Annotated in this window: 70 protein-coding genes, 2 tRNA genes, 1 rRNA gene and 1 pseudogene (1 of these 74 running past the window's edge); 54 read left to right on the top strand and 20 right to left on the bottom strand. The window is 47.1% G+C overall.

What is annotated here, in order from left to right; genetic code table 11:
* The 3 genes from rrf to KNO66_RS13765 all read left to right on the top strand — a co-directional run.
* Window positions 1–87: ribosomal RNA gene (gene rrf / locus KNO66_RS13775) — 5S ribosomal RNA — on the top strand; the annotation flags it as partial.
* A 164-nt stretch (window positions 88–251) separates the two neighbouring features.
* Window positions 252–1190 (top strand): coiled-coil domain-containing protein, encoded by a 939-nt coding sequence (locus tag KNO66_RS13770; protein ID WP_214743008.1) that lies wholly within the window; start codon window positions 252–254, stop codon window positions 1188–1190.
* A gap of 163 nt (window positions 1191–1353) precedes the next feature.
* A complete protein-coding gene (locus KNO66_RS13765) occupies window positions 1354–1995 on the top strand; it encodes a uridine kinase family protein (RefSeq protein WP_214743007.1) in 642 nt (213 codons plus the stop codon).
* 505 nt (window positions 1996–2500) lie between these two features.
* Here the strand turns inward: KNO66_RS13765 and KNO66_RS13760 are convergent.
* Window positions 2501–3283 (bottom strand): sporulation protein, encoded by a 783-nt coding sequence (locus KNO66_RS13760; RefSeq protein WP_214743006.1) that lies wholly within the window; start codon window positions 3281–3283, stop codon window positions 2501–2503.
* A 139-nt stretch (window positions 3284–3422) separates the two neighbouring features.
* Between KNO66_RS13760 and KNO66_RS13755 the strand changes: the two genes are divergently transcribed.
* The 7 genes from KNO66_RS13755 to KNO66_RS13725 all read left to right on the top strand — a co-directional run bounded on the left by KNO66_RS13755 (window position 3423) and on the right by KNO66_RS13725 (window position 6860).
* Window positions 3423–3499 (top strand) — tRNA-Met (locus KNO66_RS13755).
* A gap of 25 nt (window positions 3500–3524) precedes the next feature.
* A tRNA-Met gene (locus KNO66_RS13750) sits at window positions 3525–3601 on the top strand.
* Between the two features lie 102 nt (window positions 3602–3703).
* Window positions 3704–4153 carry a tRNA (adenosine(37)-N6)-threonylcarbamoyltransferase complex ATPase subunit type 1 TsaE gene (tsaE, locus tag KNO66_RS13745; protein WP_015880566.1) on the top strand — a complete coding sequence of 150 codons (450 nt, stop codon included), beginning with the start codon at window positions 3704–3706 and terminating at the stop codon, window positions 4151–4153.
* A complete protein-coding gene (gene tsaB / locus KNO66_RS13740; protein WP_214743005.1) occupies window positions 4150–4806 on the top strand; it encodes a tRNA (adenosine(37)-N6)-threonylcarbamoyltransferase complex dimerization subunit type 1 TsaB in 657 nt (218 codons plus the stop codon). The genes tsaE and tsaB overlap by 4 nt, the downstream gene beginning before the upstream one ends.
* Window positions 4799–5260, top strand: a complete 462-nt coding sequence (gene rimI / locus KNO66_RS13735; RefSeq protein ID WP_214743004.1) for a ribosomal protein S18-alanine N-acetyltransferase — start codon at window positions 4799–4801, stop codon at window positions 5258–5260. The genes tsaB and rimI overlap by 8 nt, the downstream gene beginning before the upstream one ends.
* Window positions 5257–6279 carry a tRNA (adenosine(37)-N6)-threonylcarbamoyltransferase complex transferase subunit TsaD gene (gene tsaD / locus KNO66_RS13730; RefSeq protein WP_214743003.1) on the top strand — a complete coding sequence of 341 codons (1023 nt, stop codon included), beginning with the start codon at window positions 5257–5259 and terminating at the stop codon, window positions 6277–6279. Before rimI ends, tsaD begins: the two co-directional genes overlap by 4 nt.
* Before the next feature lie 14 nt (window positions 6280–6293).
* On the top strand, window positions 6294–6860 hold the full coding sequence (locus KNO66_RS13725) for a hypothetical protein (RefSeq protein WP_214743002.1): 567 nt from the start codon (window positions 6294–6296) through the stop codon (window positions 6858–6860).
* A 42-nt stretch (window positions 6861–6902) separates the two neighbouring features.
* Here KNO66_RS13725 and KNO66_RS13720 read toward each other — a convergent pair whose 3' ends face one another.
* Window positions 6903–7886 (bottom strand): zinc-binding dehydrogenase, encoded by a 984-nt coding sequence (locus KNO66_RS13720; RefSeq protein ID WP_214743001.1) that lies wholly within the window; start codon window positions 7884–7886, stop codon window positions 6903–6905.
* 113 nt (window positions 7887–7999) lie between these two features.
* Here KNO66_RS13720 and KNO66_RS13715 point away from each other — a divergent pair, with 113 nt between their 5' ends.
* A complete protein-coding gene (locus tag KNO66_RS13715) occupies window positions 8000–8863 on the top strand; it encodes a LysR family transcriptional regulator (RefSeq protein ID WP_214743000.1) in 864 nt (287 codons plus the stop codon).
* 32 nt (window positions 8864–8895) lie between these two features.
* Here KNO66_RS13715 and KNO66_RS13710 read toward each other — a convergent pair whose 3' ends face one another.
* The 4 genes from KNO66_RS13710 to KNO66_RS13695 all read right to left on the bottom strand — a co-directional run bounded on the left by KNO66_RS13710 (window position 8896) and on the right by KNO66_RS13695 (window position 12387).
* On the bottom strand, window positions 8896–9180 hold the full coding sequence (locus KNO66_RS13710) for a putative quinol monooxygenase (RefSeq protein WP_251127480.1): 285 nt from the start codon (window positions 9178–9180) through the stop codon (window positions 8896–8898).
* 84 nt (window positions 9181–9264) lie between these two features.
* Window positions 9265–9927 carry a type 1 glutamine amidotransferase domain-containing protein gene (locus tag KNO66_RS13705; RefSeq protein ID WP_214742999.1) on the bottom strand — a complete coding sequence of 221 codons (663 nt, stop codon included), beginning with the start codon at window positions 9925–9927 and terminating at the stop codon, window positions 9265–9267.
* Between the two features lie 154 nt (window positions 9928–10081).
* On the bottom strand, window positions 10082–10489 hold the full coding sequence (locus KNO66_RS13700; protein ID WP_214742998.1) for a hypothetical protein: 408 nt from the start codon (window positions 10487–10489) through the stop codon (window positions 10082–10084).
* A complete protein-coding gene (locus KNO66_RS13695) occupies window positions 10486–12387 on the bottom strand; it encodes an ABC-F family ATP-binding cassette domain-containing protein (protein ID WP_214742997.1) in 1902 nt (633 codons plus the stop codon). The genes KNO66_RS13700 and KNO66_RS13695 overlap by 4 nt, the downstream gene beginning before the upstream one ends.
* A 150-nt stretch (window positions 12388–12537) precedes the next feature.
* Between KNO66_RS13695 and KNO66_RS13690 the strand changes: the two genes are divergently transcribed.
* From KNO66_RS13690 to KNO66_RS13670, 5 genes are all read left to right on the top strand, one after another.
* A complete protein-coding gene (locus tag KNO66_RS13690) occupies window positions 12538–13194 on the top strand; it encodes a redox-sensing transcriptional repressor Rex (protein WP_015880579.1) in 657 nt (218 codons plus the stop codon).
* Window positions 13194–13412: a twin-arginine translocase TatA/TatE family subunit gene (locus KNO66_RS13685; RefSeq protein ID WP_285800763.1), complete on the top strand. Its 219-nt coding sequence runs from the start codon at window positions 13194–13196 to the stop codon at window positions 13410–13412. Before KNO66_RS13690 ends, KNO66_RS13685 begins: the two co-directional genes overlap by 1 nt.
* A 3-nt stretch (window positions 13413–13415) precedes the next feature.
* Entirely contained in the window at window positions 13416–14204 is a 789-nt protein-coding gene (tatC, locus tag KNO66_RS13680; protein ID WP_214742996.1) for a twin-arginine translocase subunit TatC, read from the top strand.
* Between the two features lie 224 nt (window positions 14205–14428).
* On the top strand, window positions 14429–14629 hold the full coding sequence (locus tag KNO66_RS13675; protein ID WP_214742995.1) for a hypothetical protein: 201 nt from the start codon (window positions 14429–14431) through the stop codon (window positions 14627–14629).
* A gap of 498 nt (window positions 14630–15127) precedes the next feature.
* Window positions 15128–16474 (top strand): FAD-dependent oxidoreductase, encoded by a 1347-nt coding sequence (locus KNO66_RS13670; protein ID WP_214742994.1) that lies wholly within the window; start codon window positions 15128–15130, stop codon window positions 16472–16474.
* 36 nt (window positions 16475–16510) lie between these two features.
* Here KNO66_RS13670 and KNO66_RS13665 read toward each other — a convergent pair whose 3' ends face one another.
* Window positions 16511–16693: a PspC domain-containing protein gene (locus KNO66_RS13665; protein WP_214742993.1), complete on the bottom strand. Its 183-nt coding sequence runs from the start codon at window positions 16691–16693 to the stop codon at window positions 16511–16513.
* Between the two features lie 160 nt (window positions 16694–16853).
* On the opposite strand from KNO66_RS13665, the gene KNO66_RS13660 reads away from it, so the two are divergent.
* On the top strand, window positions 16854–17327 hold the full coding sequence (locus KNO66_RS13660; protein ID WP_214742992.1) for a hypothetical protein: 474 nt from the start codon (window positions 16854–16856) through the stop codon (window positions 17325–17327).
* A gap of 3 nt (window positions 17328–17330) precedes the next feature.
* Complete coding sequence (locus tag KNO66_RS13655) at window positions 17331–17909, top strand: NADPH-dependent F420 reductase (RefSeq protein ID WP_214742991.1); 579 nt, start codon at window positions 17331–17333, stop codon at window positions 17907–17909.
* Between the two features lie 38 nt (window positions 17910–17947).
* Here the strand turns inward: KNO66_RS13655 and KNO66_RS13650 are convergent, their stop codons facing one another.
* A complete protein-coding gene (locus KNO66_RS13650) occupies window positions 17948–18283 on the bottom strand; it encodes a TM2 domain-containing protein (RefSeq protein WP_015880594.1) in 336 nt (111 codons plus the stop codon).
* Between the two features lie 104 nt (window positions 18284–18387).
* Here KNO66_RS13650 and KNO66_RS13645 point away from each other — a divergent pair, with 104 nt between their 5' ends.
* Window positions 18388–18546 (top strand): hypothetical protein, encoded by a 159-nt coding sequence (locus KNO66_RS13645; RefSeq protein ID WP_015880595.1) that lies wholly within the window; start codon window positions 18388–18390, stop codon window positions 18544–18546.
* Window positions 18543–18932, top strand: coding sequence for a hypothetical protein (locus tag KNO66_RS13640; protein ID WP_214742990.1), 390 nt, complete (start codon window positions 18543–18545; stop codon window positions 18930–18932). The genes KNO66_RS13645 and KNO66_RS13640 overlap by 4 nt, the downstream gene beginning before the upstream one ends.
* 36 nt (window positions 18933–18968) lie before the next feature.
* Here KNO66_RS13640 and KNO66_RS13635 read toward each other — a convergent pair whose 3' ends face one another.
* Complete coding sequence (locus KNO66_RS13635) at window positions 18969–20204, bottom strand: MDR family MFS transporter (RefSeq protein WP_214742989.1); 1236 nt, start codon at window positions 20202–20204, stop codon at window positions 18969–18971.
* A 102-nt stretch (window positions 20205–20306) separates the two neighbouring features.
* On the opposite strand from KNO66_RS13635, the gene KNO66_RS13630 reads away from it, so the two are divergent.
* Together KNO66_RS13630 and KNO66_RS13625 are read left to right on the top strand one after the other, a co-directional pair.
* Window positions 20307–21932, top strand: coding sequence for an ABC transporter substrate-binding protein (locus KNO66_RS13630; RefSeq protein WP_214742988.1), 1626 nt, complete (start codon window positions 20307–20309; stop codon window positions 21930–21932).
* An 11-nt stretch (window positions 21933–21943) separates the two neighbouring features.
* Window positions 21944–22345, top strand: a complete 402-nt coding sequence (locus tag KNO66_RS13625; protein WP_214742987.1) for a hypothetical protein — start codon at window positions 21944–21946, stop codon at window positions 22343–22345.
* Between the two features lie 14 nt (window positions 22346–22359).
* Here the strand turns inward: KNO66_RS13625 and KNO66_RS13620 are convergent, their stop codons facing one another.
* Window positions 22360–22569 (bottom strand): YdiK family protein, encoded by a 210-nt coding sequence (locus tag KNO66_RS13620; RefSeq protein ID WP_015880600.1) that lies wholly within the window; start codon window positions 22567–22569, stop codon window positions 22360–22362.
* A gap of 16 nt (window positions 22570–22585) precedes the next feature.
* Window positions 22586–23236 carry a CPBP family intramembrane glutamic endopeptidase gene (locus KNO66_RS13615; RefSeq protein ID WP_031424528.1) on the bottom strand — a complete coding sequence of 217 codons (651 nt, stop codon included), beginning with the start codon at window positions 23234–23236 and terminating at the stop codon, window positions 22586–22588.
* 258 nt (window positions 23237–23494) lie between these two features.
* Here KNO66_RS13615 and groES point away from each other — a divergent pair, with 258 nt between their 5' ends.
* A complete protein-coding gene (groES, locus tag KNO66_RS13610) occupies window positions 23495–23779 on the top strand; it encodes a co-chaperone GroES (RefSeq protein ID WP_015880602.1) in 285 nt (94 codons plus the stop codon).
* Between the two features lie 39 nt (window positions 23780–23818).
* Window positions 23819–25453, top strand: coding sequence for a chaperonin GroEL (gene groL / locus KNO66_RS13605; RefSeq protein WP_196431798.1), 1635 nt, complete (start codon window positions 23819–23821; stop codon window positions 25451–25453).
* 136 nt (window positions 25454–25589) lie between these two features.
* Here the strand turns inward: groL and KNO66_RS13600 are convergent, their stop codons facing one another.
* Window positions 25590–28709, bottom strand: coding sequence for a DEAD/DEAH box helicase (locus tag KNO66_RS13600; RefSeq protein ID WP_214742986.1), 3120 nt, complete (start codon window positions 28707–28709; stop codon window positions 25590–25592).
* Entirely contained in the window at window positions 28699–29502 is an 804-nt protein-coding gene (locus tag KNO66_RS13595; protein WP_251128160.1) for a Hachiman antiphage defense system protein HamA, read from the bottom strand. The genes KNO66_RS13600 and KNO66_RS13595 overlap by 11 nt, the downstream gene beginning before the upstream one ends.
* A gap of 429 nt (window positions 29503–29931) precedes the next feature.
* On the opposite strand from KNO66_RS13595, the gene KNO66_RS13590 reads away from it, so the two are divergent.
* Window positions 29932–30123 (top strand): hypothetical protein, encoded by a 192-nt coding sequence (locus KNO66_RS13590; RefSeq protein ID WP_214742984.1) that lies wholly within the window; start codon window positions 29932–29934, stop codon window positions 30121–30123.
* Between the two features lie 46 nt (window positions 30124–30169).
* Here KNO66_RS13590 and KNO66_RS13585 read toward each other — a convergent pair whose 3' ends face one another.
* Window positions 30170–30685: an ABC transporter permease gene (locus KNO66_RS13585; protein WP_251128159.1), complete on the bottom strand. Its 516-nt coding sequence runs from the start codon at window positions 30683–30685 to the stop codon at window positions 30170–30172.
* A 385-nt stretch (window positions 30686–31070) separates the two neighbouring features.
* Between KNO66_RS13585 and KNO66_RS13580 the strand changes: the two genes are divergently transcribed.
* The 6 genes from KNO66_RS13580 (at window position 31071) to KNO66_RS13555 (ending at window position 36939) form a co-directional block, all read left to right on the top strand.
* Window positions 31071–33176: a Piwi domain-containing protein gene (locus KNO66_RS13580; protein ID WP_214742983.1), complete on the top strand. Its 2106-nt coding sequence runs from the start codon at window positions 31071–31073 to the stop codon at window positions 33174–33176.
* Window positions 33177–33278: 102 nt separating this feature from the next.
* Window positions 33279–33701 (top strand): hypothetical protein, encoded by a 423-nt coding sequence (locus tag KNO66_RS13575; protein WP_214742982.1) that lies wholly within the window; start codon window positions 33279–33281, stop codon window positions 33699–33701.
* Window positions 33702–33827: 126 nt separating this feature from the next.
* Window positions 33828–34775, top strand: a complete 948-nt coding sequence (locus KNO66_RS13570) for a sugar-binding transcriptional regulator (RefSeq protein WP_214742981.1) — start codon at window positions 33828–33830, stop codon at window positions 34773–34775.
* Window positions 34776–34779: 4 nt separating this feature from the next.
* Window positions 34780–35469, top strand: coding sequence for a ribose 5-phosphate isomerase A (rpiA, locus tag KNO66_RS13565; RefSeq protein ID WP_214742980.1), 690 nt, complete (start codon window positions 34780–34782; stop codon window positions 35467–35469).
* Window positions 35466–36434 (top strand): Gfo/Idh/MocA family protein, encoded by a 969-nt coding sequence (locus KNO66_RS13560; RefSeq protein ID WP_214742979.1) that lies wholly within the window; start codon window positions 35466–35468, stop codon window positions 36432–36434. The genes rpiA and KNO66_RS13560 overlap by 4 nt, the downstream gene beginning before the upstream one ends.
* Window positions 36418–36939 (top strand): VOC family protein, encoded by a 522-nt coding sequence (locus KNO66_RS13555; RefSeq protein ID WP_214742978.1) that lies wholly within the window; start codon window positions 36418–36420, stop codon window positions 36937–36939. Before KNO66_RS13560 ends, KNO66_RS13555 begins: the two co-directional genes overlap by 17 nt.
* A 42-nt stretch (window positions 36940–36981) precedes the next feature.
* Here the strand turns inward: KNO66_RS13555 and KNO66_RS13550 are convergent, their stop codons facing one another.
* The 3 genes from KNO66_RS13550 to KNO66_RS13540 all read right to left on the bottom strand — a co-directional run bounded on the left by KNO66_RS13550 (window position 36982) and on the right by KNO66_RS13540 (window position 39645).
* On the bottom strand, window positions 36982–37689 hold the full coding sequence (locus KNO66_RS13550; protein WP_159563410.1) for an ABC transporter permease: 708 nt from the start codon (window positions 37687–37689) through the stop codon (window positions 36982–36984).
* Window positions 37686–38534 carry an ABC transporter ATP-binding protein gene (locus KNO66_RS13545; RefSeq protein WP_214742977.1) on the bottom strand — a complete coding sequence of 283 codons (849 nt, stop codon included), beginning with the start codon at window positions 38532–38534 and terminating at the stop codon, window positions 37686–37688. Before KNO66_RS13545 ends, KNO66_RS13550 begins: the two co-directional genes overlap by 4 nt.
* A gap of 130 nt (window positions 38535–38664) precedes the next feature.
* Entirely contained in the window at window positions 38665–39645 is a 981-nt protein-coding gene (locus KNO66_RS13540) for a LytTR family transcriptional regulator DNA-binding domain-containing protein (protein ID WP_214742976.1), read from the bottom strand.
* A 134-nt stretch (window positions 39646–39779) separates the two neighbouring features.
* On the opposite strand from KNO66_RS13540, the gene KNO66_RS13535 reads away from it, so the two are divergent.
* From KNO66_RS13535 to KNO66_RS13520, 4 genes are read left to right on the top strand one after another with little or no spacing between them, the layout of a single operon-like run.
* Window positions 39780–40157 (top strand): hypothetical protein, encoded by a 378-nt coding sequence (locus tag KNO66_RS13535; protein ID WP_214742975.1) that lies wholly within the window; start codon window positions 39780–39782, stop codon window positions 40155–40157.
* A 13-nt stretch (window positions 40158–40170) separates the two neighbouring features.
* The gene (locus tag KNO66_RS13530) at window positions 40171–40491 is read left to right on the top strand and encodes a nucleotide pyrophosphohydrolase (protein WP_214742974.1); all 321 of its coding nucleotides are present in this window, start codon (window positions 40171–40173) and stop codon (window positions 40489–40491) included.
* Window positions 40488–40685, top strand: a complete 198-nt coding sequence (locus KNO66_RS13525) for a hypothetical protein (RefSeq protein WP_214742973.1) — start codon at window positions 40488–40490, stop codon at window positions 40683–40685. The genes KNO66_RS13530 and KNO66_RS13525 overlap by 4 nt, the downstream gene beginning before the upstream one ends.
* Before the next feature lie 9 nt (window positions 40686–40694).
* Window positions 40695–41165, top strand: a complete 471-nt coding sequence (locus KNO66_RS13520) for a hypothetical protein (protein WP_214742972.1) — start codon at window positions 40695–40697, stop codon at window positions 41163–41165.
* 166 nt (window positions 41166–41331) lie between these two features.
* Here KNO66_RS13520 and KNO66_RS13515 read toward each other — a convergent pair whose 3' ends face one another.
* Window positions 41332–41913 (bottom strand): cysteine hydrolase family protein, encoded by a 582-nt coding sequence (locus KNO66_RS13515; RefSeq protein ID WP_214742971.1) that lies wholly within the window; start codon window positions 41911–41913, stop codon window positions 41332–41334.
* Window positions 41914–42057: 144 nt separating this feature from the next.
* Here KNO66_RS13515 and KNO66_RS13510 point away from each other — a divergent pair, with 144 nt between their 5' ends.
* Together KNO66_RS13510 and KNO66_RS13505 are read left to right on the top strand one after the other, a co-directional pair.
* On the top strand, window positions 42058–42480 hold the full coding sequence (locus tag KNO66_RS13510; protein ID WP_214742970.1) for an Lrp/AsnC family transcriptional regulator: 423 nt from the start codon (window positions 42058–42060) through the stop codon (window positions 42478–42480).
* A gap of 67 nt (window positions 42481–42547) precedes the next feature.
* Entirely contained in the window at window positions 42548–43201 is a 654-nt protein-coding gene (locus tag KNO66_RS13505) for a DUF3841 domain-containing protein (protein ID WP_214742969.1), read from the top strand.
* A 25-nt stretch (window positions 43202–43226) separates the two neighbouring features.
* On the opposite strand, the gene KNO66_RS13500 is transcribed toward KNO66_RS13505, so the two are convergent.
* Window positions 43227–43451 carry a hypothetical protein gene (locus tag KNO66_RS13500; protein WP_214742968.1) on the bottom strand — a complete coding sequence of 75 codons (225 nt, stop codon included), beginning with the start codon at window positions 43449–43451 and terminating at the stop codon, window positions 43227–43229.
* Window positions 43452–43578: 127 nt separating this feature from the next.
* Between KNO66_RS13500 and KNO66_RS13495 the strand changes: the two genes are divergently transcribed.
* Together KNO66_RS13495 and KNO66_RS13490 are read left to right on the top strand one after the other, a co-directional pair.
* Window positions 43579–44115 carry a DUF3841 domain-containing protein gene (locus KNO66_RS13495; protein ID WP_214742967.1) on the top strand — a complete coding sequence of 179 codons (537 nt, stop codon included), beginning with the start codon at window positions 43579–43581 and terminating at the stop codon, window positions 44113–44115.
* Window positions 44112–44855 (top strand): nucleotidyltransferase domain-containing protein, encoded by a 744-nt coding sequence (locus KNO66_RS13490; RefSeq protein WP_214742966.1) that lies wholly within the window; start codon window positions 44112–44114, stop codon window positions 44853–44855. Before KNO66_RS13495 ends, KNO66_RS13490 begins: the two co-directional genes overlap by 4 nt.
* Here KNO66_RS13490 and KNO66_RS13485 read toward each other — a convergent pair.
* On the bottom strand, window positions 44852–45136 hold the full coding sequence (locus KNO66_RS13485; protein ID WP_214742965.1) for a hypothetical protein: 285 nt from the start codon (window positions 45134–45136) through the stop codon (window positions 44852–44854). The genes KNO66_RS13490 and KNO66_RS13485 overlap by 4 nt on opposite strands.
* Window positions 45137–45215: 79 nt before the next feature.
* Here KNO66_RS13485 and KNO66_RS13480 point away from each other — a divergent pair.
* From KNO66_RS13480 to KNO66_RS13410, 15 genes and pseudogenes are all read left to right on the top strand, one after another.
* A pseudogene (locus KNO66_RS13480) lies at window positions 45216–46259 on the top strand (flavin monoamine oxidase family protein); the annotation flags it as partial.
* A 111-nt stretch (window positions 46260–46370) separates the two neighbouring features.
* The gene (locus KNO66_RS13475) at window positions 46371–47108 is read left to right on the top strand and encodes an IclR family transcriptional regulator (RefSeq protein WP_214742963.1); all 738 of its coding nucleotides are present in this window, start codon (window positions 46371–46373) and stop codon (window positions 47106–47108) included.
* Window positions 47109–47125: 17 nt separating this feature from the next.
* Window positions 47126–48301 carry an MFS transporter gene (locus tag KNO66_RS13470; RefSeq protein WP_214742962.1) on the top strand — a complete coding sequence of 392 codons (1176 nt, stop codon included), beginning with the start codon at window positions 47126–47128 and terminating at the stop codon, window positions 48299–48301.
* Window positions 48301–48762 carry a heme-binding protein gene (locus tag KNO66_RS13465; protein WP_214742961.1) on the top strand — a complete coding sequence of 154 codons (462 nt, stop codon included), beginning with the start codon at window positions 48301–48303 and terminating at the stop codon, window positions 48760–48762. Before KNO66_RS13470 ends, KNO66_RS13465 begins: the two co-directional genes overlap by 1 nt.
* 99 nt (window positions 48763–48861) lie before the next feature.
* Window positions 48862–49311, top strand: coding sequence for a hypothetical protein (locus tag KNO66_RS13460; RefSeq protein WP_214742960.1), 450 nt, complete (start codon window positions 48862–48864; stop codon window positions 49309–49311).
* Window positions 49312–49324: 13 nt separating this feature from the next.
* Window positions 49325–49783: a hypothetical protein gene (locus tag KNO66_RS13455; protein ID WP_214742959.1), complete on the top strand. Its 459-nt coding sequence runs from the start codon at window positions 49325–49327 to the stop codon at window positions 49781–49783.
* A 9-nt stretch (window positions 49784–49792) separates the two neighbouring features.
* Window positions 49793–50296, top strand: a complete 504-nt coding sequence (locus KNO66_RS13450) for a hypothetical protein (RefSeq protein WP_214742958.1) — start codon at window positions 49793–49795, stop codon at window positions 50294–50296.
* Window positions 50293–50778 (top strand): hypothetical protein, encoded by a 486-nt coding sequence (locus KNO66_RS13445; RefSeq protein ID WP_214742957.1) that lies wholly within the window; start codon window positions 50293–50295, stop codon window positions 50776–50778. Before KNO66_RS13450 ends, KNO66_RS13445 begins: the two co-directional genes overlap by 4 nt.
* Entirely contained in the window at window positions 50738–51235 is a 498-nt protein-coding gene (locus tag KNO66_RS13440; RefSeq protein ID WP_214742956.1) for a hypothetical protein, read from the top strand. The genes KNO66_RS13445 and KNO66_RS13440 overlap by 41 nt, the downstream gene beginning before the upstream one ends.
* 103 nt (window positions 51236–51338) lie before the next feature.
* A complete protein-coding gene (locus tag KNO66_RS13435) occupies window positions 51339–52277 on the top strand; it encodes a DMT family transporter (protein ID WP_251128157.1) in 939 nt (312 codons plus the stop codon).
* Between the two features lie 12 nt (window positions 52278–52289).
* Window positions 52290–52715 (top strand): DMT family transporter, encoded by a 426-nt coding sequence (locus tag KNO66_RS13430; protein WP_214742954.1) that lies wholly within the window; start codon window positions 52290–52292, stop codon window positions 52713–52715.
* Between the two features lie 13 nt (window positions 52716–52728).
* Window positions 52729–53388 (top strand): Crp/Fnr family transcriptional regulator, encoded by a 660-nt coding sequence (locus tag KNO66_RS13425; protein ID WP_214742953.1) that lies wholly within the window; start codon window positions 52729–52731, stop codon window positions 53386–53388.
* Window positions 53389–53400: 12 nt separating this feature from the next.
* Entirely contained in the window at window positions 53401–53874 is a 474-nt protein-coding gene (locus KNO66_RS13420) for a DMT family transporter (protein WP_214742952.1), read from the top strand.
* Window positions 53875–54187: 313 nt separating this feature from the next.
* Window positions 54188–54673, top strand: a complete 486-nt coding sequence (locus KNO66_RS13415) for a hypothetical protein (protein WP_214742951.1) — start codon at window positions 54188–54190, stop codon at window positions 54671–54673.
* Window positions 54666–54751: the 5' end (the start) of a hypothetical protein gene (locus KNO66_RS13410; RefSeq protein ID WP_214742950.1), read on the top strand. It continues 406 nt past the right edge of the window; 86 of the gene's 492 nt are visible here — the first part of the coding sequence; the start codon lies at window positions 54666–54668; the stop codon falls past the right edge of the window. Before KNO66_RS13415 ends, KNO66_RS13410 begins: the two co-directional genes overlap by 8 nt.

Here is a 54751-nt window from a genome sequence, read left to right as displayed (position 1 = left end):
GTTCCCATGCCGAACACGGAAGTTAAGCGTCTCAGCGCCGAAAGTAGTTGGGGGATCTCCCCCTGTGAGGATAGGACGTTGCCAGGCAACAACGCAGAGGACGACCGAGCATACGCTCGGTCGTTTTTTTTGTTTCTTTGAAACTTTGTCCCTTCTTTTTCGTACTAAGTAAGAGAAAGAGGGGATTGTTTATATATCATGAATTTCCTCAGATTGACTCATTCGATAAACAAAATGAGAGGAGAAACATCATGCAAAATCTTCAGGAGACCCAATTAGACTTACAACAGCGTATCGCCGAGCGTGATCGACTTGTGCGTAAGCAAGAGATACTAAACAAACAGTTGAAAGAGCATGAGGCGGTGCGGAAAGCACTACTCAATACATTCACGAAAGAACAACGTGATGTGTATGATCTTGAAAGCTTCTCGCTCGTCAACACGTGGCGAAAATTACGAGGAACGTTTGATGAACAACGGACGATTGAAATGGAAGAGGCTGCTCGCGCTGAGCTGAAATTACGAGAACACGAAGCGATGATTGACGAATTGACGCTCGAACATCGAGATTTAAAAGAACAGCTCGAGGGATATGAGGGAATCGACGCTGAGTGGGAGAACTTCTTACAATCAAAAGAATCCCATCTGGTGAAAGACCCAGCTGTTCGCCGAGACTTACACCATCTCACGAATCAACAAGCCGAAACGAATGAACTTCTCATCGAATATCGGGAAGCCATCGTTGCCGGTAAGGCGGCACGGTCGACGATTGCAAAAACACTCAAACATCTAGATAGTGCGAAAGGGTGGTCGACGTATGATACGTTCTTCGGGGGTGGCTTGATTGCTACAGCCATGAAGCATGAGGCGCTAGATGCTTCCGAGCAGACGATGCATGAATTACAATCTGCGTTGGAGCGCTTCTCCCGTGAATTAGCGGACGTGCAAGGGATTGTTCAGGAGTTGCATGTCGATCGAGGTTCACTCATTCAGTTCGCAGATTACTTTTTGGATGATATTTTTTCAGAATGGACGATGCATGGACGAATCAATGATTCTTTAGATCAAGTGAACGGACTGGATAAGGAAATCAGTCAGGTGATTGCTCGTATGACGAGACAAGTGGAACGGTTAGAACAGAAGCTTGACGAGACTGAAGAAAAAAGAAGACAGCTCATCTTGACACGATGAGCTGTTTGTTCATTACAATAGTTCCAGCCGTTTGACCTAAGTGAGAACTTTACTCGTGACGAAGAATGGCGTGCAGATGAGCCTGTGAGATGAGAAGATGGATAAGTGGACATGAGATGGTTACATTTCCTTTGTACATCAAGTGTACCGAAGGGGGAGAATCATGGAACAACTGATTGAGGATATTGTACAAAGTGTGAAATCGGATCAACGGACACTGATTGCCATCTCCGGACATGGGGCGGCCGGAAAATCGACGTTGGCAGAAAAATTACGGGAACGACTCGGTGATATCAACCTGCTTCACACAGACCCGTATATTACAGATTCACAGTTGCGGAAACAAACGATTCTCACGTATCAACACGATGGAATGACCCATCAGTATAAGATGACGGCGTGTCATCCGGCCGCGCATCATCTGCTGTCACTCGAGCGAGATGTCCGTATGATTCGAGAGGGAATCGGCTTTTACACAATCGATGTATCATATTTAGAACGTACGTGGATTGACCCGAAAAAAATGATTACGATTATTGAAGGAATGAGTGTCGCATTCCTGGATCTTTCGTCTTTTGACCAATCGATATATCTTTATACGGATGGGGAGACGGAGTTCAAGCGACGTTCGCATCGTGATATTCAGGAACGAGGGATGGAGCTGGACTATTTACACGCCTCACATGTAGAGCGACGTATTCAATATGAATTGTTCATGCATCCGTATCGCCACCATTTTCAAACCATCGTCAACACGAGTAAGAATGAAATTCAAATTGAAAAAACCGCTCACGAGGAGCGGTGACTGCGTAGCGTATCTTAAAATATAGAAACGATTTGAAACTCTCGAACTCGTCGGCACATTTTTCAATCGATTTGAATCAAAACTCTTCAACGAATGGATTCAGACGATTCTCTCCGAGTTATCGATTCCAAGATATGTACTTTACACTTCAAATTAGAAGAAATGAGCACGGTAAAATTATTAAAGAAGGGAGTACCTTACTTTGAAAAAACCGTTATTGTGGATTATAGCTGGTGTAATCCTCGTCTTTTTATTGATGGCAACTCAATTATTACTGCCCGTTACCTATCAAGAAATTTTTTCGATTTTACTAGTATCGAGTATTATAGGATCAGTCATAGGGGTGATTGCTTCGATTTTACATCAGTTTATTTTGACTAGAAAAGAAAAAACTAGCTAAAGACAGAGTAAAGCGACTCGAATAAGAAAATGAAAAAGTATCTTATTCAGAGTGTTTTGATTGATCAAGGAATGCTACACATCACCTTAAAAAAACAATCACCGCTCACGAGGAGCGGTGACTGCGTAGCGTATCTTGAATGCCGAGACCGAGCTGTTCCTGTTCGCGCTCGAGTTGTTCCCAGGTGAGGGAACGATGACGTAATTCGACGTCGGTCGCCATCGATTCGAGCGTTCGCTGTTTCTCGATGTTGTCGAGCCAGTAGTAGAGGTCGATCCCGTCTTCATGCAAGCGCCAAAACGATTTGACGACCTCGAACTCATCGGCCCATTCCCCGACCGGCTTGAATCCATACTTTTCAACGAATGGATACGGACGTTCTTCCCCGAGCGGGTCGATCACGTTTCGGACGAACATCGGCTCAAGTCCGGCATGAGCGGTCGCATCGAGTAATCGTTTCAGTTCAGGCATCGGTTCGATTTCGATGTGTTCGATCACGTCAAACCAAACCCGTTTGATGTCCTTGTCCCATAACGTAGCCTCTATACTATATGGGGCACCGGCAGAAGAGGGTGCGTACATCGTCAACTCGAAGGAAAACGGAACGTCTTCTTTTGCACCGGGTTCTAGTACAAGCGATAGTGGGATTGGGACTTCTTGAATATCAGCTTCTCGATTGAACTCGTTTCCTTCCATGGTGATGTCTTTGAACGTCGTCAAGAAGGTCAGGGTGAGTTCCTGTAAGCGAACGACATTCGTTGTCGGGTTGGAGACGTGCAACGTACCCGTCACGGTTTGCTTCGGAATGAGTGCTGCCGGGTCAAACGTGATCTCGGCTTCGATCTCCGAAAAGAACCATTTCTTGAATCGATTTCCCCATTTGGACATGGCGGTCGCGCCCCTTTTCTCTGATAGTCTGTGCTGTTATATCTGTTCCCGATTCCATTTTTGAAAAAACATTAAGAAAATGGTTGCTTTTTATAACTGTCTCGCTTATTATAGAGGATGTCGAAACAATTCAAACCATCGCGGGGTGGAGCAGTCTGGTAGCTCGTCGGGCTCATAACCCGAAGGTCGTCGGTTCAAATCCGGCCCCCGCAACCAATTTTTATTTAATTTCATATGTCGTCGCGGGGTGGAGCAGTCTGGTAGCTCGTCGGGCTCATAACCCGAAGGTCGTTGGTTCAAATCCAGCCCCCGCAACCAATTTTTAAATGAGATAGCGAAACGATAGCGTTTCGTGTTTTTTTTTGCTTAAAATGAAGTGTACAATGAGTACGTATGAGAAGTGAAAAAGGAGAACCATTCATGTATACATTGATTACGCATTCTGCGGCGGAGACGCAGGCAGTGGCAGAACGTTTGGCCACACTCGTCGAAGCAGGGACGGTCATCACGTTAAACGGTGACCTCGGTGCCGGCAAAACGACGTTCACACAAGGATTCGCAAAAGGACTTGGAGTCACGCGGAACGTCAACAGTCCGACCTTCACGATTATGAAACAATACAAAGGGCGATTGCCGCTCTATCATATGGATGTCTATCGTCTCGAGGATACGGGGGATGACATCGGTCTTGAGGAATATATCAACGGTGACGGTGTCGCCATCGTGGAGTGGTCGAACTTGATCGAGTCTTCTCTTCCAGAAGAACGCTTGGCCATCACGATTGAACGGGTCGGCGACGAAGAACGCAAACTGACACTCGCTCCGACGGGTGAGCGTTACGTTCAAATCGCCAAGGAGGTGCTCGCATGAAGCAATTGATGATTGATACCGCGACGACACGTTTGTCGGTCGCGTTAAGTGAGGCTGGAGAGATTCAAGCAGAAGCGACGGTCATGGTCTCAAAAAACCATGCGGTCACACTCATGCCGATGATTGAACAGCTCATGGCAGCGGTCAAGTGGACACCGAACATGCTCGAGCGCATCGTTGTCACGACAGGACCCGGGTCGTATACGGGAATTCGCATCGGAGTGACGACGGCGAAGACACTCGCTTATACGCTTAATCTTCCACTCATCGGCGTGTCCGCTCTTCAACTCATGGCAGCAGCCCCGAATACGGAATTGCCGGTCGTCTCATTGATTGACGCGCGCCGTGGCAATGCCTATATCGGATATTATCAGCACAACAAGGCACTGACGCACGATCAGCACGCCTCGGTCGCGGATTGGTTGCGACTGAATAGTCAAGGTCGCTTCCTTGTCGTCGGAGACGTGGAACCGTTCCGTGACGTGTTAAGTGAATATGACTTTATCGAGGCGCCGGCTGCCCATCGATACGGGCGTGCGAGTGATTTGGTCGTCTTCAGCGATGAGACGAGCGATGTCCATGCGTTTGAACCGGAGTATTTGCGACTCGCCGAGGCGGAAGCGAAATGGTTAGAGGGACAAAATAATGGCTGACGTGAAAATTCGGCGGATGACGTGGCTTGATGTCGAGGAAGTGACGAAAGTCGAAGAAGCGTCATTCGCCATTCCGTGGACAAAAGAGGCGTTCATGAATGAGATGCTTCGAAATGAACAGGCCGCTTATTTTGTCGCGGTCCATGACAAACGGGTCGTCGGGTTTGTCGGCGTTTGGACAATCGTCGATGAAGGACATATCACAAACATTGCCGTCTTACCTGAGTTTCGTGGACAGGGCATCGGCAATCAATTGTTAGCGGAACTTGTCGCGTTCGCCAAGTCGAAAGGACTCGTCGGATTGACGTTAGAAGTCCGCGTGTCGAACGTCGGCGCGCAAAAACTGTATGAACAGTTCGGTTTTATGCAAGCCGGTCGGAGAAGACGCTACTATCAGGATAATAATGAAGACGCCTATATTTATTGGGCGAAGTTAGGAAGTGAGTCAGAATGAACACATCACTGATTCTCTCGATCGAGTCGAGCTGTGACGAGACGTCTGTTGCGCTCGTCAAAGACGGGAAGACGTTATTGTCGAACGTCGTCTCTTCTCAAATCGAGAGTCATAAACGATTTGGTGGCGTCGTCCCTGAAGTGGCGTCTCGTCATCATGTGGAACGGATCACGTACGTGATTGACGATGCATTGAGTGAGGCAGGCGTGACGATGGAAGATGTCGATGCGGTCGCGGTCACACAAGGACCGGGTCTCGTCGGTGCCCTTCTCGTCGGGATCAGTGCGGCCAAAGCATTGGCGTTTGCCCATCAAAAACCACTCATCGGCGTCCACCATATTGCGGGTCATATTTACGCGAACGAACTCGTCGAAGAGATGCAGTTCCCACTCGTCTGTCTCGTTGTCTCTGGTGGACACACAGAGCTCGTCTATATGCCAGAACACGGTGTCTTCGAAGTCATCGGGGAGACACGTGACGACGCAGCGGGTGAGGCGTACGATAAGGTCGCACGCACGCTCAGTCTCCCATATCCGGGAGGTCCTGCGATTGACCGCTTGGCTGCAGTCGGGAAAGACACGTACAACTTTCCACGTGTTCGTCTCGAACCGGGTAGCTTTGACTTCAGTTTCAGTGGCTTGAAGTCATCGGTCATCAACGCCGTACACAATGCGGAACAACGAGGCGAGCCGGTTATCCCTGAAAACTTGGCAGCGAGCTTCCAGGCGAGTGTCGTCGAAGTGCTCGTCGAGAAAGCGATTCGTGCCGTGAAGGAAAAAGGGGCGAAGCAATTGCTTGTCGCAGGTGGTGTCGCGGCGAACCGTGGCCTCCGCGCAGCGCTTCAAGAAGCGGCTTCAGCTGAAGGGATTCAACTCGTCATCCCACCGCTTGACCTATGTGGGGACAACGCGGGCATGATCGGGGTGGCGGCTCATCACGCGTATGTGCGCGGGAAGCGCGATACACTAGCGATGAATGCGGTTCCTGGGTTATCCTTAGAAGAGAGCATGACAGTCTAGGGGGAAATAGAGACATGACGAAACGCATCATCATTGGAGGACTCATCGTACTACTCGTCGTTGCGACATTCTTACAAGTACGTGAGATCATCCGCGCTTACAATATCGCCTATCAAGAAGAAATTGTGCCAGAAGAGACACGAGTGAAGTCATTGACTGGAGAAGACACATTGGAGGGCATCGGTCGCGTGACCGGAGAGAATACCTTAATCGAGTCACTATACGGCTACACAAGCGTCGTCGATCAAGAGCCAGAGCGTGTGATCGTCGTCGATCGTAATCTCGGGGTACAGACAAAAGCGAGCGATGCTTATTATGAAATCGAGCGGGGTCGCGAGGCAACGGAAGAAGAAGCGGCAAAGTTTGATGATTTGATTGAAGAGCTCGACGATCAGCAACTGTTCGCACAAGTCATCTCGACACATGAAGCACGCTATGTGACGAATGGCGAAAAGCCGATGACGTTCTATAAGGTGTTCACACGTGACGTCGATACGAACGAGGCTGTCTTCTTCATCGCTGAGGACGGGACGAAGCTCGACTTCCACACGATTGGATTCCAACCGTTACGATATTTCTAATATAAAGAGAGGCCAGCGTATTCAAAACGCTGACCTCTTTTTTCATGCCTTCAAATTGGCAACAATCTTCCCGACGACGTGTCGGTCTGAGAGTTCGACCAACTTCTTCGGGATGTCCGTGAATGGGATCGTCTCTTGAATCATCGGTTGAATCTCGCCCGCTGCAAGCAGTTCGAGCATGTGCGTGCCGATGCGGACGATGTTCGCCTCGCTCACGCGGTCCTGTTGATGATGAATCGCATTGAGGGCGACCTCATGGTAGGAAATGACACGTGTGAACGGTTTAATGACACTCATGTCAGGGGCTCCGGCGATATGGGCGATGTGTCCGTTATAGGCGATGACTTTGAGGGAAGCGGTCGCCGTCTCACGACCGACGGGATCAATGACGGCATTGACACCGTGACCACTCGTCAGTTCCATCACTCGTTGTTGCCAGTCTTCCGTATTGTAATCGATCGCCTCGTCAGCTCCGAGCTGTTTGACCCAGTCATGATTGCGCGCTGAAGCGGTCGTGATGACACGCTTCCCGAGATACTTCGCTAGTTGAATGGCAAATCCACCGACACCACCGGCACCCGCGTGAATGAGGATCGTGTCGATCGCATTCATCGGAAGTTTCTCAAAGATGGCTTGGTACGCCGTAAATCCAGCTGTCGGTAAGGCGACCGCATCAGCGAACGAGACGGATTCTGGAATCGGGACGACCATGTGCGCCTTGGCACGAGTGAACTCGGCGAAGCCACCCCATTCATTCCAGTTGCTGTGGTAGAGGACGCGGTCACCGACTTGTACATTCGTCACGTCATCCGCGACAGCGGCGATTGTACCCGCGACATCGAGCCCGAGGACGTGAGGGTATGACCATTCGGGTTTGCCGTTGGTCGCCGTTTTATAGTCAACCGGGTTCAGTCCTGCATATTCTCCCTCAATCAATACCTCGCCGGAACGAAGCGTCGGTGTATCAACCTCTTCGATTCGCATCGTCTGCCATGTGTTCGGTTCGTGTAGTAATAAAGCTTTCATCAACTATCCACTCCTTATAAATTTATTTATCGATATATCCTTTAAACGTTATTTGTCTTATGATTTACTGCCTTTTATACTGAAGATAACGAATACAAAAGGAGTTTACACAGATGATTGATTTTGAATGGTATCGCAGTTTTATCCACGTGTATCAACAACGTTCCGTGTCGGCAGCGGCGCGTGTCCGCTTTTTGACCCAACCGGCTGTCAGCCAGCATATCGCCGCACTCGAAGCGGAACTCGAGACGTCCCTCTTCACACGAGCGCCACGTCAGATGATTCCGACGGATGCGGGGAAGGAACTATACACGCAAGTGGTCGGCTTGATCGACCGTCTCGAGGAATTATCGCTTGAGATGAAATACGTCTCAGGGGAGCAACCGCGTCCTGTCCTCAAGTTCGGTGGACCGACCGAGTTCGTCACACATGAGATTATACCAGCTTTGCCGCTTGATGCTGCACAGTACATCGCAGATTTCGGGATGACAGCAGATTTGATCAAACGCTTGGCGGACGGGGAGCTCGACTTTGTCATCGCGACGAAGCGGATGGAGGAGCCAGGAATTCAATATGTCCCGATTGCCGACGAATCGTTTTTGTTAGTGGCACCGAACGATTGGGAAATCCCAACCGACGAGTTAAAAGACTGGATGGACCGTCAGCCGTGGATCAGTTATGGATTGGAGCTTCCCATCATCCGTCGTTACTACCAGACACAGTTCGGGGAACGCCCAGACATCCGTCCGGAAATGATCCTACCGAACGTCGACGCCATCCTTGCGGCAATCGAATCGAAGTGTGGCATTAGCATCTTGCCGAATTATTTGATTCGGCATGCACTCGAGCGAGGAACGGTTCAAGTCGTGGCGCCTGAGCGTTTTGCGACGAACGTCATTTACCTCGCGCACCGGACAGAGTCGAAGCATGACCCTGTCATCAATCAAGTCATCCGAGCGCTCCAAGATGCAAAATGAAGTAGGACCCACGTGGGCCCTACTTTTTTCAATTAAGTAAGCTCTTCTAAAAATTGAACGTCGCGACTAGCGAGAAGCGGCTCTGCTTCTTGGCGATACGTTTGATAGTGGGGTGAGGCGATATGCGCATCGAGTGCCGCCTTGTCGACCCACTTTTCGTAAAAGACGAACGTGTCGGGGTTGTCTTCGACACGATGTAACGTATAGAAGACGCAACCTGCCTCGGCGCGTGATGGGGTGACGACTTGACGTAAGTGTGTCTCAAGTTCTGCCCCAAGACCAGCCTTTGCTTGAATCTGAGCTAAGATGGTGATCATCTTTATTCCTCCTCATCTATAAAACCCGCCTGTTTGGACAGGCGGGTCATTCTCTTCTATCGACTGGCAACGAGAAAGAATCGATTAGTTTAATGTGTTGATGACGGCTTTTGCGACAGCAACGGTTGATTGTGGGTTTTGGCCTGTCACCAAGTTTCCATCGACTTGAACGTTTTCTGTGAAGTTGTCTGCGAGCACGATGTTCGCACCGAGTTCACGAAGACGCGTTTCAAGTAGGAACGGCATGTAGATATCAAGACCTGTCGCACGTTCTTCTTCATCCGTGAACGTCGCAATCGTTTTACCGTTCACGAGTGGTGTGCCGTCAGACAATGTCGCACCGACAAGACCAGCTGGACCGTGGCAGACGGCAGCAACTGTTTTACCTGCTTCAAATAGTGAACGGATCGCAACATTCAACGCTTCGCTTTGTGGAAGGTCGAACATCGTTCCGTGACCACCTGGCATGAAGATGGCATCGAATTGATCGAAGTTGGTGATCGTCTTCAAATCGATTGTGTCTTCAAGAAGGGGAACCGTCGCTTGAATGTCAGCTGGTACTTCTCCTTCTAAACTGCGTGCGTCGATTGGAGATTGACCACCGTTCGGGCTAGCGACCGTGATGTCATATCCTTGTTGTTTGAACTCGAGGTATGCCTCACCGAACTCGGATAACCAAATTCCAGTCGCATGACCTTCCTTCATTTCTTTTGCGTTCGTCACGACCATTAATACATGTTTACTCATCTGTCATTCCTCCTAAGAAATAATCCGGGGTTTCGGTACGTGACTAGAATAACGCGCACTCTAACGAAAAACAAATTAAGAAAAAGTACCTTATCTATAAATATATTTATACATAAATGAAAAAGTCGTCCCCTTCGAAAAGAGGACGGTCTGTTCACGCTTTTGGTTGTCGATAATTCTCTCGATGCCACGTATTGATGCGGCTCACGATAAACACAAGAAGGGCGAGGATCCACATGAAGAGCGTCTCTTCATAGAAGTGGGCCCATACCGATCCAGGCGCATAGAACGTATGAACGGTCACATCGACCGGCCAGACGACGATCCGGATGAAGAGCGTGCTCATGAGTAGTCCGCTGAAGAGACTAAGCAAGATTCCAGGCCACGTCTGGATGATAAAACCGATGACGACAGGTAGGAAGAAAAAGAGAATAGACGGGACGATTGTCGGCTCCCCGCGGATGAGTTCAGACACGAACTCGGTCCCGGTCGGCACGATATAAGCGAGTCCCGTGAGGAACGCTTGAATGAACTCGATTCGCATGGCACGGGTACGCATCATGTATGGAGTTCCTCCCATTCCGCATAAAGCGCGGTGATCGATTCTTTCGCTGCATCCGATTCAGTCGATAATTCTTGTGCGCGGGCGAAGTCGTTGAAGACGTCCGGCTCACAAAGCAACTGTTCAATCTCATCGAGACGATTCTCATGTTGCTCGATTGCCAGTTCAATCTCTTCGATGCGCTGTTTGATGCGGCGCTCTTCCCGTTGCTGTTCTTTATCGGCGCGCTGTTTTTTCACGACGACCTGCTTCGTCTCCTCACGGGCGAGTCGCGCGAGTTCCTCGAGCTCTTCTTTCTTCTCGACATAGTACGAGTAGTCCCCGAGATACTCGTCGATACCGTTCGGCGTGATCTCTAGCACACGCGTCGCGAGACGGTCGATGAAGTAGCGGTCGTGCGAGACGAAGAGAATCGTGCCCGGATAGTCGAGAAGGGCATTCTCTAAGATCATCTTCGAGTCGAGGTCCAAGTGGTTCGTCGGCTCGTCTAGGATGAGCAGGTTTGGTTGCTCAAGCTTCAGCTTGGCCAACGTGAGGCGTGCCCGTTCGCCACCGGATAGTTCGTGTACACGCTTCATGACGTCATCGCCGCTGAAGAGGAACTGTCCGAGAAGACTCCGAACTTCTTGCTCGCGCATGAGCGGCCAGTCGTTCCAAATCTCATCGATGACACGGTTCGCGTCAGACAAGTTCTGTTGCTCCTGATCGTAGTAGCCGATTTCGACGCCGGTCCCGTAACGGATGTCACCGGTAAGGGCGGCTTGTTGTTTCGTCAACACTTTTAGTAATGTCGACTTTCCGACCCCGTTCGGACCGACGAGAGCGACGGATTCCCCGCGCTGTAGCTGGAAGCGGAGATTTTGGGCAATCGGTTCCTCATACCCGATAGCGAGGTCACTCGCGCTCAACACATCGTTCCCGCTCTGTCGTTTGATGGAGAATGAGAGAACGGCACTGCGTTCGTCACCATCCGGAGCATCGAGACGGTCGACTTTCTCCAGACGCTTTCGCACACTTTGTGCCCGTTTCGTCGTCGTCGCCCGGGCGATATTTCGTTGAATGAAGTCCTGCATCTTGGCAATCTCTTCTTGTTGCGATTCAAACTGCTTCTTCTCTTGTTCGTAGAGGGCAGCCTTCTGCTCGAGATACTTTGTATAGTTCCCGACGAAGCGACGGCTGCGGTGACGTGACAGCTCATAGACGACCGAGACGACGCGGTCGAGGAAGTATCGGTCGTGGGAGACGATGAGGACGGCGCCTTTATAGCCGCTCAAGTACTTCTCAAGCCAGGCAAGCGTCTCGATGTCCAAATGGTTCGTCGGCTCGTCCAAGATGAGCAGGTCGGGACTTTGAAGGAGCATCTTCGCTAAGGCGAGACGTGTCCGTTGTCCACCAGAGAGCGTATCGATCCGACGTTCGAAGTCGTCCGGATAGAAGCGCATCCCGTGAAGGACCGAGCGGATGGTCGCTTCATACTGGTAACCGCCGCGCTCTTTGAACGTGTGCTGTTCTTCATCGTAAGAGGAGAGGAGACGTTCGTAAGCCGCAGAGTCATTTAGGATCCGTTCCGATCCCATGTCAGCTTCCATGCGACGGAGCGTCTTCTCTTGCTCGATCAAGTCCGTGAAGACGGTGAGCATCTCGTTCCAGATCGTTTCGTCGGATTCGAGCCCTGAGTCTTGGGCGAGATAGCCGATGGTGACGTCTTTTGGTTTCATGATGTCCCCAGAGTCATAGTTATATTCACCTGCGATGACTTTCAAAAGCGTCGACTTACCGGCCCCGTTACGGCCGACGAGTGCGACGCGTTCGCCTTCCTGGATTTCGAGTTTGACGTTTTCTAAAATCGGCTCGACGCCGAAGGATTTGGATAAGTTATTGACTTGCAGTAGGATCAAGTGAAAAAACCCCTTTCTCTCTATTTAGTATACTGTATTTTTCAGCGATTTTAGGTATATTCGTTGAGTGGTCATGTGAATTCGTTTACAATCAAGGTGTATGAAATTCAGATTCGTTTGTAACGTGTCGTAAAAAGGAGGCTCTTTCCGTTGAGTCAAAACGAACCAAAGATTCCACAAGCGACAGCCAAACGGTTGCCACTATACTATCGATTTATTCAAAGCCTGCACGCGTCAGGGAAACAGCGTGTCTCTTCAGCAGAACTGAGTGAGGCGGTCAAGGTCGATTCGGCTACGATTCGCCGTGATTTCTCGTACTTCGGTGCGCTCGGTAAAAAGGGATATGGCTATAACGTGCAGTATCTGTTAGACTTTTTCCGAAAGACACTGAATCAGGACGAGATTACGAATGTCGCCTTGGTCGGGGTCGGTCACCTTGGGACGGCATTCGTCAACTATAACTTCCTTAAAAACAATAACACACATATCGTCGTCGGGTTCGACGCAGACGAGACAAAAGTCGGCACGACGATGTCAGGCGTCCCAATTCATCACGTCGATGAGATGGAACAAATTATGAAGCAAAACAAGATCGACGTCGCCATTTTGACGGTACCTTCTGCCTATGCGCAGTCCGTCGCAGACGACTTGGTCCGTTTCGGAATCAAGGGCATCTTGAACTTCACACCGGCACGACTCACCGTACCGGACACGGTTCGCGTCCATCACATCGATTTGTCGATTGAGCTGCAGTCACTCATTTACTTTATGCAACACTATCCAACCGCTGAGGGGGTCCATCAATAATGGAATTACTAGCATCATCACTCGTCGTCGGTATGCCTGGTGGCGTCAGTATTTTCGTCATCGCCATCATCGCGCTTATTCTCTTCGGACCGAAGAAATTGCCGGAGTTTGGTCGCGCGGCCGGGCAAACGCTTCGTGAGTTCAAAAATGCAACGAATGGCATGATGAGCGAGCACGACGAGAATGACAAGAAAGCTATCGAAAAGAAAGAGCAGTAAGCCATGAATCATCAACCTGATCAAGAGCGGGAACTCACCGATCACTTGACAGAGCTGCGGAGACGACTGATGCTATCTGCATTTGTCGTCTTTGCCTTCTTTTTGATGGCTTTGCCGAGTGTCAAATATGTACTCGCGTACTTGCAAGAAGATCTCGTCGAACGCGGGCTCGAACTGAACGCCTTTGGGGTCGCGGACCCGCTCATGATTTACTTGAACTTGGCGCTCATTATCGGTCTGATTGCAGCGAGCCCATTCCTACTGTATCAAGTGTGGGCGTTTGTCGCACCCGGTCTGCATCCGAATGAACGGAAAGGCACGCTCGCCTATATCCCGATCATCTTCGGACTGTTCTTGATCGGTCTTGCGTTCGCCTACTACTGGTTGTTCCCGCTCGTCCTCGATATCTCGACGGACCTCGGGCAAGACCTCGGACTCGAACAAATCATCGGGGCGAACAATTACTTCACGTTCTTGTTGCAACTGACGATCCCGTTCGGTCTATTGTTCCAATTGCCGGTCGTGACGATGTTCCTCACTCGAATCGGTGTCGTGACACCGTACTTCTTATCGAAGATTCGTAAGTATGCGTATTTTGCGCTATTCGTGGTCGCGGCATTCATCACACCGCCGGATTTGACATCGCACCTCATGGTATCATTGCCACTCTTCTTCCTATATGAAATCAGTTTATCGATTTCACGCGTCGCCTACAAAGGGGTGCTGCGTCGGGAAAAAGAGGCGATGGTGCAAGAACAGATGGATTTAATGAAACAGATGAATGAGAAATGAGCATCGTTCCGTAATTGGAATGATGCTTTTTTTGTCGTTTCAAGCTGATGTCATACGGTATGAGTGATTGAGATAATTTTCCATTTCATGTGTTACAATAAAATGAGTCGCACAGTGAAGGGGGAGGCACGATGATTTGAGAGTACAACGGAGAAGACTTTATATTGCTAGGCGCTCTGACAACCATCCTACTACTTTTCTTGTTTTTCTCTATCAAATCTCGATTGCGACGTCAATTCCTCGTCTCGTCGTTGCTACTCGTAACTGGCTATATCTTATTTCTTGTCGGAATGACAATCGTACGTGGTTGGGATGCACTCGGTTGGATTGCACTAGGGTTGATCTTGTACGTACTTGGTATGATTCTTCACGTTGGCATTGTCATTTATCAGAAGCTGAAAATAAGACGTGAGGGACAGTCTTGAAAGCGTCTTTCCAATCAAGTTATGGAGGTAAATAAGGATGAATGACATCACCATTTTGCTCGTACTGCTGTTTGGACTCACACTGGGAGTCATCATTTCAACATATCAAATGATTCGAACGAAAAAACAAAGGCCTTTTCCATTAATCTTAAATACAGTATTGGCCGTAAGTGGCTATATACTACTAATTGGCAGTCTGACGTTTGGGTACGGCTGGGGAGCACTGTGGTGGGCGGTCGTCGGACTTTGCATGAACGTCTTCGGTTTGATCGTGCATCTATTTGTAATAAGCTATCATCTATTGAAAAAGCGACGAGTCCGGTCATGAGAATGAGCGGATTTTTGCTGTTCAAACTTTAGACACTTTTACGTGAAATAGTGAGCATAGTCGTTGAACCTTATATTGTGAAATAGTACACTAAGGTCAAGAAGTAAATGTGATATTTATCACAATAAAAACGAAACGTACTGTCTAACATAAAAGGAGAGACGACTCATATGAAAATCGCAGTCATTGGATGTACACACGCAGGGACAGCAGCAGTCAAAGGATTACTCGCCAAGCACGACAATCTCGATATCACCGTTTACGAGCGGAACGACAACGTCAGCTTCCTCTCGTGTGGGATTGCGCTCCACGTCGGTGGGGTCGTCCAACGTGCGGAAGAGTTATTCTACTCGTCTCCACGTGAACTTGAAGAACTCGGTGCAACGATGCGCATGAAACATGACGTCTTGTCGATCGATGCTGAAGCGAAGACGGTCCACGCCAAAAATCTTGAGACCGGGGAAGACGTGCATGACACGTATGATCGCTTGATTGTTACGACGGGTTCATGGCCGATCGTCCCAACGCTCCCAGGAATCGAAATGAATGGAATCGAGCTCTGTAAAAACTATGCGCATGCCCAACGCATCATCGAGCGTGCGACAGATGCGACGAAGATTGCTGTCATTGGGGCGGGCTATATCGGGGTCGAACTCGTCGAGGCGTTCGAAGCATACGGGAAACATGTCACCTTCATCGATAGTGCCGACCGCATCTTGAACAAATATCTCGATAAGTCGTTCACGGATCAATTAGAAACAGACATGACCAGTCGCGGAATCGACCTTGAACTCGGTCAGACGGTCGAGGCGTTCCGTGGTACAGATGGAAATGTAACACATGTCGTGACGGACAAAGGTGAATTCGAAGCGGATCTCGTCATTCTCTGTGTCGGATTCCGTCCGAACACAGGGCTCCTTGAAGGACAGGTCGACATGCTCGGAAACGGTGCCATCATCGTCGACGAATATATGCGTACGAGCAACCCGGACATCTTTGCGGCAGGTGACAGCTGTGCCGTCTACTACAACCCGGCACGCACACATGCCTATATCCCACTTGCGACGAACGCTGTCCGCATGGGAACGCTCGTCGCGGAAAATATGATGCATCCACGCGTCCGCTACCAAGGGACACAAGGAACGTCAGGACTTCGACTCTATGACTGGAATATCGCGTCGTCTGGTTTGACGGAAGAAGCGGCAGCGCTCTTTGGACTCGACGTCGAAAGTGTCGTCATCGAGGATGCGTATCGTCCGGAGTTCATGCCGACCGCAGAGAAAGTCGAATTCAAACTCGTCTATGAAAAAGAAACACACCGAATTGTCGGTGGACAAGTGTTATCAAAAGCGGATTTGACGCAAGCGGTCAACACGCTCTCGCTAGCCATCCAAAACGAGATGACAATCGAAGAACTCGCCTATGTCGACTTCTTCTTCCAACCACACTACAACAAACCATGGTACTTCCTGAACAGTGGAGCGCTTGAAGCGATGAAAGATAAAGTGAATGCCTAATAGAAAAACGCGGAAGCTAACAGCTTTCGCGTTTTCTTATAGATAGCGTGGTTCATCTTTCATGGAATTCGTCAAAATCATATAAAGCAAGAAACTCCCTGGCAGAATCAAAAAGACGAGTCGAACTCCGATTGAAGAAATACCAAAGTATTCAGCAATCCCACCACATACTCCAGACAAGGAGCGGTCGGTCGCCGACTTACGAAGTGTACGTTGCATAACAAAGCTCCTTATGAGTTGATATGTAAATTTTACCATAATAAGTACATAAAACATCCTCACCGATTGATTTGTTAATGTAGATTATTTACAAGTTACTCGGGGAAAAAGGATAGGGTAAGTGCGTGTCATGCTGTCTACCTTAGAGGAGGAATGTTTCATGGCTAAAAAGGAAAAACAACCGTATCATATCGTTACATTCACGTTCCCAGAAGAATCAATCTCGTATCAGGCGTTTAGTAAGCTGAAAAAGTACCATTCGGATGGACTCGTCGGTTTCGAACAATTGGTCGTCATCAAGCGTGAAGAGAACGGGGCGTTCTCGTTTGAGGATGCGGCGCAGCTCGCACCGGTCAACAAGTCGACGAAAGGTGCACTCATCGGGATGGCGGTCGGAATCCTCGGGGGTCCGTTCGGAATCTTATTCGGGACACTCACAGGTGGTCTCATCGGTGGTACGAAAGACGTGAAGCATATGCAAGGGATTCAAGATACGTTTAAACGAACGGTCGGAAACATCGAACCGGGTCAGACGGGCGTCATGGCCATCGGGGAGGAGTTCGATCCATCGATTTTAGATGGGCTCGCAGAAGAATTTGGAGGAACGGTCACACGGACAGACGAGGAGTTGTGAGACATGAAACTCGGAATCTTAGGTGCCGGGAAAGTCGGACGCACGCTCGGGGAGCGATTCGAACAGGCCGGTTATGAGGTGTTGTATGGAACACGTACAGAGCGGGAAGGGACGTTGACCTTACAAGAGGTCGCCTCGACGAGTGATGTTTTATTGCTATGTACGCCGTTCGCGGCAGCGGTCGACCTGTTACCGACACTCGACGGACTAGATGGGAAAGTATTGATTGATGTGACGAATCCAATCGCCATCGAATTTAACGAAGTCGAGCGACCGGACGGGGTATCGGGTGCGGAGTATTTACAGCGACTCATTCCGGATACGAAAGTTGTGAAGGCGTTCAATCAGACCGGGGTCGAGAATTTAGGCGATCCGAATGGGTCCGTCATGTTCGTCGCGGGTGAAGATGAGGAAGCGGTGGGGCTTGTCGTCGAGCTATCAAACAAAATCGGCTTCGATACACATCCACTCCACGGTCTGAAGCTTGCTCGTGAGCTCGAAGGGTTGGCGTGGCTCTGGATTCATAATGCGGTGAAAGAGCGAAAGTCACGGGACTTCGCCTTCTACTTAACAGAACGCTAAAAGACGATTGGGGCAAATGCCTCAATCGTCTTTTTTGATTAGAATCCTGTATAGCGATCAGAACGGGTTTGAAGCAGCTTAATCGTCTCGCGCTCAATCTGCTCAACTTCACGTTGTTGCCAACCCGGCATGAGAAATGCATCAACGAGTGCCCAAATGCCTGTGATGAATGCACCGAGACCGAGCGTCAAGACGACGAGTAGGACCATGGCGATTCCTGAACCGATTTTTTTGAAATAGAAACGATGCGCACCAAATGCACCGAGGAAAAACCAAAGCAAGTAGGCGACGAGCAAGCTACGTTTTCGTTTTTCGACTTCGCTGTTCACGAGTAACATTTCTTCTGTCGTCAAATCCATACGCGAATCATACATAGGACTCCAACTCCTTATCCATAATTGTTATAATGAGTTCGCACTCAAGTATATCGGAAAATGGATTTATTTCCATGATTTCCTGAAAAGAAAAGAGGTTCTTTATGCTTTTTCCGATTTTGACGTTCATCGTCGCCTTCGTTCACGTCGTTGGTGGGGCGATTGCCCTTTATCAATATCCACAATATAAGCGCATGGCCATCAGTGCCATCGTGCTCGGGTTCGTCTACGGTGGGTTGACCGTAGCTGTGATTGGATTATGACGAACAGACCACTGCGTTCGCGACTTCAAATGAAGAGCGGTTATCAATTGGGGACATACTTATTTTTAAGTCTCATCATTTTTGATTTACTCTTAGGCGACGTTCCGAGAATCTCGTTTGCGATGTATGCAGTTTTCTTTTACTTTTGGCAACGGGAGCGTGTAGAAAAAGAAGAGAAGGGGTTAGCCGAGAAGATGAAGCGGAAGTCGGATGAGTGGACGATCACACTTGTCGTCTTGCTTTGTTTGGTAGGCTATGTGGTCTCCCTTGGCCTACAATATCCATCCGTTTCGTTGCTCGAGCTGAGCATTTACGGCTTCTCGACAATCTTCTGCATCCGGGCGTTGACCTTGATCTATGCGATGTACCAACAACAGCTCGACTAAAAACCATCCCTCCGCTGAGAAAGGATGGTTTTTTGTTTAGGACGCCGCTCGTCGTAGGACGAGCTTTTCTTTTACATAAATTCCGCTATAGACGAGGAAGCAACCGAAGCTGACTAACAGTCCGATGTAGACGCTCATCATGAACGGGGTGAGGAGCGACCCGATTAAAATCGTCGAGCGTGATAAGAAGTCGGCACCGGCGAACGACGTTCCGGCAAACGCCGAGTACGCACCACGTCGGTCTTCTGGCATCATGTTCGCCTTCTCCGTATTCAATACGGGCGAGTACAACAATTCGCCGAACGTTGCGATGAGCATGAAACCGAGGAGGAGCATCATCGAGTTCGCACTCGTGATGACGGCGTATCCGATCGTGTACAACGCGAGTCCGCCGAGTAGCGTATGCTTGTTTGAGAAACGGGAGGCGAGACGTTGAATGAAGAACGTCAACGCGACGACGATGAGCGTGTTCTCGATTTGAATGAGACTCATCATCCGCACCCCATTGATTGTCCATGATTCAATCGAGAGCGATTCGAATGAATCGGCGAGCCGGACCGCGACATAACTACCCATCGAGAACTCGGCAGCGAGGATACACATCGAGCCGAAGACGACTTTGACGAACGGACGGTCACGCCAGGCGATTTGATAGCTTTGGAACACGTCGACGAAGACGAGGCGGAGCTTTTGGGACGTCCACGTCCGTTTCGTGTCTTCGAGGAAGATGGCGTACGCGATCGGCAACATGCTCGACGTGAACGTCAAAATCCAAAACAGTAACAGTTGGTTGCTGACATAGAGCCAGCCCCCGAGTGCCGTCCCGATCGTGATTGAGAGGTTGATCAACCAGTAATCGAGCGCATAAACGGCTTTTCGGTTCTCAGGTGTTGTCGCGTCGATGATGATGGCACTCATCGCAGGCCGCCCGAGGTTATTCGTGACCGTGAAAATCGTATAGGCGATCATAAAGACGATCATCTGGTCGAACTGAAGACTGAGCGTCATGACGAGAAACATCGATGCCGTGAGGCTGGCCGTCAACACGAGAAGTCGCTTTCTTGAAAACTTATCGGCGAGGTATCCCCCGATTAACCCGATCACGTATCCGAGACAGACGAGCGAGATCAAGAAGACTCCCGCTATCCATTCGTTGAACGCTTTGACAAAGAGAAGTGCCATGAACGGCATGATGGCGAATGAGACCGAACGGTTAAAAAATGATGTCACGAGTCGAACTTTTATTGGTTTAGGTATATCTTTCCATTTCATCTTGTCACCTTCCATTCTGTACCTGTATGATAAACAAGACAACAGATTTGAAAAATGGACGACATGGGGAAATGATGTCCACTTTTAAGGGGGGGATGTGACGTGGATGCATATTTATTTCGATTGTGGAAAGAGTGTCGGGATGGGGCGTACACGATTTCCGATATGGCGGAAGCCATTCATTTAAGCCCGAAACAGACGAAGCGTCATTTGGCACGGTGGCAAGAAGAAGGGTGGCTCACGTATACGAGTGGACGCGGACGGGGAAATTTGACGCGTCTCGAATGGCTACGACACGTCGAGCGTGATTTGGCAAAACAGTTGCTTGACCGCATGGAGAAAGAGTCGGTCGAGGCAGTGACGAATCAACTGGAGTGGGACTGGTCGCCTGCGCAGGCAGGACGGTTCATGCGCCAGCTCGAGAAGAAGTTCGGTTACGTCCAAACGTCGAGCGATGCACTCATCATCCCGCGACGCCGTCACTTTTTGACGACACATCCGCTCGAGGCGGCTGACATCCACAGTGCCCACCTCGTCCAGAACGTCTTCAATCGTCTGTTCATGATTGACGCGTCCGGGGAGGTCACGGGGGAACTTGCGCATCACTATGAATGGCAGGGGAGTACGCTCGTCTTGTTTCTTCGGAAAGGGGTCCGTTTCCATGACGGGTCGCTCATGACGAGTAAAGATGTGACGAAGAGTCTGCGCATGCTCGTTCAGTCAGATGCGTATCGCTATATGTATCGGCACGTCCGGCATATCGCATCGAACGGCACGTATCGCGTCGACGTCACGCTCGACCGGCGACGGAATTCGTACATCCCGAAACTGTCGATGATCCATACGAGTATCGCCAAAGGAAGTGTCGGGACTGGGCCGTTTCAATTGGATCGCCATGACAAGGAGAAGACGGTCCTTCTCGCCTTCGAGAATTATTTTGGGGTGCGGGCGCTTTTGGACCGGGTCGAGTTCATCAAAGTGCCGGACGGATACGATCCGACGTATCGCATCTCATCAAGAGATTCCAAAGAAACTGGACACATCTCGACACCATCCGGGTTCGGGCTTGTCATCTTGAACAGTCACCCGAATAGTGTGTTCGCCAATGAAGAAGCGCGGCATTATATGCATCGATTGATTGCGGAGATTCGTCCGGAAATTGGGACGTTGAATGAGCGAAGAACACCGAACGACCGAGGTTTTCTCGGAACGATGAGCGAGACGTATCGCATTCCAGAAGGAACACCTGTCACATTCGACCGACCGATTCGCATCAAACAGACAGATTTCACGAATGATACGACCGACTGGATTGCCGAGATGTTGACGCGTCACGGCATTGCATATGAGTTCGTGCCCATCAGCTTCAAAGATTCGATTCATGACAAAACGTATTATGAATACGTCGATTTGGTCGTTCATGGTGAAGTATTCGAGCGGAACATCACGCTCGGGTTTGAACAGTTTATGACGAACGAGTACTCACCCCCGCATAAAGTGTTCCCTTATATAGAGGGGATGACGGAGCGGGTTGGACAATATGATGACCTGCCGTTTGAGGACTGGTTGCCGCTGCACCGGGAGATCGAACGCGAGTTGAAAGAAAATTCGTACTTCATCCCGCTCTATAACGAGGAGCGAACCATCCCGTTCCCGGTCGAGTTGAAGGACGTCTGTGTCGACTTGTTCGGCTACTTTGATTTTGCCAAACTATGGATTCCATCTTAAGGAGGGATATGATGCGTAAGAAGTTACTCATTGGGTTCATGGTCTTTTTTGTAGGACTGTTTTTGTTCGCGCTATGGGATGGTGAGTTCGTCGCCTTGTCAATCACTGGCCTAGGGTTTGCGATTTATGGTTATCGACACGAAGAGATTGAAAAACTTGAGGAAAAGGTGACGAAGAGAATCATGAGACAGGTCGATGCGACACTCATGAGCATTATGATTTACGGTATGCTGGTCATTAGCATTATCATCAATTTCTTCTTGAATGAACCACATATCCTACTGATTGACGCCATTTATGTATTGTTAGGTGTGGTGTTCGGTCTGCGTGGACTGCTCATTCGGAGTGTCTATCAAGAAGAAATACAGAATCGATCGAAAGTGACAGCCATAAGAAAAACCCCGAGCTCGTAAGGCTCGGGGTTTCGTTATGCGGATTTGTCCGTGCCTTCTTTTTTGACTTTTCGGGCGAGTGCCAAGATTTGATACACTTTGAAAAAGTCGTAAGCGGCGACGGCGATGATAAAGTACGTCCAGAAGCTGAAGCCGTACTCTTGTACCGAGAAGTACGCGAGGACGGTGAACAACACACCGAACGATAGACTGAAGAGCATCATCACTTTTAATTGTCGCGGCATAACTGCCACCTCATTTCTACATTAAAAATAGTACGAGCATCACGAGCGCGTTGTTAAACGCGTGGATGGCGATTGGAACGATCAATCGTCTTGTCTTCGCATATGCGTACGAGAATGCAAAACTCATCGCGATATACACGAGGAACCGATTATCTTGGTGGATGAGTGCGAATAGAATCGAACTGACACCAAAGGCAATCCAGAAACCGAAGCGCGCGTTCAAGTTCCCGAACAAAATATGACGGAAGAGAATCTCTTCGATGATCGGTCCGAGTAAGACGACTGGCAAAATCATAAGTGGAATGACTTCCACCATCTCGGCGATGTTTTGTGTGTTCATCGACTCGACCAGTTCACCAGAGATGGCCGTCTCAATCAAGTTCGCCACGATGACGAGCCCGTATTGCATCAAAATCCCGAGCCCGATCCATTTGACCGTGTCGTTCAAGTTCGACTGGATACCTTGGGCTTTGTATTGTTTCAAGTCTGGCCAGATGAGCAAGATCGACAGAACAATCGTTACACCGAATCCGATGGCTAGCCAGAGCCCGACGAACGTTTCCGTCAACCATTCCGGCCGTACTTCACTAATGACGAGCGGGAACAGTTGGACGAACGCATATAGTAAAATCGGGGTGAGGTGCCGGAGACGAATGTTAGGCGCCATCGAAAAACGGGTATTTATCGATTGGTTTGAGTTTAGTGTAGCCAATTCAACACGTCCTTAATCATAAGAGTGAACCTACCTTTTTTTCATTGTAACAAATAAGTTCTCTTGACCGCGAGTAAGAGCATTTTTTAATGTATCCCCCTTGATTTTTTTATCGACACATACTACACTAATCAGTGTTAGCACTCCTTTTAACTGAGTGCTAAAACCTTACGATACACATTACATCATTCATATTCGGAGGAGGGTTTTTCCATGTTAAAACCACTAGGCGATCGTGTCATCATCGAAGTCGTGGAGAAAGAAGAAAAGACGATCGGGGGCATCGTGCTTCCTGATACGGCGAAAGAAAAGCCGCAACAAGGGAAAGTCGTCGCAGTCGGAACAGGCCGCGTGACGGACGAAGGCAAGCGCATCGATCTCGACGTGAAAGAAAATGATTTGGTCATCTACTCGAAGTACGCAGGTACCGAAGTGAAGCATGATGGAAAAGAGTACTTAATCGTTCGCGAGAGCGATATTCTCGCAATCGTAGGCTAAGCACCATTATTCAAAAACTTTTTTAGGGGGAAATGAACGATGGCAAAAGATATTAAATTCTCAGAAGATGCACGTCATGCGATGCTTCGCGGCGTCGACGCACTCGCTGACGCAGTCAAAGTAACGATTGGACCAAAAGGACGTAACGTTGTCCTCGAGAAGAAATTCGGTTCACCACTCATCACAAACGATGGCGTGACAATCGCGAAAGAAATCGAACTCGAAGACCGCTTCGAAAACATGGGCGCGAAACTTGTTGCGGAAGTCGCGTCGAAGACGAACGAAGTCGCAGGGGACGGTACGACAACAGCGACAGTCCTCGCACAAGCGATGATTCGTGAAGGGCTCAAGAACGTCACAGCGGGCGCGAACCCGATGATTCTTCGTAAAGGAATCGACAAAGCAGTCACACGCGCACTTGAAGAGTTGAAAGCTATCTCGAAACCAATCGAGTCTAAAGAAGCGATCGCACAAGTCGCAGCGATCTCGGCAGCGGACGAAGAAGTCGGCGAATTGATCGCAGAAGCGATGGAGCGCGTCGGGAACGACGGTGTCATCACAATCGAAGAATCACGCGGCTTCACGACTGAACTCGACGTCGTCGAAGGGATGCAGTTCGACCGTGGATACTTGTCACCATACATGATCTCAGACTCTGACAAGATGGAAGCGTCACTCGACAACCCGTACATCTTGATCACAGACAAGAAAATCTCAAACATTCAAGAAATCATCCCAGTGCTCGAGCAAGTCGTGCAACAAGGGAAGCCAATCTTGATCGTCGCAGAAGACATCGAAGGCGATGCACTCGCGACACTCGTCTTGAACAAACTCCGTGGTACGTTCAACGCGGTAGCCGTCAAAGCACCAGGATTCGGTGACCGTCGTAAAGCGATGCTCGAAGACCTCGCGACACTCACAGGTGGTCAAGTCATCACAGAAGACCTCGGTCTCGATCTCAAATCAGCATCACTCGACATGCTCGGTCGCGCATCGAAAGTCGTCGTCACAAAAGACACAACGACTGTCGTCGAAGGTGCAGGAAACGAAGAAACAATCAAAGCACGCGTTCAAACGATCCGCAACCAAATCGAAGAGACAACGTCTGACTTCGACCGTGAAAAACTCCAAGAGCGTCTCGCGAAACTCGCAGGTGGTGTAGCCGTCGTCAAAGTCGGTGCAGCTACGGAGACAGAGCTCAAAGAGCGTAAACTCCGCATCGAAGACGCACTCAACGCGACACGTGCGGCAGTCGAAGAAGGAATCGTGGCGGGTGGAGGTACATCACTCATCAACGTCATCCCAGCCGTTCGTGCGTTGCTTGCAGAAGTGACAGCGGATGAAGCGACTGGTGTCAAACTCGTCCTTCGTGCCCTCGAAGCACCGGTCCGTCAAATCGCGGAAAACGCGGGTGAAGAAGGTTCGGTTATCGTCGAGAAACTTAAGAACGAGTCAGTCGGTGTCGGCTATAACGCGGCAACTGGCGAATATGTCGACATGATCGCACATGGTATCGTCGACCCGGCGAAAGTGACGCGTTCAGCACTTCAAAACGCGGCATCTGTCTCAGCGATGTTCCTCACAACAGAGGCCGTCATCGCAGACAAGCCAGAAAAAGACGCTCCTGCAATGCCTGACATGGGCGGCATGGGTGGAATGGGCGGAATGATGTAAGTCACTTGCTAACCACAGTTATTGATTTTTGGTTTGAAGATAGATAAAGTATAATTATTTTCATTTTTAACAACTAAGAAAATAGCGAAAGAAGGCAGTGGCCGGATAGTCACTACCTTCTTTCGCTTTTCTATACTTACTTGTTCAAATTATTAAACACTATAGTAAAATAAGCGGGATATTTAAGGAGAATTTTTTTATACTCATTTGAGTACTTATTTAGACTATCAATCAAAACATTTTTACGTTTGTTAGGAAAGCCTAATCTGTTTGAAAGATAACCAAGTTCTTGGGCAACAATACGGTCTGCAAACCCTAGTTCATAAAACATGATACTTTGTAGCGTGGGAAGACCGTACTTCAGCCTTTTTTGTAATATTCTTAATTCATCATGAACATTTTTATTTGAATCGTCTGGTAGATTTTCAATTATTTCTGCCACAGCCCCGACAAGGAGCATACCCTCGTATGAAAACGCATTTTCACATAACTCTACCACTTGTTCTATCTTAAAGTTGGTTTCTCGTACTTTACTTTTAAGTTTGACTTCTTTTGTGTTCAATAATTCATGTAAATCGGCAAATGATTTTCCTTGTAGCCAACCTATAACAATCTCAGGTAAAACGTCAGAAGGATTAACTTTTATAAAAGTGAGATTATTAATATTTTTTGATAATAATGACCACATTGTATAAATAATTTCATCTATACTACTACACTTTTTTAGTATTTCTAAATTTTGAAGAGTCCAAGTTTCAATTTCTATAGAATTCTTTACTCCATATAACATCTTTCCAAATAACTTTTTTTTCGAATTTTCAGGAACGTTTATTGAAATGTGATTTGAAATTATTAAAAACAGGGTCAGAATTTTTTCTTTTACTTCATCATTTGCCAAAGAATAAGCCAATGTTTCTTTAGCAAGTTCAATTATTTCATGCTCATTCATTTCACTTTCTTCCCAATTCGTCATCAAATAGCTTTCTATTCCTGTAATTGTATTTATTTTAAAATACATCTGCCTACTAAGGTTTTCTATAGAGAACCCTTCCTTGTTATTTGCGATTTCCTCGAGTCCACTGAAAATTTGAGAGGGGTTCTGAAAGTAAGTTACAATAATTTTTTCAAAATCGATTTCATGAATCACCTTTTTATTATCACTCAGAAGTGGATCAAAAATTGTTAATATTGAACTTCCACAAGGTTCCGACTCTTCGATGGTCAAGAGCTTCTTGACTTCTTCCCAACGCCATTTTTCATTTCTTACAGTTCGTTTGTCATAGATAGCAGGGTTTGAAAAAATAATACTTCCTTCAGTATGCATACCTGAACGTCCAACACGACCCATTAAATTATGGAAATCACGTACTTTAATCCTTTCGCTTCCTTGTTGAAGAGTTGCAACAATGAGGTACCTGATTGGGAGGTTAACCCCTTGAGTTAGAGTAGAGGTACAAATCACAAATTTAGCTAAATTTTCCGACATAGCATGTTCTATAGCGATTCTAATACCATGCGGAATGCTTCCGTGGTGTGTAAAAATCCCTATTGAAGCACATTTAGTTATGGATTCGTTCAAACCAAGATGGCAAGTATGTAAATAATGTAGTTTATTCACTTCTTCTTTATCGGAAAAATCAATAGGGTGTTTTAAAATTAGTCCACGATTATATGCATCTATAATTTTAGTGGCTAGACTCGAGGCTGTAGTTTTCTTCCCGCAAAAAATTGCAATACTTCCTTTGGGCACAAGTTTCAAACCCAAATATAAAGCAATAGAATTGCTGTCACTTTTTTCAGGAAAAACACGTTCTTTAGTTTCTTTGCCTTTTAAGTTAAGTTGCTGTCCTTCTATGATTCTAGGGAGAAAGAATTCATTTTCTTCAGGATTATCCGTGTTTACAAATTCAAGTCTACCTAGGCGATCAAGCCAGCTTGCAAAGGCTACAGTACGATAAGTTGGAGAAAGATTTGATCCAGGAATAGTTTTATTATTGTCTCCATTTAGCCAAATTCCTACTTCTTCTGCGTTACTAATTACTGCTGATATCAATATTTGTTGTGTATCTTTTGAAATCATTTTTTTTAGTGAAGCTAAAAGTAATTCATAATTAATACCTCTGGTACCATTGTCAAATTGATGGCCTTCATCATAAATCAATAAATCTATCCTTTTAGATAATTGAGGAATATTTCGAAGTATATATAAAAGTTTTTCTGGGGTAACGACCATTATTTGTTCATTACGAAATATTGAAGAGATATCAAAGTCTATTTGAAGGTTATCAGATAACTCGTTTATGTGAATATTATCATCTTTAAAAGCATTGTTGAGCGTATTACATATCTCATGACATAGAGCTTTAAAGGGCGCAATTATTACAGCTAAAGACGTTCTCTGTTTTAGGAAGCGGCTTCGAATGATAATTTCTACTGCTTTCGTCTTCCCTGCGCTCGTAGGAAATTGAATGACGGCAGACTGTCCTTTAAAAACATTATTCTCACCTAATAAATGTTGAGCAGGCCATAATTCTGATATGAATTCTTTCTTTTTTAGAATAGGTCCCCATTCATCTAATGAGATTCCGGAATAATAAGGTAAACATTTCCAAGTGGAATTATTTATCTTTTTTTTAGTTACAGCACTAATGATATCAGCAAAAAGTAATTCTCTAGACGTTCCCATACTATAAGCTTTTTTACGAAGAGAGTCTAACAAGTTATAAATTTCATTTTCATGATTTCCTGAATCAAAAAAGATTTGCAGCAAAGTTGAAATTTTTATAATTTCTCCATAAATTCCCTCTAGAGTATTTAATTGAACAGAAAAGTCTCCATTAAGGAGCCAACTTAACAAAATGTCTAACTCAGAAGCATCTAGGTCTAAGGTTGTCTTATCAATATGACTTGCTAAAACTTTTGAACTTCCTGGTAACTCACATAAGTAATAAGAAGCTGAACCTAGTAGTAAAAGATAATTATTAAGTTCTTCAGAGAGGTGGGTATTTAAATAGGAATCAAAAAAATGGGCAGAAAACTGAAGATTTAGACGTAATTCGTTTAGATACTCGTCATTAGGACTTTCAGAATTATAATGAGCAGCAATCTCTCCTAATATGCCTATAGTTATCGAAAATAATGCTGCTGGATCATTAACGATATCAATGTGATACTTTTCTTCAACATCATACTCGTATAATTTTGCTTTGGAGCGAGTAACCCCTAACATTTTTTTTGACATTTGATCAGGCTTCATCTGCAGCTCTCCTATACAACTCATGAACTAAGGCCATCATATTTTCGCCGTGAATAACAATTAGCTTCAAGTTTTTGTGATTTGGATGGTGCTCAACCGAACTCTGAGATATTAGATCAGAATCAAATAAATGTGAAGAAAATAAAGCTGCAGCTCCAGAAATCTCTTTAAATGGACGGTCGACTGGATTTTGAAACCGATTTATTCGTTTTGATTCTTCAAAACTCTTTTTATCAAACAAATGCTGTTTAATAGCATTAAGAGATTCAGCTCTCCTTATTTCATCTTTTATTGAATCGTTTATTGCATCTTGTAGTCTCGGATTTGCTTTTTTTTGAGAAATAGAAAATTGAGCTTTAGCTTCAAAAATTGCAAGGGTATCCTCGGGCGTATCTTTTTTGGGATTAACAATTTTAAAGGCTAACGTATCACAGCCTTTAGAAGATTCATTCCTCACTACTTTAGAGCCATATCTAGTACGTGGCACCCAATAACCTAATATGTATTCTAAATAATCACTAACGAGTATTTCACTAAAGTCTCCAGAGCGTATACTTGGTCCTGGAGAAATAGATATATCTGGAAACTTTATTTTATTTAAGTAATCTGCTCTTGAATATCCGTAGCCTTCTCGTAAAAAGTCAATTTCTTCATCTAAACAATAATGTGTTCGGAAATGCTTTGCCCAACTTGATAAAATTACATCGTCAAGAGCATAATCTAAAACCCAAATTTCAATATTATTTCCATCAGGTGTTGATATGTTATTACCCGAATTTACAAACCATTTCATGTGGGGTGGCGAAGTCAATGTCATTGATAATCATCCTTTATACATATGTGAAAACTCTATTTCATTAATTGTATCAAATTATTTTGATGGATGGGAGATATTACAAACACATAGAGATTTGCAAGAGCTATATGGCTTTATTTCTATAATTAACTAATTTTGATACTGGGAAAATTATGCAAAGCGGTAAATTCAAAAGTGCCCGGAAATCCTTTTGTTGGTTGTTTGCGGGTTGGGAGGAGAGTAATAAAAGCTTGCTGTGTTTAGATGATTCAGAAGAAGTATTATGCTTTAGATGGATTGATAGGATTGCGAAAAAGATGGCTGACGGAGAATTAACTCAGCGCTTCTCACCGAGACGAAAACGGGGCAACAGGATCGAACTGAATAAAGAACGCGTTCGTCGATTGTAGCGACTTGATTTGATTGATGACCGTGGATTACGTGTTCTGTCCGATCATGGACTTTCCTGAATTGTATCGCCGTATTCGGATTGATACGATTCAAAGTGTCCGCGAAGAACGAGAGACGTATTTGAGACCACTCGATAAACTGATTGAGAAAACGAAAGCATATGAGATGTACGGGCAATGGAATGATGATGGACGCTTAAGCGAGTAATGGAAAAGGGTGCCGCCTTTAAAGTCAAGGCGACAACCGGTTTCAATCAATCCGTCTGTTTTCGGTTATACATCACTACACTTCCAACGAACATGACAAGTGCCCAGGCAGACAGAATCACAAGTTCCACCCATGTAGAGCCGAGTCCAGCATCCACCTCGATTTGGTGCGCGAGGTCGATTAAGACGATGTTCGGCAAGTACTCGAGTAGACCGATAAGGGAGAAGCGGTCCTTGTATACCAAAAGCATCGGCGAGAACTTGAAGAAGAAAAAAGCTGGCATGACGATGAGCGAGGCTTCCATAACCGTCTTCGTCATCAATCCGAGTGAGATGACGAGCAGGTTCGCAGGGCTGCAACCCATGATAAAGGCGCACGCTGCAATCAAAACGAGTGTTGTTATGAACGTGAGCGCGCTCTTTCCGAGTAAAATGTCGAGCGTATTTGCCGGCGACAACATTAGCCCACGAAGCGTGTTCTTTTCTTTCTCCTCGGCAATCAAAGCACAGTGGACGAACGTCTCAACGAGGCTGATCGAGATATTGATGACGAAGTATGTCACGTCGATACTTTCTCCGCCGAACTATGAATAAAAGATAGCGAATAACAGCGGCATGATCAACGTCGAGGAGACGAGACGAATACGTTGCGCGACAAGTCTTTATAGCCTTTCTGGAAAATAACGAGTGCCCGTTTAATTGAAAATGTCATGATAATTTCTTTTACGTCACTTCAATAAAAACATCCTAAAGCTTTGTCCCCGTCTTTTCTTTGCTCAAATTCAGCCGTTTCCACCCTTATAACACTCCACATAAATCTTCCTAGAGAATCTCTATCTCATAAGTAAACTTCTCATTTGAACCCTATCCGTTATTTTATCTACCTAATATTAGGAAATCCGTTATAGTAGATGCAAGAATTGAACAACGGGGAAGGATGAGGGAAAGATGAACCAATATTATTTAACAGAATGGCGAGCGTTAACGAAAGCAACGGAAGTGACACTCCATCTCTATACCGTACCGCTCAAAGATCCATCATCACGAAATACGCAGGGTGGGAAGTTGATTTTTCACTTGAATAAATTGAACAATTTTCAACCAATGGTGTTTTTCGATCAGTACATTGCTTCATTTGAGGAAATCAAACAATGGGGAGACGAGACGTTTCTTCAATATGAGGCGCGTCCAATCAGTCCTTCACGGAATGTCGAGCGAACATTACTTGAACGTCTGTTGAAAAAACAGTTGGAGCGATTGGCTCATCCAAATTACATGATGAACCGAGGCAAGTTTCGCTCGAAACAGGCGCATCCACAGTCGACAAGTGGGCTCATCATCTATCCGGCATTAGATCTCAATGTGAATGTATCTGAGACGGCTGAAATTGTATTCGGATTCGATTTGACTCATCAATTTGAATACCGTGAAAACTTATTGCAGCAGATCAAGCGTGATCCGAAATCCGTATCTGCAGGGATACGTGTCATCGATTCGACTCACCCGAAGTCGTATGAGTACGAATTTGTAGAGGTCGCGCCATACCGAGCAAATGAAGTGAGCCCGATTATGAAGTGTTCGATTATTGATTATTTCGCAAAGAAAGACCCGAAACGTATAATCACGCCAGATACGCTCGTCGTTCATGTTAAAGATCGAAACAATCAGATTCTTCCATACCTACCTGAGCAACTAAAACAAAGTTGTTCCTTTGAGACAATTCCAGCTAGACATCTCGGTGCAGTCAATCGGATCATCAAACTGTCGCCTGACGCACGCATGTCGAAACTTATGCCGGAAGCGCTTGCGTTAATTGGTCGTCTCCCAATGCTTCAGTTTGAGCGACAAGATGTACGAGCAGCTCGTCTTGGTTACTCAATTCAAACGTTGCCTTCGCCACGTCTCCGATTCGGTAAAGGGAGGACCACTAGTTATGCAAAAACTGGCTTAAAGCAAGGTGGTGTGTTTGAAACAGGAGAGGCGACCGTCAGTTTCTTTGTCGACCCGAAATTACGAGATCATCAAAAACTGCAAGTCCTAGAGTTTATCAATAAACTAAAAACTACCTCTGAGCGCTTTGGGGTGACTCTCAATGTCTCGCATAAACCAAAAGGATTGAGTCAGAAACTACCTTCTGATTTCTTGCAGACAGAAGATATTCTATACCAACTGAAGAGTATCCCTCAACACTTTGAGGGTGTCGTCGTTGTCATTGCCGAGGAAGCATCGCTCCAACATTCATATCAAGCCATCAAACGACAATTTGGCGGGAAACAGGATGTGGTGACGCAATGCGTCGAGTTACATGACCGTGTATTGAATTCTGAGGACACGCTATACAACATTCTACTGGGGATTTACGTGAAGGCAGGTCTACAACCTTGGATTCTTGGTGAGCCACTCCATTCGGATTGTTTTGTCGGATTAGACGTAAGTCATGAGAATGGTAAACATGCAGCAGGCATCATTCAAATCATTGGGAAAGACGGGGCGATGATCAAGCAGAAAGCACTCTCGACAAGTGAAGCGGGGGAGAAAATCAGTTCCGAGACGATGCGAGAAATTGTCTATGATACACTTCATGCGTTTGAAGAACAGTACGGACATGCCCCGAAGCATATTACGTTCCATCGAGATGGATTTGGGCGTGAAGATTTGACTCTTATTGATTCAATTCTATCTCCGCGTGAAATTCAATTCGACTACGTGGAAATTTTGAAGAATATCAATCGACGGATGGCGATTCATGAAGATGAGTGGAAAACTTCACAGGGACTCAGTTATACAAAAGAGCGCATGGGCTATCTCCTCTCGACGAATCCTCATGCGCGTGTCGGGATGGCAAAACCACTCAAAGTCGTACAACAAACAACGACCTTGCCGTTTGAAGCCATTTTGACGGATGTCTATCGCTTATCGTTCATGCACGTCCACTCGCTATTGAAAACAAGACTGCCAATCACAACGCATTATGCAGATTTAAGTTCGACGTTCCATAACCGTGGCTTGCTCAATGCGAATACAGAACATGAAGAGGCATTGCCGTTTGTATAACATGTAAAGTTGAAAGTTGTCATATCGTTATTATCAGTATTCCTGTTTGTCGAATATTGGGTATCATATCATTGAACTGAGATTACACTAGGAGGTAGAGTGATGAGTGAAAAAGGAGAAATTGTTCAATCTGCAAAACAGCTTATGGGAGATGAACATGAGATGAATGACATCCCTTTTCAACAATACGAAATGATATTGAAGCATACTCCAGACGTCATAAATGCCGTTAGCAACATGGGAGGAGTTGGCTCAAAATCGCAAGATAAAGTGTACGGTACAATTGATAAAGCGATTGAGGTCTTTGCTGAGCAACTTAAAGAAGACAACCTATCGGATGAAAATAGAGACAAACTCAATGATCGTATTGAACGCATGGTAGATAAGTCATTTCAAAAAGATTCGGAGTTCAAGAAATGGATGGGGGCATCGATTGTAGCAGGAGTCAGTGGTGCCGCATTAGCATTAGCAAAAAATCCAGAAGTGAGAAAAACACTTACTAATTTGCTGACGAAAAAAGACTGAGCGTCGTAAGTCTGATTGGTGTACGAAGTATATAAGAAAAGAAAGAGCGACGAGTTAATTCGTCGCTCTTTCTAATTTGCACAAATGTTCATTTAGTTGTACATTTGTGCAAAGGGGTGTGACTGAATGTCAGAAGAACTGAAGAGACTTTACGAAGTAGCGCACTTGTATTACGAACAGAATCAAACACAACACCAGATTGCGGAGACACTCGATGTCAATCGGGCCACGGTTAGTCGCATGTTAAAACGCATTCGGGAATTAGGGATTGTGAAGTTCCAAATCGATTATGATCGCTTTCAATCAATTGACGTGGCAGCTCAACTAAAAGAGCAGTTCGGTCTAAAACATGTCATCCTTGTACCTGAAAAGTCAGGACAACGCGAAGAGACGTTACAGCGTATGGGGGAAGCGTGCGCAACATACGTCGAGTCGATGGTAACCGAGGACGATGTGATCGGCTTTTCTTGGGGGACAGCACTCGCTGCCGTTGTGGAAGCACTCACGCCAAAAGAAGCATATTCGAGTATCCAATGTGTGCCACTCATCGGTGGGCCGGACGGAAAGCTCGAAAGTCGTTTTCATGCGAACACGTTAGCGTATGACGCCTCAAGAAAATGGCGTGGACGTTCTAAATTAATCGATGTTCCTGCTATTTTACCGAATGCCGCCATCAAACAAGCATTGACGCAGTCAACATATGCTCAGGAAGTCGTGGAGCTGTGGGGGCAGATGAACATCGCCCTCTTTGGGATTGGTTCGGCCCAACTGAATCAGGAATCCAACTGGTTGGCCTTCTATGGTCAAACGTTTACCGAGGAAATGAACGAACTCCAAATCATCGGAGATCTTTGCTCGCACTTTTATAATCAAAACGGAAAGATCATGACCACTTCGTTATCGGATCGAACAGTCCATATTGAGCATCAACAACTCGCAAAGGTGCCACTTAAAATCGGGGTGGCCTATGGAATTGAGAAAGTAGAGGCGATTCGAGTCGCAGCCGAGCATCAGCTAATTGATGTCATCGTGACAACTGATCGTACGGCACAACAACTGTTACAGGGGGAATGAACAGATGGATGTGAAAGAGAAGTGTGCGGCAGCCGCGCTCCCTTGGATTGAATCGGGGATGACAATCGGTCTTGGGGGCGGCAGTACGATTCAACACCTCATCAATATGATTCATGCGAGTGAACTGGACGTGACAATCGTGACACCTTCTTTTGTCACACGACGTGCTTGTCTTGAAAAAGAGCTTCGGGTTATCGAGACGGGGGATGTCTCGCTGATCGACCTTGCCTTTGACGGTTGTGACCAAGTCGATGCTCGACACCACGCATTAAAAAGCGGAGGCGGGATTCATACGGAAGAAAAACTCATTGCAACCATGGCGACGCGATACGTATTACTAGTGGATGACTCTAAATTTGTTGAACGATTGACGTTTGATCATCCGGTTGTCTTGGAAGTTCTTCCGCAAGCATTCACCTATGTGAGCGAGAAAGTCCGAAAGCTCCCATGGGTGGAATCTCTACAAGTTCGTCAAAGTTTGAACAGTGATGGGGCTTTGGTGACGATGAACGGAAACCGATTACTCGATGTGGTCGTCCACCCGTCTGAAGATCCAATTGAGGTGAACCACCAGTTATCTCAAGTACGTGGCGTGGTTGATACGTCCTTGTTCACAGATGTCGTCACGCACGTCATCGTCGCATCGCATCATGATACAGTCGTCTATTCAACAGAAGCGGGGGAAGTGAAATGAAGCAATGGGGAATCATTGGACCAGGTACGATTGCGACAGAATTCGCTCAAGCACTCGAGCAATCAGATGGCATTGCCTACGGGGTGTGGGGACGAGATGTTGAAAAAGCCGAACAATTTGCGAAAAAATATGGTGTGAGACATGTATACCAAACATTAGATGAGATGTTGTCGTCACCTGACATCGACATCGTCTATGTGGCGACGCCTCATCACCTCCATTATTCGATGATGGAACAAGCCATCGTACATGGAAAGCATGTCCTTTGCGAAAAAGCTATCACACTAAACAGTGAAGAGCTCGAGAACATTCAACGTCTGGCTGATGATCAAGGAGTGGTTGTGCTCGAAGCGATGACGATTTATCATATGCCGCTCTTTGAAGAGTTGAGACGGCGTGTGCAGGCAGGTGCAATCGGACGAGTCAATATGATTCATGTGACGTTCGGCAGTTATAAAGAAGATGATCCGTCCAACCGTTTCTTCAATCCGGAATTGGCTGGGGGTGCGATGCTCGATATCGGAACGTACGCTTTATCGTTCGCTAGACATTTCCTAGATGAAGAAGTAGTGGAAGTGTTGACGACGATGAAACCATATAAGACCGGGGTTGATGAACAATCGAGTATAATCCTTCGTACAGGTTCTGATCAAATGGTGAACATTACCCTTGCGATGCGTACGAAGTTACCGAAGCAAGGAGTAGTCGCCGGAGAAGAGGGGTACATTACCGTCAATGCGTTTCCTCGTGCGACGGAGGCAACCATCACGTACACGAAAGATGGCTCGGCCGAGACCGTTCAGCTTGGGGAGACGGAGCAGGCATTACGCTATGAAATCGACGCGATGCATCGTGTCATTTCTGGTGAAGCTGACGAGACGCGACTTTATTCACGGGATGTCATGACGTGGATGGATCGGATCCGTCAACAATGGAAGGGGACTCATCATGAACAGAGGAATTGATCACATTGGAATGACGGTGCCTTCTATTGAGAAGGCGACTACTTTTTTGAAAGATGCGTTCGACGCTGAGATTTGCTATGACGTGCAACGTCCAGAAGATGAACCGATGGAAGGGAAAGAGGCAGAGCAGCAACTGGACTTACCAGACGGACAACAAATCATCCACATGCGACTGCTTCAAATCAAATCAGGACCGTCGATTGAACTATTTCAAGTCGCCCATGTGAAAGGAACCGAACCGACTGGAATCTCATCGTACGGTTTACATCATTTCGCGATTTATGTGGATGATATGCAGGAGGCGGCTCAGCGCTTTGAACGTGCGGGTGGACAGTTGTTATCGAAACCACACCCGTTAGCCGGCGTCGAAGACAATGGGGATAACCAAGGTGTATACGGGAAGGCGCCGTGGGGATCGCTCATCGAGCTGATTGCCTATCCGGATGGAATTGATTACCCTGCGTCGAGTGAACAGGAGCGTTGGACACCGGCGGAACATAAATGAGTATATACGAAAAGAATCGCCCTTTCTCAGGCGATTCTTTTTTCAGTCCGTCTGTTTCCGGTTATACATCACGACGCTACCGACGAATGCAGCAAGCGCCCACGCCGTAAGCAACCCGAGCTCTAGCCCGACGGCACCGAAGTTCGCACCGTCGTCCACTTGATGAGCTACATCAATCAAGAGCACGTTCGGTAAATACTCAAGCACTCCGATGATGGCGAAACGATCTTGTAGTGGTAACAACATCGGTGAGAACGAGAAGAAAAAGAACGGCAACATGACAATCAATGAAGCTTCCATGACCGTCTTCGTCATCAAGCCGAACATCGTTCCGATTCCGATATAAAAGAATGTTGAAACGATGAGCGCGAGGGCGATCACAGCCAGATTTTGTGGAGCATAATCCATCAAAAATGACGAGGCTACGATGAGGATCATCGTCGTCACGAATGTGAGAGCGCTCTTTCCGAGCAAGATGTCGAGCGTGCTCGCTGGGGACAACATGAGCCCGCGAAGCGTGTTCTTCTCTTTCTCTTCGGCAATCAATGCACACTGCACAAAGATAGCGACGAGGCTGAACGTGATGTTGATGACGAAGTACGTGATGTCGACGCCACCGTCACCGATTCGCGAATAGAAGACAGCGAAGAAGAGAGGCATGATCAAGGTCGACGAGACGAACAAGTTTCGAGACAAATCTTTATAGTCTTTTTGGAAAATGGCGAGTGCGCGTTTCATTGAAAAAGTCATGATAATTTCCTCCCTGTCACTTCGATAAAGATGTCGCCGAGTGTCGGCTCATTGGAGTGAATCGATGCGATATTTTTAGCACGCATCTGTTTATGGAGCCAGTCCGCGCCTTCGTCGGTTTGCGTCACTTCATGCGTCTGACCGTTGTTCAATTCAACTCGCATCGATCCCGTCGCATATTTCCTGCGCAATACGTTCGGGGCATCGAGCAGTTGAATCGACCCTTGATGTAAGAAAGCGACACGGTCACACAGCTCTTCGGCTTCTTGCATGTCGTGGGTCGTTAAAAATATGGTCGTTCCGTTTGCCTTCAACCGTTCAATCCCTTTATAGATATGTCGAGAGTTGACCGGGTCGAGAGCCGAGGTCGGTTCATCTAGAAACAGGAGCTCTGGCTCATGAAGAAGGGAGCGTGCGAGCGTCACCCGTTGCAACATCCCTCTAGAGAGTTTGTCGATGCGCTTTTTCCGTTCCCCGCTAAGATTGACCATGTTCAATACCTCATCGATCCGAGTTTTTGGTTCATTATAGAGGTCACAATATAAGCTCAAGTTCTCTTCTATAGAAAGTCGTGTATAGAGACCGCTATTGTCCGTCAATACGCCGATGCGTTTGCGGTACTGTTCTTGTTTCAAGTCAGCGACCGGCACACCGAATACGGTAGCATCGCCAGCCGTCTGTGCGAGTTGTGACGTCAAAATTTTAATCGTTGTCGTCTTTCCTGAGCCACTCGGTCCCAAGAAGCCGAACACTTCCCCTTTTCCGACTGTAAACGTCACATCATGTAACGCTTCCTCGTTTCCAAACAATTTCTTCAACCCGTTCACTTGAATGATTGGTTCCATTCCCGTTCCTCCTTGTCGATGTCGTCTTGCTTGCCTCTATCGTATAAGGAATAAAGGAGGACCGCATTCAAATGGCGACAAACGGCGCTTATCATGAGTTGAACGAAGCGAATAGAAGTGTGAATGGAGACTATTTGAGCCCCATCATCGTCTTCAATTCTGCCATTTTTGTCTTGGATAACGGAATTGTCGTCTTCTCTGAATCATCCAAGACGAGACTGAAGCTATTTTTCGTATAGGTGATGACTTCGCGGACACGTTGTAAGTTTACGAGATATGACCGATGGCAACGGAAGAAACCGTACGGAGTCAAACGCGTCTCGAGCTCGTTCATCGTGAAGACGCTCGGGAACTGATCCGATTGACTATGTAGAATCGACTGTCCGTCCTGACTTTCGATGAAGTCGATTTCAGGAGGATCGAGTAAAATGATTTTTTCATTCACTTTCGTCGGGATTTTCTCGAAACGGACATGGATGACCTCAGATGAGATGTCTGTCTCATCCGCTTCTTCCGGTTCCACATCTAACAGGCGCAAGTGACGATGGTCAATCCGATAAATGGTCGATGTCATGAAGAGTGCACTCTCCATGTTGCTCGTCAACACGAGGACGGCTTTTTGTCTTGACGTCAATGTCTGTAACGCATCGCGTAAAAGATGGCGTGTCTCTTGGTCCACGTCTTGGTCAGGTTCTTCAAACACATACAGGTCACGATCCTGGAGAAGCAGCGCGGCGTACTGCGTGCGTCTGACAAGAGAGCGATTAAGACGGTGGAGGCGGTGCTTGCGGTAAGTCGTGAGTTGGAGTTGCTGCATCACCGAGTCGACCGAGTCAGTTGAATCATATAGGCGCTTGGTAAAGCGTAAATACTCCTCGATGGTGAGTCGCTCGTATAAACCGTCCCGTATGGAGAAGAGGGATAGTGTTGAAGGGTGGTCGATGTTCCCGGTATAAGTCGTGATTTCCTGACTGATGAGACCGAAGATGATTTCTCGGGAAATGAAGCCACAGTGGACAGCCGCTAACTCACCTGGTTGAATCGTAAATGAAATGTTTTCGAGAATGAGTGTGTCTTGTTGGCGCACCGAGACGTTTTGGAAAGTAAGCACCAAATCCCTCCCTTTTTAGTTGGAGTATAACATTTTACAGAGAAGGGCTTAAGAGGAAGATGATTACACATGAAAGTTACATCTTTTGGTAAAATAAGATACATGACGAATTAGTGAAGGGAGTGACTCATTTAATGGATAAGCAATTCGAAGAGATGCAGACACGCGTGTTCGAGTTAGAATCTCAAGTTGAAATGCTTCAATCCCTTCTACTTCGAGTGATTGAGCAAGATTCAATACTACATAATCAGTTAAAAACTGAATTAGAATATGTCTTATTAAAGCATGATTTACCAGTCGGAAAGAGACATGACGTTTCATTTTTTCTGATTCGTCTCGAAAAGGCGTATAAGTTTGAAAACAAAATACCAACGCTGATTTCATTTCATGAAGAATTGAAACAAGTGCTTGAATTAGAGGAGTTATCAGAAGAGATTTCCGTTCGATTGATTCAAGAGTATGTAAGACGTGGAGTTTTTACTGTGGGGAACATGATTAAATATGAAAAGTGAGGATGTGGAGTATATGAACGAAGTACAACGATTAATGGACGAGGTCATTAAATTCCGAGATGAGCGCGACTGGGCGTTCCATCATAACCCGAAAGACTTGGCGTTATCGTTATCACTTGAGGCGAGTGAGCTCCTTGAGGTATTCCAATGGGTGTCGAGTGAAGAAGCGCTTGAGACGAAAAAGATGGAGATGGAAGAGGAGCTTGCTGACGTGTTGATTTACGCATTGACGTTCGCTCACGCTGCTGGAATCGATGTCTCGAAAGCAATTGAAGACAAGCTCGAGAAAAACGCAGTGAAGTATCCGGTTTTGAATACAGAGGATTCACGATGAAATCGAATCACCGATTACTATTTTTCATGTATCTTGGAGCAGGTATATTGAGTTTGGCTCTCTTTCTTGCGATTCCTTTGTTCTACATAGAACGTTCGAACTGGATGAACGTCATGTTTCCGCTGTTGACGATCATCTGGTTTGCGAATGCGTTTGTACACTGGAAACAGATGAAACGAAAAGTCATGTCGTGAGGTGAGTGGATGAGTGAAACGAAACAACGCTTCAATCATATGTACGTATCTGCAAAACGCTCGACCCGTCTTGCAATTCAAGTAGGGCTCTTGATTGTCTTCAGTGGTGCTCTGTTTTACTGGAACGATGATCAACGGTTAGCTGAAATGACTTGGTTCATCATCTTATTTCCTGTCACGGCGTGTATCAAGCTTGTAACTCGGACGAATGTTCTTTTGACATTTAACAAAAGTGTACGATATCGACGGCTCGTCTGGTATGAGTGTGCGATAGGTTTTGGAATGATTGTACTATTTACATTATTGAGTATGATGATTTTGTTTAGAGAAGGGTACACTTCGGGATTGCTGTTGGCTTGTAGTCTCGTTTTATTTGGAATCGTTGCATCCTCGAATCTTGACCGCAAATTGAAGCAAGTCGATGCGTCTCATGTGACCCACCGATTATACAGTCGGGGGAAAGTCGGTCATTTTGATTGAAAGCACTCGAAACATATTGGAATAGAAGAAAGTCATGCGTCATTACTTGAACGACATATAACCTTCTATACGTAGACCGCCCTCTGATTTGTTTTACACGACATCGATAAGAATACCTGAGGCGTTCGCTTTATGCGCTTCAGATGACATCAAAGAAGTACAGCCTTCATGAGAAGGACTGTACTTCTTTTTGTAATACATTTTTCATGACTTCATTTGTCGTTTGAATCGATGCAAATTCTTCATTTAGACTAGCGAGCGACACATCATGGATGACCGCTGCGGGGATCCATGTCCCGCTGATTGATTGACGGTCGAAGGTTGCCGTCGCGTCGGAGACGACGATTGGATTGAATCCTAAGTTTCCTGCCATCCGTGCGGTCGTCTCGACACAATGGTTCGTGATCAATCCGGTGATGACGATCTGTGTCACACCAAGTGCTTCGAGTCGCTCTTGTAAATCCGTTCCGATGAAGGCGCTATTCACCTGTTTCGTTAGGATGATATCTTGTTCACGAGGTTGAATGAAGTCTTGGAACAAATGACCGTCTTTTTTGAAATAGAAGAGTGAGGTTGGAACGTTCGTGACATGTTGGATGTAGATGATTGGTTGATTTTGATTTTCCCAAGCTTCAATCAACCGTGCGATATTCTCTTCACATTGTGGATTATTACGGTTGCCCCAGCTTGGATCGTGAAAGGCTTGTTGGACATCGATGATGAGTAATGGAACGACTGGTGTTTGCATCTTGATTCCCCCTTGAATTGGTTACTTCAAGTGTATGCAACGGAGGAATACAGATACATAGAGGTTTGACGGAAGTTTCAGCGAATGACTTAAGAAAGAACGGATTATGTACCGTTTCACTTTATTTTGAAAGGTGAATGCCAAATGGATGAAATAGACCGCCATATTCTTGAATTGATGCAACAACAAGCCCGAATCTCGATGACTGAATTAGGACGACAGATTAGATTGTCTACGCCTGCTGCGACCGAACGGGTAAAGCGACTTGAAGAACGCGGAGTCATCATTGGCTATCGGGCCGTCATTGACCCCGAAAAGATGGACAAACACGTGACTGCCTTTATTCTTTACGACACACATCGTTGTGAGGCGTTCCGTGAATTTTGTCGTCAACAGTCGTCTGTGATCGAATGTCATCGCTTAGCCGGGCAGTATAGTTACCTCGTCAAAGTCGTGACGGAGAATGTACGCACATTAGAGACGTTCATCGATGAGTCGATGGAATACGGTCGTCCCTCATCTTTGATAAATCTATCTTCAACCGTATCATTCAGACCCATCATATAATATAACCTGGTTATTTTTTTATCGTAGCTCTTCTGCTGAAATCTTTTAAACTAGCAGACGAGTAACGATGAAAGGATTGAAAGGTATGGGCATCTACTACACACATCAACGAGAAGAAGCATGGCGACAAGCTTTGAGGAAAGGATATCTTGAAGCGAGTGGAGAATATGCGTTGTTCAGTGAAGACGGGTTGGAAGAGTTCAAGCCTGCCTATGATTGGATGGTAGAACAATACGAGAAGCGTATCGGTATCTCATTGAATGGGAACTATCCGATCTGGTGTTGGGACGAGTTTCCCGATTTGGGACGGGGTGGACATATTGGTGAGGGGAACCGAGGTGTCGTCTTGACTGTTGAGATACCCGATGAAGAAGTGTTGGCATCCGAGTTTTCGTATTGGCATCATGTGCTTAGTAACTTTCCATTGTATGAGACGTTAGAAGAGTATGACCGAGAAGACGAACCGGACGAACGGTTCGTGCGTCAATCGTGGGAACGTATCTTTGACAAAGCATGGTGCGAAGCGTCTGTCGCGGACCAACCTAATGTCGAATTGGTATATCAACACGTCATCCACCGAATTGATTTAACTCAAGTTCGAGCCGTTATGCCTTTTATCGGTCGAGGCGATAGTTTATTAGACCGAGTGAGAGGGATTGGATGGCGAATCGGGCATAAGCTCGGACTCATTCGATCTAAACCGTTTGAATGGGAAGTGTGATCAGACGAAACGCAGCTAACTTAAGTCAGCTGCGTTTTGCGTTCGAATCTAATTGTTGTTCGATGTGGTCGAGACGTTCGATCAATACTTGTATCTGTTTCGAGCGTTCACGTTCCATAAAGAGTTGCTCGTCAGCCCGTTTCTCAGAGCGTACGACGACATTACGAATCCACAACATACCGATGATTAGTACGGCGATTGGCAAAATCGTGAAGATGAGTCCGAATAATGAAACCATGATGACGTTCATATAGACATGCCTCCCTTTCTACGTCTTCATTATACTTCCAAATACATCCAGATTAAAAGACTGTCACTGGCATTGTATCCTATATTCTCGTTACACTGAATACAGAGACTTGAAAGGAGTCGATTGAATGGCAATTTATTATACATATCAACATGCAGGTGCGTGGGAAGCCACTAAGAAGAGTGGCTTTTTATTCGGTGACCCGAACTACGGTATGCTTAAAGATGAGGAAGATGCCAATCATCGATCTGCCTACGATTGGCTGGCTGACCAATATGAGAAGCGCACGAAACGATTACTGAATGGGAATGATCCCGTTTGGCTTAGTGATACCCCACCAAATGTCGCGCGTGGTGGGTTTTTAGAGGTTGGGGAGCCGGGTGTCGTATTGACCGTCGAGCTACCTGATGAGGCCGTGTTAGAACTGGAAGCAGGGTATTGGGTGTTCGCCTTAAATCGATGGTTCCTTTCTTTTGAAGACCGTGAAGCAGAGAGCGAGGAAGAGCTTCGTACATCGTGGGAGAAGATGTTCGACCGTGAATGGTGCGAAGCAATCGTTGAGGAATATCCTGAAACGAATACGAAATATTACTATATCGTCGACCAGATTCATCTTCACCAAGTGCTTGATGTCCAATCGTTCGTCGAAAAAGGTGTGTCATGAACAAGCCGACCCGACTTGGTACGGACGATGCGGGTTATGTCATCAACCAGACGTCCATCCGTCATATACAGCCTGACTTTGAAACCGTTCTTTTTAAAGCAATCGAGTTGGTGAAAGAAGCATTCGATGAACAGCTACACAGCATATACCTTTATGGAAGCATCGGGCGCGGGACGGCCGTTGCTGGACAATCAGATCTCGATTTGACGGTGCTCGTGCATGAGGATGTCGATGCGACGGAATTGGTGGAGCAGACGGAGCGATTGCTAATGGAGCATCCGGAAGTCATCAAAATCGATTATGACATCGGGCGTCTGGATGTGGCACTGAATCCGGCGAACCGTTTTGAATGGGGCTTTTGGTTACGACATCTCTGTACGTGTGTGGACGGGGAAGATGTCTCGACTCGATTCCCACGCATGAAGCCGGATGCTCGTGTAAGTGAGGCGTTGAACCAGGACTTGATTTCTTTGATTGAAATAGCCGAGTCGAAATTGTTTTGGGGACAGATGTCACATCTGGAGAAGCGCTCCATCGTGAAGCGCGTCATCCGAGGTTGGTATTTGACGATCAATGTGAAGGACCAAAGTTTTGCGACGACCGTAGAAGAATGCTTGGCGATTCTAAAACTTTATTTCCTGGAAGATCGGCGAGTAAAGCAGGGGGAAACGCTGTTGAGACAAGATGACATTACGAATCAACAGCTTCTGGACTATTTGAATGGAATAGATTGGACTTAACGATGTCGTTCTTCGATTGGGATATACCCGTTTGGTCGTCTTCGCTGTACGTCCGTCTCAAAGTAGAGTTGGGGCGTGTATAGAGCGCTCGTTACGTAAAGAACGATCACAGACTCGACTAAAATCGGCCATTGAATGAAATCGAATAAAAATAGAAACCATATAGAGTGTGAAACGAGACACATCGCCCAAGTCATCCCATTTTCTGTCCGAATAAATCGGTACAGGATGCGCATCAATACGATATAAGGGAAGAAGAGATAATAGAACATATTTTTCAATTGATGTCGTCCTTTCTAGAACAGATCCAATCATCTAACTCAGTATAATCGAGGAGAGACGGACGACAAAGGAGAATTTACAATGAAATCAATCGCCATTATCGGAGCTGGTGTCAGCGGGCTTTATGCAGCACTCCAACTTCAACAAAAAGGATATGACGTCACAGTCTTTGAAGCACGTGACCGAGTCGGAGGACGTATCTTCACGAAGGATGGTTATGACCTCGGACCGACATGGTATTGGCCGGATACGGAGAAGACCATCTCTAAACTTGTAGACAGACTTGGACTCGAGTCATTCCTTCAACATACGACAGGACAAATGGTGCTCGAACGCCAGACGACGACTGCCCCGGAACGACACGTGTTGCCGGAGGAAAGCATCGTCCGATCGAAACGTGTAGTCGGCGGGATGACGAGTTTAGTGGAAGCATTATACGCAAAGTTACCCGAGGACATCGTTCGGATTGGGCATCGCCTCACATCCATCGACCGACAGGCAGACCGAGTCCAATTGACGTTCCAAAATGGGGCGGTGCATCACACGGATGAAGTGATTCTCGCACTTCCTCCACGCCTTGTCGCCAAGTTGACAATCGAACCTGAATTATCAGAATCGACACGGAATGCGCTCAAAACGACTCCGACGTGGATGGCATCTCAGGCGAAGGCACTCATCGTATACGAGACACCGTTCTGGCGAGAAGAGGGTCTGTCTGGCTTTGGGATGAGTTGGGTCGGTCCGCTCCAAGAGATTCATGACGCTTCTCCGGTGGACGGATCAGGTGCCCTGTTTGGATTCTTCCGTCTGTCACCGGGAGAACGGGAAGTGTTGGGAGAAGGACAAGTGAAGACGCGCGTTATCGAACAACTAGAGAAGTTATATGGTCCGAGAGCGAATGACTTCTTGCGATTTCACTACATGGACTGGTCGGCAGAATCAGAGACAGCGACATCTGACGACCTCATGCCGCTCACAGCATTCCCGGCTTACGGTCCAATCGAGCTCGGAGACCGTCTCCATTTGATTGGTTCGGAGACGGATGCGCAGTTTGGGGGACATATTGAAGGGGCGTTACGTTCGGCAGAGCGGATTGTAACACAATTCAACATAGAAGATTAATCGAGTCTGTCACTCAGTGTGACAGGCTTGTTTCATATATCGAAACTTTTTTGGGTATCTTTGAAGTAACAATACATTCTGCTTATGATAAGCGACATGAGGTGATTCAACATGGAAGCATACATGGTGACCACACTGCAAAAAGGACTACATTTGATTGATTTGATTCGGGTGAATGAATCGATGACACTGACCGAGCTGATGCGAGCGTCCGGTTACAACAAGACGACGACGTTCCGTCTCCTGTATACGCTCGAACAACTGAACTATGTGGAGAAGACGGAAGACGGCTATCGCCTCGGTGACAAGCTCGAATCGGTCGAAGCACCGATTGATACGGTGACGAACTGGTATACCGTGCCACCGCTCCAACAGTTGAGTGAAGAAACTGGCGAAACGGTATATGTCGCCATCTTGCATGGCACAAACGTCGTCAACACACAAGTCGTGGACGGAACACACTCGATTCGAAGTCACACGGAAGTTGGAGAACGTTCGCCGGCGCATCAAAGCGCGCTCGGAAAAGCGATTCTCGCTTTCTTGGACGAGTCGTCGTTACAGCGTGTCATGACGGAACTCGAACTCGTTCAAAAGACGGCGCACACGTTCGTCGATCGTCAGTTGTTGACCTATCATCTTCGTGCCATTCATGAACAAGGGTACGCAGTGGATGACGAAGAAGCCGAAATCGGACTGCGTTGTATCGCTGTCCCGATTATGCGTGACGGTCATGTCATCGCCGCGCTCGCCATCTCGGGTCCAAGTTCACGATTGACGAAAAAGCGGGACCGTCAGCTCAGTAAAGTCCTTCAGCAGTATAGTCAAGCCATCACCTCCTTCATTCAATAATTCAGGAGGAATTCATTATGACGAAACAGATGTACCGCGCCTTATTCGCGTTGGCCATCAGTGCCTTCGCCATCGGGACGACCGAGTTTGTGATCGTCGGTCTGCTCGAGACAGTCGCGGATGATTTAGCCATCTCGTTGACGACGGCTGGGAGTCTCGTCTCCGGTTACGCCCTCGCGTTGGCCATCGGGACACCGATTTTAGCGGTCGTCTTCAGCGGGATGAACAAAAAACGCTTGCTCGTTTGGTTGATGGTCGTGTTCACGATCGGGAATGCCCTCGGGGTCATCGCACCAACCTATGAATGGTTGATGGTGTCCCGTGTCGTGACTGCCGTTGCGCACGGATTATTCTTCGCCATGGCGACGATTGTGGCGACACGAATCGTTCCACCCACGAAGCAAGGAACTGCCGTCTCCATCATGTTCACAGGTCTCACGGTCGCAACGATTTTAGGCGTACCGCTCGGGACATGGGTCGGTCAGTCGTTCGGTTGGCGCACCACGTTCGGTGTCGTCGCCGTGCTCGGTGTGATGGGTTTGCTTGCGATTCTCACATCCGTGCAGCAAGACAACCAGCAGATTGAAGAAAAGACAACCCTTCGTGATATCGGAGCGCTCGTGAAGAATCCTCATATATTAGGAGCACTCACAATGACAATCCTCGGGTTCGGGGCGACGTTCGTCCTGTTCACGTATATGGCACCGATCTTATCGGGTGTCAGTGGGTATGCGAGCTCGAGCATCACGTGGATTCTGTTACTATACGGCGTGTTTGTCGCTATCGGGAATATCATCGGCGGACGAATCGCAGACAAGGAGCCGCTCAAAGGCTTACGTTTCGTCTTTCTTGCTCAAGCGGTCATTTTAGCGCTTCAATACGTCCTGTTACCGGAGAAATTCTTGGCGCTCGTCGCCATTTCACTTCTCGGACTGGTGGCGTTCATGATGTCGGCCGGCGTACAGACACACATCGTTCAGCTCGCGGAACGATATGTCCCGTCGGCGAAAGGAATGGCATCCGCGTTAAACATTTCGGCATTCAATATTGGGATCGCCCTCGGTTCGACGCTCGGTAGTGTCGTCCTCGCCGTCTCAGACGTATTGAACACGGCCTTTGTCGGAGCAGGGATGGCGTTACTCGCGTCACTTCTTGCGATGGTCAGTTACAACAAACAAAAGGAGAGATTATGATGAATACAACACAACTTCAAGCACAAGAGGAACAATTGACACTTTCGACGTTCGGTCACGAAGAGGCCCTCCAACTCGGTCAGACGATCATCGACTTGGCGAAAGAGGACGGGGTGAACGTCGCCGTTCATATTGAAAAGAACCGTATCCCGGTCTTCACGCATTTGATGGAAGGAACGACAGAAGAGAATTACATGTGGTTGTTCCGGAAGAAGCGGGTGACGGACCACTATCAACGTAGCTCGCACTTCATCGCGAAGCGTTTTGAGGAGTCGGGTCTTTCGCACGATACAAATTCACTGTTGCCAGCGAACGACTATCAGGCCATCGGAGGGACGCTTCCGATCCGCGTGAACGGTGTCGGGATGATTGGTACGGTGACGGTCGCAGGCTTAACACCGGAGCTCGATCATGAGTATGCGGTTAGAGGCATGGAGCGTTATCAAGCCAAACAAGGATGAGTGAGAAGGGAGAGCAATCAGGCTCTTCCTTTTTAATTTGTAAAATAACGGAACTTTTCTCATGCTCATCCCGTATAGTGGAATAAGAGGTGAATTAAGATGAATAAAGAGGAACGACTACATACCATTCAACAATCAAATCGAAAGCGACTTTTGCAACGACTGTTCTTAGCGCTTCCGGCAGGTCTCGCAGTTTACTTCCTCATGCGAACGGACGGGAACATCTGGATTGGGTTCGCCATCATTGGCGGGGTGTTGCTTGCGACTCGTTACTTCTTTTCGAATGAAGCAGAGGCGATCAGTCAATTGTCGGAGCAAGAACAGGTGAAACGTGTCGTGACACTGCAGTATCATCTGGACTTCCTCTTCATCACATTGCTCGCACTCGTCAATCCGCTAGCCATTCGAATCATGGAATGGTCTTGGATTCCTGTGGTTCTTATCGGAGGGGCATTGCTTTATATCTTATGGGCTCAAGAAAAACTCGATCAACAAATCCGCTGGCTCGACCCGGAACAACCGACACGTCGTGAGATTCGACGATTCTGAAAGGATGAATGAAATGAACAAACAAGAACGGATCAATACGATTTATCGTTATCAGCAGCGTTGGCTTTTGTTGCGCTCGATTCTTGCAATACTAATAGGAGGACTTGTCGTTCTCACCCTTCAGTCTAACGGAGAACCGATGTACACCATCCCGTTAGCGTTCACACTCACGATTATGCTTTACGTCATCGGACGAGAACGTCGCTTCGTCAGAAAGTTGACCAGTGTGGAACAAGCCAAGCGCATCATCGATTGGCAATATGTATCGGAAATGGGACTCCTCGTCTTGTTGGCGATTCTCTTCCCGTTAATCGTCCTGATTGATTGGCCGATATGGTCGCTCCTCATCGTCTTTTTAAGCGGAGTCATCTTGTTGCAAGTCGCACAGAGAATGCTCGACCGACAGATTCCACAGTACGACGTGGAACAGCCGATGCGTCGTGAAATCAGACTCGACTTCGTAAAAGATTGAGGTGATACCGTGGACAAAGCCGAACGATTTCAACAGATCGCACAGTTCGAGAAACGATATACTCGTCTCAACATCATCGTGAGCATAGTCATGCTAGGCGTATCCATCTATTTTCTTTCGACATGGAGTCCGTATAGCATTCTTGTACCAGGTGTCGCACTTCTTTATACGACATGGCTTGAATGGAGGAAGATGATATTACAGCAGTCCTTCAACCCATCTACACGTTATCATCGTCTGTTACGTATCGGTTTTTCTGTCACGTTGGTCAGTTTGATCTGGTTCATGATTTTGATTGGGTTGCATTTCAACGGAATCGATCTCTTACCGTGGATGAGTTGGACGCTCCTGATAGGCGGACCGTGTCTCATATTGATTCCACGTTGGATTGACCGGAAACAGTCCGCGCTTGATGAGCACCACGTCACATCGGGCGAGTGGACCCGGGCAAACCGAGAACGTTTGAAACTTACGTTAGATGATATTTCAAGGAAAGGTCGTAAGCAGTCATGACAAAGAAAGAACGGATTGAAGTGATCGGAGGATATCGGCAGTCGCGACAAACTTTCCATCTTTGGCTCACGGGAATTTTTATTTTTTGTAACAGTTTTGTGCTCGGTTTTGACGCATGGTGGATATGGGGAATCGGTTCGGTCCTTACAACTGTCCTGCTCATAGGACTGACACTCAAGGAAGGACGTGTCTTACAGATTTTCACGGTGGGTCGAGGGGTCTTGCTGACAAAGCGCTTATATCGCCTCTATTCTTACTGGATTGGAGCGGTCACAGCAGCAGTTCTCTTCAGTCGTCTGCAGATTACACCCGTCGCATGGATCATCATCGGCCTAGGCATCATCGTGTTAGCATGGACGCACTATCAGACCGTCCAACAATTACGACAAGTCGACCCGGAGCAACCGACACGAGATGAGGTGACAAAGCAATACCGTTCGTATGAAAGGAGTACATATGCTGACGAAAGAAAAGCGAATTGAACAGTTGCTGGAGCAGGATGACAGTCATTGGCGTTGGGGGTGGGGTGTCGCCATCGCGACGGTCGTGATGACGCTCGTGATTGCCACGCAGTCCAAACTCTACGCCCCACTCCTCGTCTTCATCAGTTTTTTCCCGTATCTCTGTTTCGAGTGGCGGAAGACAAAATTGCTTCTTACCTTTAACGAGGATGCGCGTTATCAGCGTCTGGTGTATACAGACTTCGGGGTCCAGTGGCTCTGCTTCGTCGTAACCATCTGCTTGTTGGCTGCCTATTATGCCGACTCGTTGTCGTCCGTCATCGTGATTGTCGGGTTGTTCGGGATCGGTGTTTTATCGATTCTGGCACCGTATGTCATTAATCGAAACCTACACACGCTCGATGCGCATCATGTACGAGGGAAAGAATTGCGTGAAGCACGCAATCAACGCTTCCATGAGTCCAAAACGAACACCTGAGAAGGGTTCGTTTTTTGTTTGAGGACATCGGTCCTTTTCTTCTTCGGCACGGAGGCGTAAGCTGACAATGTACACAGAACTAGAAGAATCGAGGAAGACATTCATGTTAGCTATTGTGATTGGATTGACGATTGGGATTTTGCTGCCGATGCAGACGAGTGTCAACTCACGTTTGCGTCAGATGGTCGGCTCGCCTTTCGTCGCATCCTTTTTATCGTTTTCGGTCGGGACGATCTTTTTGTCCCTATTACTCTTATTGACCGGACAGTCATTCGGATTTGATGGCTCGGTGATTCAGGAAGGTCCGGATTGGATGTGGATTGGCGGACTGTTAGGGGTCTTGTTCTTAACGGGAAATATCTTGCTGTTCCCTAGACTCGGGAGTGTCCAGACGGTCATCATGCCGATTTTTGGTCAGATTTTGATGGGGTTGTTGATTGACCATTTTGGTTGGTTCCATTCTGTCGAACATTCAATTACGGCGCTTCGTTTGTTCGGGGTCGTGCTCGTCTTGTTAGGAGTCATCGGAACGGTCGCTTTATCCGACTGGCTCAACCGCCGAAGAGGCAAGCTGGTCGTCTCCATGGAAACGGACACGGGGAATCTGAACCTTTGGCGACTATTCGGGATTTTCACTGGGATGATGAGTGCCACTCAAACGGCCATTAACGGCTATTTGGGAACAGTGCTCGAATCGGCTCTGAAAGGGGCATTGGTCTCTTTCATTGTCGGAACGTTGGCGCTCTTGCTTATTTTACTCGTCTCACGCCAACCCGTTCCGCTCGGTCAATTGAAAGGTCAACCGTGGTGGATTTGGCTCGGTGGGATCATTGGGGCGCTCTTCATCGGAGGAAACGTCCTCATCGTACCGATTGTCGGGACAGGGATCGCTGTCATCATCGTCATTGTCGGACTGTTATGCGGAAGTTTACTGATTGACCGTTTCGGTTGGTTCGGAGCGAAGAAGAATCCGGTCACTGGTGTTCAACTTGTGAGTTTGGTTGTCATGGTCATTGGGATTGTATTGATTCGTCTATCTTAAGGGGGGAGAACGATGCGAGGGGTGTTGTTTGCAATCAGCGGAGGCTTTTTTCTGACATTACAAAGTGTGGCGAATGCGCGAATCAGTTCACAGATTGGAACGTGGCAAGCGGCGACGTTGACACAGTTCACAGGATTCATCGTCGCACTTCTCGTCATGTTGGCGTTACGCGACCGCACGTATATCGAGATGCGTCACGTGAAGCCGCTCTATTTATCGGGCGGAGCATTTGCGGCGATTATCTTATTTAGTAATATGACGGCCGTCCATAAACTCGGGGTCACGATGACAATCTCATTGTTTCTCATTGCGCAACTGGCGCTCGCGCTCGTTATCGATTGGCGAGGCTGGTTCGGAATGGTGCGTCGGAACTTGAACGGGATGCAGTTGATTGGGGTGTTCATGATGATTGCGGGCGTCATCATATTAAAATGGTAGGGGGAGAGCGTACATGGTTGACGCGTATGTGAAGCAATTTGAATTAGCTGTCTTACCAGAAGAAGCGCAAAACGAGTTGCAGCTCGTCCGATACGAGCCGGGAGACGTCATCTGTACGCAAGGCGATGAAGCGGAGCATCTCCGTTTCTTAGTAAAAGGGAAGATTCGCGTCTCCCATACTTCTGCTACCGGCAAGCGCCTCGTCCTTTCCTTCAAATATCCGCTCGACTTGATCGGGGATATCGAATATATTCAACGGACCCCGTTTTTGAATACGGTCGAGGCCGTCACGGAAGTCGAAATGCTCGTCATTCGGTTCGAGGACTTGGTTCGTCATGCGCATCAAAATGTTGCGTGGTTACACTATTTATTAGAAGAAATCACGCGAAAATTTGAACGGAAATCACAATCGCTCAGCTTCAATCTGTTCTATCCCGTTGAAGTGCGACTGGCGAGTTATCTGTTATCGATGACACCGAATGACCAAACACTCGGCTCGACCGTCGACCAATTGACGGATATCGCTGATTTGATTGGGACGAGTTATCGCCATGTGAACCGGACGCTTCGTCGTTTCGTCGAGGCAGGATTGATTGAACGAAATCGGCGGGTGATCACGCTCGTCGATCGGGAAGGCTTGTTGGAGATTGTCGGGGAGAGCATTTATGAATAGGAGGGGAGGATCATGGCGATTGGGATGATGCTTGCTGTCATCGGCGGAATGCTCGTCTGTGTGCAAAATACGTTTAACGCCAACGTCAAGAAGCGTGTCGGGGCATGGGCGACGACGACACTCGTCCTTGGACTTGGATTTTTAGCATCGCTCCTGATTGGTCTATTCCAAGAAGGAAGTGCCTTGTTCCGAGTAGAAGAGATGGAGAGATGGTACTGGTTCAGCGGAATCCTCGGCGTTGGGGTCGTCATGAGTGTGACGCAAGGTGTCGAGCGGCTCGGACCGAGTTATGCCATTTCGATTGTCATGGTGTCTCAAATCTTGTTCGCGCTCCTTTGGGATACGTTAGGATGGTTCGGCTTGACTGCCGTCCCGTTCACATGGAAGACAGTCGTCGGGATTGTCTTGATTGTCGGTGGAGTGCTCGTGTTTCAGTTGAGCGGAAAGGGTAAACCAACTCGCGCGTCGATGAATCGTGCGAGTTAAACGTTAAAAAAGTTCCACGTTTTGAACGAATCCTTTTTTAGAAAGACACGTATACGTTAGAAGAACAGAATGGAAGGGGTAATCATATGCAACGAGTGATGGACATGGCATGGGCAATCTTGAATCTAGGGTTGTTGACGATGATTGGAGTCTTTTTATTTCGATTCCTTCGCCGAGACTCAAATTGATCAGCATCTGACAATCGTCAGGTGCTTTTTCCTTTTTAATGGGAAAACCTCGAAAGTTTGCTTATGGATTGTTAAGATATAGATATCGGCGAATTGGATGATTTTTACTGTTGGAGGTGTGTGTGGTGTTACGGGAAGAACGAATGGAGTATCTGTACGACAAATCATGGACTAAAAAGGGTCCGCTCCTTGTGATTGTCATCGGTGTAGTGACAGCGCTTTGGTTATTGTTCAATGATTCAAGGATGAACCTATCCCTGTTCATCTTTTGTGCGGCGTTGCTTATGCCGCTTTTGGTGGCGACGTGGCATAAAATCCAGTTGTTTTTACAGTTCAATGACTCATCTACGTATCAGCGCTTTATCTATTTGAAAGGGACGGTCCAGTTCGCTCTCTTGATTGGAACTTTAGCGCTTTTGGCGTTATATGCACTGAAATACATATCGCTTGATACATTAAGCCTTGTCTGTGCGACGTTGATTGCGAGTTGCCTCATTCTTGAGTCATGGGTCGACTGGAAGATTTTAAAGATTGATGACGAACACGTAGTTGAGAGTTTATTAGGATTGATGAATCGGGAGAAGCAACAAAGGAGGAAGGAGAATGGATAAACAAGAACGCCTCCCAAAAATGGTGGAACAGGATCTCGACGCACGAGGCGTCAGCGCGATATTTGGCATCATCGGTCT

Source organism: Exiguobacterium sp. s48 (assembly GCF_018617395.1).
GTDB lineage: Bacteria > Bacillota > Bacilli > Exiguobacteriales > Exiguobacteriaceae > Exiguobacterium.
The sequence above is the reverse complement of the archived record's forward strand: the minus strand, read 5'-3'. Positions and strand labels throughout refer to the sequence as shown.

Bases quoted from the DNA above. Each gene is read 5' to 3' on its own strand.
- rimI (WP_214743004.1), top strand. From the start codon at position 4,799: ATGGCTGACGTGAAAATTCGGCGGATGACGTGGCTTGATGTCGAGGAA.
- KNO66_RS13635 (WP_214742989.1), bottom strand. From the start codon at position 20,204: ATGAAATGGAAAGATATACCTAAACCAATAAAAGTTCGACTCGTGACA.
- KNO66_RS13640 (WP_214742990.1), top strand. From the start codon at position 18,543: ATGACGAACAGACCACTGCGTTCGCGACTTCAAATGAAGAGCGGTTAT.
- KNO66_RS13510 (WP_214742970.1), top strand. From the start codon at position 42,058: ATGGATGAAATAGACCGCCATATTCTTGAATTGATGCAACAACAAGCC.
- KNO66_RS13455 (WP_214742959.1), top strand. From the start codon at position 49,325: ATGAACAAACAAGAACGGATCAATACGATTTATCGTTATCAGCAGCGT.
- KNO66_RS13460 (WP_214742960.1), top strand. From the start codon at position 48,862: ATGAATAAAGAGGAACGACTACATACCATTCAACAATCAAATCGAAAG.
- KNO66_RS13530 (WP_214742974.1), top strand. From the start codon at position 40,171: ATGAACGAAGTACAACGATTAATGGACGAGGTCATTAAATTCCGAGAT.
- KNO66_RS13625 (WP_214742987.1), top strand. From the start codon at position 21,944: ATGCGTAAGAAGTTACTCATTGGGTTCATGGTCTTTTTTGTAGGACTG.
- KNO66_RS13425 (WP_214742953.1), top strand. From the start codon at position 52,729: ATGGTTGACGCGTATGTGAAGCAATTTGAATTAGCTGTCTTACCAGAA.
- groES (WP_015880602.1), top strand. From the start codon at position 23,495: ATGTTAAAACCACTAGGCGATCGTGTCATCATCGAAGTCGTGGAGAAA.
- KNO66_RS13570 (WP_214742981.1), top strand. From the start codon at position 33,828: ATGTCAGAAGAACTGAAGAGACTTTACGAAGTAGCGCACTTGTATTAC.
- KNO66_RS13645 (WP_015880595.1), top strand. From the start codon at position 18,388: ATGCTTTTTCCGATTTTGACGTTCATCGTCGCCTTCGTTCACGTCGTT.
- groL (WP_196431798.1), top strand. From the start codon at position 23,819: ATGGCAAAAGATATTAAATTCTCAGAAGATGCACGTCATGCGATGCTT.
- KNO66_RS13555 (WP_214742978.1), top strand. From the start codon at position 36,418: ATGAACAGAGGAATTGATCACATTGGAATGACGGTGCCTTCTATTGAG.
- KNO66_RS13600 (WP_214742986.1), bottom strand. From the start codon at position 28,709: ATGAAGCCTGATCAAATGTCAAAAAAAATGTTAGGGGTTACTCGCTCC.
- KNO66_RS13550 (WP_159563410.1), bottom strand. From the start codon at position 37,689: ATGACTTTTTCAATGAAACGCGCACTCGCCATTTTCCAAAAAGACTAT.
- KNO66_RS13770 (WP_214743008.1), top strand. From the start codon at position 252: ATGCAAAATCTTCAGGAGACCCAATTAGACTTACAACAGCGTATCGCC.
- KNO66_RS13445 (WP_214742957.1), top strand. From the start codon at position 50,293: ATGACAAAGAAAGAACGGATTGAAGTGATCGGAGGATATCGGCAGTCG.
- KNO66_RS13430 (WP_214742954.1), top strand. From the start codon at position 52,290: ATGCGAGGGGTGTTGTTTGCAATCAGCGGAGGCTTTTTTCTGACATTA.
- KNO66_RS13670 (WP_214742994.1), top strand. From the start codon at position 15,128: ATGAAAATCGCAGTCATTGGATGTACACACGCAGGGACAGCAGCAGTC.
- KNO66_RS13710 (WP_251127480.1), bottom strand. From the start codon at position 9,180: ATGATCACCATCTTAGCTCAGATTCAAGCAAAGGCTGGTCTTGGGGCA.
- KNO66_RS13470 (WP_214742962.1), top strand. From the start codon at position 47,126: ATGACGAAACAGATGTACCGCGCCTTATTCGCGTTGGCCATCAGTGCC.
- KNO66_RS13575 (WP_214742982.1), top strand. From the start codon at position 33,279: ATGAGTGAAAAAGGAGAAATTGTTCAATCTGCAAAACAGCTTATGGGA.
- KNO66_RS13700 (WP_214742998.1), bottom strand. From the start codon at position 10,489: ATGATGCGTACCCGTGCCATGCGAATCGAGTTCATTCAAGCGTTCCTC.
- rpiA (WP_214742980.1), top strand. From the start codon at position 34,780: ATGGATGTGAAAGAGAAGTGTGCGGCAGCCGCGCTCCCTTGGATTGAA.
- KNO66_RS13465 (WP_214742961.1), top strand. From the start codon at position 48,301: ATGAATACAACACAACTTCAAGCACAAGAGGAACAATTGACACTTTCG.
- KNO66_RS13495 (WP_214742967.1), top strand. From the start codon at position 43,579: ATGGCAATTTATTATACATATCAACATGCAGGTGCGTGGGAAGCCACT.
- KNO66_RS13765 (WP_214743007.1), top strand. From the start codon at position 1,354: ATGGAACAACTGATTGAGGATATTGTACAAAGTGTGAAATCGGATCAA.
- KNO66_RS13590 (WP_214742984.1), top strand. From the start codon at position 29,932: ATGACCGTGGATTACGTGTTCTGTCCGATCATGGACTTTCCTGAATTG.
- tsaE (WP_015880566.1), top strand. From the start codon at position 3,704: ATGTATACATTGATTACGCATTCTGCGGCGGAGACGCAGGCAGTGGCA.
- tatC (WP_214742996.1), top strand. From the start codon at position 13,416: ATGAATCATCAACCTGATCAAGAGCGGGAACTCACCGATCACTTGACA.
- KNO66_RS13665 (WP_214742993.1), bottom strand. From the start codon at position 16,693: ATGCAACGTACACTTCGTAAGTCGGCGACCGACCGCTCCTTGTCTGGA.
- KNO66_RS13715 (WP_214743000.1), top strand. From the start codon at position 8,000: ATGATTGATTTTGAATGGTATCGCAGTTTTATCCACGTGTATCAACAA.
- KNO66_RS13685 (WP_285800763.1), top strand. From the start codon at position 13,194: ATGGAATTACTAGCATCATCACTCGTCGTCGGTATGCCTGGTGGCGTC.
- KNO66_RS13440 (WP_214742956.1), top strand. From the start codon at position 50,738: ATGAAAGGAGTACATATGCTGACGAAAGAAAAGCGAATTGAACAGTTG.
- KNO66_RS13560 (WP_214742979.1), top strand. From the start codon at position 35,466: ATGAAGCAATGGGGAATCATTGGACCAGGTACGATTGCGACAGAATTC.
- KNO66_RS13525 (WP_214742973.1), top strand. From the start codon at position 40,488: ATGAAATCGAATCACCGATTACTATTTTTCATGTATCTTGGAGCAGGT.
- KNO66_RS13650 (WP_015880594.1), bottom strand. From the start codon at position 18,283: ATGTATGATTCGCGTATGGATTTGACGACAGAAGAAATGTTACTCGTG.
- KNO66_RS13620 (WP_015880600.1), bottom strand. From the start codon at position 22,569: ATGCCGCGACAATTAAAAGTGATGATGCTCTTCAGTCTATCGTTCGGT.
- KNO66_RS13515 (WP_214742971.1), bottom strand. From the start codon at position 41,913: ATGCAAACACCAGTCGTTCCATTACTCATCATCGATGTCCAACAAGCC.
- tsaD (WP_214743003.1), top strand. From the start codon at position 5,257: ATGAACACATCACTGATTCTCTCGATCGAGTCGAGCTGTGACGAGACG.
- KNO66_RS13760 (WP_214743006.1), bottom strand. From the start codon at position 3,283: ATGTCCAAATGGGGAAATCGATTCAAGAAATGGTTCTTTTCGGAGATC.
- tsaB (WP_214743005.1), top strand. From the start codon at position 4,150: ATGAAGCAATTGATGATTGATACCGCGACGACACGTTTGTCGGTCGCG.
- KNO66_RS13655 (WP_214742991.1), top strand. From the start codon at position 17,331: ATGAAACTCGGAATCTTAGGTGCCGGGAAAGTCGGACGCACGCTCGGG.
- KNO66_RS13420 (WP_214742952.1), top strand. From the start codon at position 53,401: ATGGCGATTGGGATGATGCTTGCTGTCATCGGCGGAATGCTCGTCTGT.
- KNO66_RS13705 (WP_214742999.1), bottom strand. From the start codon at position 9,927: ATGAGTAAACATGTATTAATGGTCGTGACGAACGCAAAAGAAATGAAG.
- KNO66_RS13660 (WP_214742992.1), top strand. From the start codon at position 16,854: ATGGCTAAAAAGGAAAAACAACCGTATCATATCGTTACATTCACGTTC.
- KNO66_RS13725 (WP_214743002.1), top strand. From the start codon at position 6,294: ATGACGAAACGCATCATCATTGGAGGACTCATCGTACTACTCGTCGTT.
- KNO66_RS13720 (WP_214743001.1), bottom strand. From the start codon at position 7,886: ATGAAAGCTTTATTACTACACGAACCGAACACATGGCAGACGATGCGA.
- KNO66_RS13500 (WP_214742968.1), bottom strand. From the start codon at position 43,451: ATGAACGTCATCATGGTTTCATTATTCGGACTCATCTTCACGATTTTG.
- KNO66_RS13490 (WP_214742966.1), top strand. From the start codon at position 44,112: ATGAACAAGCCGACCCGACTTGGTACGGACGATGCGGGTTATGTCATC.
- KNO66_RS13505 (WP_214742969.1), top strand. From the start codon at position 42,548: ATGAAAGGATTGAAAGGTATGGGCATCTACTACACACATCAACGAGAA.
- KNO66_RS13435 (WP_251128157.1), top strand. From the start codon at position 51,339: ATGTTAGCTATTGTGATTGGATTGACGATTGGGATTTTGCTGCCGATG.
- KNO66_RS13535 (WP_214742975.1), top strand. From the start codon at position 39,780: ATGGATAAGCAATTCGAAGAGATGCAGACACGCGTGTTCGAGTTAGAA.
- KNO66_RS13545 (WP_214742977.1), bottom strand. From the start codon at position 38,534: ATGGAACCAATCATTCAAGTGAACGGGTTGAAGAAATTGTTTGGAAAC.
- KNO66_RS13595 (WP_251128160.1), bottom strand. From the start codon at position 29,502: ATGAAATGGTTTGTAAATTCGGGTAATAACATATCAACACCTGATGGA.
- KNO66_RS13520 (WP_214742972.1), top strand. From the start codon at position 40,695: ATGAGTGAAACGAAACAACGCTTCAATCATATGTACGTATCTGCAAAA.
- KNO66_RS13615 (WP_031424528.1), bottom strand. From the start codon at position 23,236: ATGGCGCCTAACATTCGTCTCCGGCACCTCACCCCGATTTTACTATAT.
- KNO66_RS13580 (WP_214742983.1), top strand. From the start codon at position 31,071: ATGAACCAATATTATTTAACAGAATGGCGAGCGTTAACGAAAGCAACG.
- KNO66_RS13475 (WP_214742963.1), top strand. From the start codon at position 46,371: ATGGAAGCATACATGGTGACCACACTGCAAAAAGGACTACATTTGATT.